Raw genomic sequence first — 57671 nt, forward strand, 5'->3', positions numbered from 1 at the left:
GAGACAATAGTGCCCATCAATAACAAGATTATTCTGCCACTGCTGCTGAGCCTCACCATCCTGCTGATCCCGACCCACTGGATCCCGCTGGAGGGGATCACCGTCATCGAGCAGCGGGTCGTGGCCATTTTCGTGCTGGCCGCCCTCTGCTGGATCCTGGAGCCCATCCCTATCTTCGCCACCTCGGTGCTGATCATCGTGCTGGAGCTGCTGCTGCTCTCCGACAAGGGGCTCTGGTTCATGACTGCCGACAAGGCAGAGCCGGGCTTTGGTGAGCTGCTCAAGTCCACCGAGGTGATGGCGACCTTTGCCTCGCCGGTCATCATGCTGTTTCTCGGCGGTTTTTTCCTCGCCATTGCGGCGACCAAATACCATCTGGACGTCAATCTGGCGCGGGTGTTGCTGCGCCCGTTCGGTCAGGATCCCCGGATCGTCATGCTGGGGCTGATGTTGATCACCGCCACCTTCTCCATGTTTATGAGCAATACCGCCACCACCGCCATGATGCTGGCCATCCTTACCCCGGTGCTGGCGGCGTTCCCCGACAAGGACCCGGCCAAAATCGGCTTTGTGCTGGCCATTCCGCTGGCGGCCAACCTCGGCGGGATCGGCACTCCCATCGGCACTCCGCCCAACGCAGTGGCCCTCAAATACCTGACCGGCGAGCATGCCATCTCGTTCGGTCAGTGGATGGGATTTGCGGTGCCCTTTGTGGTATTGCTGTTGCTGCTTGGCTGGTTCCTGCTGGGGCGCTTCTTCCCGAGCACCCTCAAGCGGATGGATCTCAAGATTGAGGGGCGCTTTATGCAGACCCCTCGCGCCTGGGTGGTCTACCTCACCTTTATCACCACCATAGTGCTCTGGCTACTGGGGGATCTGCACGGCATGAGCTCCTACGTGGTCGCCATGATCCCGGTAGCGGTGTTCCTGACCACCGGCATCATCACCAAGGACGATCTGCACAAGATCTCCCTCGATGTACTCTGGCTGGTCTCGGGCGGTATCGCGCTGGGGCTGGCGCTGGAGGACTCCGGGTTGGCCGAGCGGCTCATCACCCATATTCCGTTCCACGAGTACTCCACGCTGGCGGTACTGGTCGGCGCCTGTCTGCTGGCAGTGGTGATGGCCAACTTCATGTCCAATACCGCGACCGCCAACCTGCTGCTGCCACTGGTGGCGGCACTGGCGGTCAGCATGCCGGAGCTGGCCGAGTGGGGCGGCAGTCATACCCTGATCCTGGCGGTTACCATTTCGGTTTCGCTTGGAATGTCGCTGCCCATCAGTACCCCGCCCAATGCGCTGGCCCACGCCACCGGTCTGGTGGAGAGTCACCAGATGGTGCGCATCGGTGTCATCATGGGGCTGGTCGGCACCCTGCTGGCGATGGTATGGATCTACCAGATTGCCGCTTGGGGGCTGATCTAGCGAGCCTGTTCGCCTAAAGCAAAGAGGAGCCGATTTGGCTCCTCTTTGCGTGTTGGGGATCCGAGGCTAGAAACTGGCGCCAAGGCTGAGCAGGTGTCTTAATTCGCTCTCCCGGGGTTCCGGGCTGCCTGTGTCGACAAGGATGTCAGCATCTTCCCAATCCAGCTCACTCGACCAGGAGAGGCGCAGATGGTCGTTGAAGTAGTAGCGCAATCCTATGCTGCCTTTCAGATCCTGATTACGGGTGAAATAGGGGGAGGCTTGTGCCAGATATTTCAGATAGCGCCCCTGGCTGAACAGCTCCATTTTCTCCTGCCAGAGGGAGAAAGGTTGGCGATAATCCCAGTTAAAACCGGCGAAGGGGTAGTCAATGACCCGTTCACCCAGAAAAATCTTGGGAACCTCGCTATCTTCACGGAAGTAGAGTCGGCTTAATCCCCCTTGGGCCATCAGCTCCAGTCGGCGGCGTTTGTCGTTCCAGAAGCGGTAGCCAGGCCCCGAGCCATAGTCCATATAGAGATAGCGATCTTTATCCAGCATGTCATATTCGGCATCGAGTGAGGTGCGCAAGAACCACTGTTGGTTGAAGAAGTAGTCCAGCGTAGGGTTGAGCTGATAATCATGGCTGTCGGTGACGTTGTCAGCGGTCTCATAGGTATATTCACCGGAGAAGCTGTAACGCCAGTCCAGATTGGCCAGCTCGCTTTTCCACTTGAGGTTGACGTTGTTGGTCTGCTTGTCATTCTGTTTGAGTTTGACATTGAGATCGCCGCTGCCGGTCCAGAGCCAGGCGTTGCGTTCATCCTGGTCATCCTCGAACAGCTTGAGCCCACCCTTTGCCGTTGCCTTGGGTTTGTCCTCTTTATCGATGCGCCAGCGTTTGATGGCCTCCCGCTGGACGGTGACTGCGCCACTGTAGGGCAGGGCGATGCGCACCGACTGTTCGGTCACCTCCTCGATGTTACCGGTCAGACGATCGCCATTGTTCATCCAGAGAATGTCCTTGGCCCACAAGGAGTGACAGGCCAACAGGAGTAGGAGGGGCAGGAATTTCATGAGGTAAGGTGACTCCGGTGCGACTAGGGCGCTGGTGACTTAGCCACTGACAAGTTGGCTGCTGATGGGGCGGGGCAGGCCGTTTTTGCTCTCCAGCGCCGCCGTCACCTCATCCTGCATCACGTCAGGTGCACTGATAAAGCTCTCTATGGCCGGAGATAGCACCAGCGGGGCGCCATTTTCAAGCTCCTCTTCGGTGCGGGAGAGCGGGGAGTGTACCTCCAGCCAGCGCCGACCATCCGGTTCGATGGCGACCTTGACCGGTTGATTGATGACCCGTACCGGCGTGCCGATCGGCACAATCTTGAACAGGGCCTCAATATCGTCAGGTCGCAGCCGGATGCAGCCTGCACTTACCCGCAGGCCAACGCCAAAATCCTTGTTGGTGCCGTGGATCAGGTAGTCGCGTTTGCCATAGCCAAGGCGCATGGCGAACTTGCCGAGGGGATTCTCCGGGCCGGGGGGCACCACGGCGGGCAGGGTGATCCCTTTTTGCTCCAGCCAGGATTTGCGCACCATGGGGCCGGGTACCCAGGTCGGGTTGGGATTCTTCTCGATGACGGTGGTGGTCATCTCGGGTGTTTCGCGGCCGATATCACCAATCCCGATGGGCAGCACGATGACCTCGCTCTTCCCTTTGGGGAAGTAGTAGAGACGCAGTTCGGGCAGATTGATGACGATCCCCTCGCGAGGCACATCAGGCAGCAGCATCTGGGTGGGCAGCGTCAAGCGGGTTCCCGGCTTGGGTAAATAGGGATCTACACCCGGATTTGCCTCAAGCAGCGCCAAAAATCCAATTTGCGTATTTTTGCCAACCAGCTCCAGATGTTCATTCTGCTGGATGATGTAATCCTCCAGCTCACCGATGAGGCGACTCCCGGCAGGTGGCAGCGGGTAGCGTTTGGCCTCTGCCGGCGCCGCGCAGAGCAGGATCGCTGCCAGCAGCAGGGAAAGGGCGGGTGTTAAGGATAGGGGCTTGAGTTTCGGCAATCGCATAAGAAGATCCATCAGTTCAATCGGGGCGGAACATCATCAACACAGCCGCCAGAATGGCGCGATTGTTCCTCAATCAGCCCATGATTACCAGCTTGCCACGCACTCGCAATGATGTGGGGATACATAGGAAACCTGCCAAAATCGGTATCACCCATAAATTTGAGCACCAAGCAGGAAAAAGAGACGCCTGATGGCAATGGGGCAATATCACGATATGGATAATGGCCGGGTGTGCGAGAGGGTTAATGTCGGGTGGATGCAGGGTGGCCTAGCAACGCGAACAGCACGCGCCGCATTGTGAGCCTGCTCCCAGATATCTGATTCAGCCATTTGATATCTAAGAAATTTTTATTGCATCCTCGGCCCAGCTTGGGTAAAACTCTCTCCCCACGGAGAGATGCCGGAGTGGCCGAACGGGATTGACTCGAAATCAATTGTGGCAGCAATGCCACCCAGGGTTCGAATCCCTGTCTCTCCGCCACATACCAAGCCCAACCTGTTTAGCAGGTTGGGCTTTTTCTTTTGGTGATGTGCTGAGGGACTATCCGGCCGCCTGTGTATCTGTGGTCATTGATCCGGATGAATGCTGTTGGATGTTCGCCGTGCCTGCCAGGAGTGCAGGCGCTGCTGCGCCCCGATGATGAAGACAAAAAAGACCGGTACGAAGAAGATGGCCAGCAGGGTGCCGCTGATCATGCCGCCGAACACGCCGGTGCCGATGGCATGCTGGGTCTCCGCGCTGGCGCCACTGGCGAGCATCAAGGGCACCACCCCGAGGGTGAAGGCCAGCGACGTCATCAGAATGGGGCGCAGGCGCAGGCGAGCAGCAGTAACAGCCGCATCAAGCAGCGAGCGCCCTTCACTGTGCAACTGGCGCGCAAACTCCACAATGAGGATGGCGTTCTTGGCCGACAGACCGATGATGGTGATCATGCCTACTTTAAAGAAGACGTCGTTGGGCATGCCGCGCAGCATCACGGCCGCGACGGCACCGAGCAGGCCCAGCGGCACCACCAGCATCACCGAGAGCGGGATCGACCAGCTCTCGTAGAGTGCCGCCAGCACCAGGAAGACCACCAGCGCGGACAACAGCATCAGCAGGGGTGCCTGCTCGGCCGACTGGCGCTCTTGCAACGACTGTCCCGTCCAGGCCAATGCGAAGCCTGGCGGCAATTGCGCCACCAGACGCTCCATCTCCGCCATCGCCGCTCCGCTGGAGATGCCGGGCGCTGCCCCCCCGGCAATACGCACGGCAGGGAAGCCATCGAAGCGCATCATCTGTTGCGGCGATTCGCGCCATTCCGGTGTCACCACCTCCCGCAGGGGCACCATGCCGCCGCTGGCATTGCGCACCCGCAGGCCGAGCACGTCATCGAGCTGCATGCGCGCCGACGCGTCTGCCTGCAGAATGACCTGCTGCATGTGCCCGCCGTTTGGGAAGTCGTTGACGTAGAGCGATCCCATCGCGGCCGACAGGGTACTGCTTACGCTGGCGAACGAGAGTCCCATGGCTTCGGCCTTCTGTCGGTTGATCTCGAGGTGAATACTCTCGCCGGGAGGCAGGTTGTCGGGATACACATCACTGACCACCTTGCTGTTGGCGGCCAGTTCCAGCAGTTGGGCCTGAGCGGCCAGCAGCGCGGCGTCCCCCCGGTTGGCTCTGTCTTGCAGGAACAGGGTGAAGCCGGAGGCGGTGCCCAGCTCGTCGATAGCGGGCGGCAGCAGGCTCATTACCGTGCCTTCAGGAATATTTGCCATGGCTGCTTGTGCCAGATCTGCCTCTTCGGCTGCCGTGGCGCCATGACGCTGATCCCAATCTTTGAGCATGGTGAAGGCCATGGCGGCATTGGGGCCAGCGCCGGAGAAGCTGAAGCCCTGCACCACCAGGTTGGTGTCTAGCGTCTCGCGAGAGACGACGTGAGCCTCGAAGGCCTTGACCACCTCAAGAGTACGCTCGCTGGTGGCGCCGGTTGGCAGCTGGATGGAGGTCATGAAGTAACCCTGATCCTCGTCCGGCAGGAAAGAGGAGGGCAGCTGGGCGGCAGCGAGGGCCAGCACGGCGCAGAGGGCGGCAAAGGTTGCCATCATCCGTCCACTGCGCCCGACCAGCCGGGTTACCCGCGCACCGTAGCCTGCCGTGAACCGCTCGAAACCCCGGTTGAAGGCACCGAAGAAGCCGCGTTTCTCATGATGACTCGGACTGACCGGACGCAGCAAGGTGGCGCAGAGCGCAGGCGTCAGGGTCAGGGCGAGGAAGGCCGAAATGAGGATCGACACCGCCATCGACAGGGTGAACTGCTGGTAGATGACCCCCACCGAGCCGCTGCCAAACGCCATGGGGAGGAACACCGCCGTGAGCACCAGGGTGATGCCGATCACCGCTCCGATGATCTCCTTCATGGCCTGCGAGGTCGCCTCCCGGGGCGACAGCCCCCGGGTGGCCATCAGGCGCTCGACATTCTCCACTACTACGATGGCGTCGTCGACTATGATGCCGATGGCCAGCACCATGCCGAACATGGTGAGGGAGTTGATCGAAAAACCGGCCAGCAGTATCACCGCGAAGGTGCCAAGCAGAGCGATGGGGGCGACGATGGCCGGGATCAGGGTGTAGCGCAGGTTCTGCAGGAAGAGAAACATCACCAGAAACACTAGCACCATGGCTTCCAGCAAGGTGTGCATCACCTTTTCGATGGAGACCTTGACGAAGGGGGCCGAGTCAAACGGGATCGAATAGGCCATGCCCGCCGGCAGCGTGGGGGCGAGCTGGGCGAGACGGGTGCGCACCGCATCTGCGGTACGCACGGCGTTGGCGCCGGGGGAGAGCTGGATGGCGGCGCTGGTGGCGGCCACGCCGTTCTCCCGGTTGGAAAAGGCGTAAGATTGCGCCCCCAGCTCGACCCGGGCGACATCACCCAGCACCAGCTTGGCGCCATCGCCACCGGCTCGCAGCACGATGGCGGCGAATGCCTCGGGGGTCGTCAGTTGGCCTTGAACCGTAAGGGGAACCGTCAGGCGCTGTCCCGGCAGGGCGGGTTCATCACCGAGGCGCCCCGGTGCAATCTGGATGTTCTGCTGCTCGATGGCCTGCGCCACCTCGCTGATGGTCAGCCCATAGGCGGCGAGTTTGGCCGGATCTACCCAGATGCGCATGGCCTGCTCGGCGCCAAACAGTTGCACTCGTCCTACCCCGTCGATGCGGCGCAACTCCTGCACAATATTGCGTGCCATGTAGTCGTTGAGGGCAACCTCATCGAAGCGGCCATCCGGTGAGGTCATGCCGACCATCATCAGAAAGCCGGATGTGGCGGACTCCACCTGCAGGCCGGTTTGCCGCACCGTTTGTGGCAAGCGAGGCTCGACCGCCTTGATGCGGTTTTGCACGTCCATCTGGGCCAGCTCCGGATCGGTGCCCGGCTTGAAGGTGGCGGTGATCTGCGCGCTGCCCGAGGCGTCCACCGACGACTCGAAGTAGAGCAGGTTCTTCACTCCCGACAGCTCGCGCTCGATAAGGCTCACCACCGCGTCGTTCAGGGTCTGGGGCGTGGCGCCCGGATAGGTGGCATAGAGGGTCACCGACACCGGCGCCACCGAGGGATAGCGGGAGATGGGGAGCTTGGGGATGGCGATGACCCCTGCCAGCACGATGAACAGGGCGATCACCCAGGCAAACACCGGGCGATGGATAAAAAACTGCGGCATGGATAACTCTCCGATTCAGCGAATGCCACCGTCAGCCGGTTGGCTGACGGCGGGTGGTTGCCAGGGGGAAGCTGTGACCTGAACCCCCGGGGTCAGACGGTCGATCCCTTCGATCACCACCTGTTGCCCGGCACTGAGCCCGGACGCGATGCGGTACTGGTTATTCACCAGTTCAGCGGTGTTGACCGGAACCAGCTGTGCCTGCTCCTGGCCATCCACCACCCACACACTGGTCTGACCCGATGTGCGAACTACCGCCTGCTGGGGCACGGTCAGGGCGTTGGCATAGCGGGCCCGGGGAATGCGCGCCTGCACATAGAGGCCGGGCAACAGGCGCCGCTCAGGGTTATCCACCAGCACTCGCAGCAGCACATCGCCGGTCCCGGCATCGACCTCGATGCCTGAGAAGAGGATGTGTCCCTGCATTCCCAGCGGTGTGCCATTGCTGCCGAGGATCTCCACCGCCAGTTCCGGTGCCGTTGAGCCAGCCTGCTGGCGCAAGGATTCCAGCACCGAGGCCGGTTGACGCACATCGACGTAGACCTGATCAATCTGCTGGATCCGGGCCATGGGAGTGGTATCGGTGGGGGACACCAGGGCCCCTTCACTCACCAGCGCCTGATCGATGCGTCCGGCGATGGGGGCTTCCACGCTGGCAAATTGCAGGTTCAGCTGGTGCCGGGCCAGGGTCGCCCTGGCCTGGGCTACATCGGCGGCCGCCTGATCCCGCAGGGAGACCGCATCGTCATAGGTCTGGCGGCTGATGGCGTCGGTGCGCAGCAGCGGCTGCAGGCGGTCAATCTGGATGCGGGCGCGGGCCAGCACGGCCTCGGCCCGTTGCAATGCGGCGGCGGCGCTGTCGACATCGGCCTTGAAGGGGGCCGGGTTTATCTGGAACAGCATTGTGCCTGCGCTGATCTCGGCGCCCTGCTCGAACAGGCGGCGCTGCACGATGCCGCTGATCTGGGCGCGAATGTCGGCGCTGCGCAGTGCCGCCACCCGGGCGGGCAGATCCTCGCTGATGACCAGCTCCCGACCAGTCAGAGTCAGCACCGATACCTGAGGAGGGGCGGGTGCCTCCTGCTCTTGCGGCGCGACATCGCAACCCGCCAACCCGAATGCGGCAATGACGGCGAGCAGGGCGCCCGCATACCGCTGTTTGACAAACATCATCCACTCACCTCGTTAAACCGTCTCTCCGGTGTGATGTGACCGGAGAGTGCATCGAGCGGCCATTATGGCGAGGGGCTATTGCGAATGATTCGAGGCTTTGTGGAGAATCCATGGAGGCGATGATAAAGTTCAACGCCACCTTTTTTCGAGTCCGACTATGTCCCATCTCAATGCTTCCGCCAGCCCGGCGGGCCAGTCACTGGTACTGATTGCAGAGGATGAAGCTGAGATCGCCGACATCCTCGCCGCTTACCTGCAACGTCATGGGTTGAGCTCCCTTCACGCCGCCGATGGCCGTGAAGCGCTGGCCATGCATCAGGCATTCAAACCCGATCTCCTGCTGCTGGATGTGCAGATGCCGCAGCTGGATGGCTGGCAGGTGCTCAGCGAGATCCGGGCGCGCGGCGATACGCCGGTGATCATGTTGACCGCCCTCGATCAGGATCTCGACAAGCTGATGGGGCTGCGCATGGGGGCGGATGACTATGTGGTCAAACCATTCAATCCGGCCGAAGTGGTGGCGCGAGTGCAGGCCGTGCTCAGGCGCACCCGGGCCGTAACGCCAGCCACGGCGAACGTGCTGCGGGTCGGCCAGTTTCAGATCGATCTGGATAGCCACGAGGCCAGCATTTTCCGCGATGACCAGCAGCAGGTGCTGGAGCTGACACTGACCGAGTTCAAGTTGCTCGCCTCTTTGATGCGGGCGCCGAAACGGGTGTTCAGTCGCGCCGAACTGCTGACTCACTGCTTGCCGGAGGGGGATACCCAGGAGCGTACGGTGGATAGCCACATCAGCAAGTTGCGCAAAAAACTGGAGACACACGGCATTCAGGGGGTCCCCGCCAGTGTCTGGGGCGTTGGCTATCGCTTCGGGGGCGATGCATGAAATCGGCGCCCGGCCTTCGCAGGCAGATCATCCGCTCTCTGGGTCTGATGACGCTTGGTATCATCTCCCTCGCGGTGATCGGCACCTATGTGTTTTATGGCATCGCCGTGGCGTTTGTGCCGGGTAGCATCTCCGAGACCTGGGTGCCCTCCAGAGTCGAGATGTTATGGATCGGCTCCACCATTCTCATTGCATTGGGGATGGCGCTGTACGTGGCGGTTCGCCTCTCTCGCCGCATCCTGACTCCGCTCAACTCGGTGGCAACCAGCCTGCGCGAGGTGGCCGAGGGCAAACTCGATGCCCGTGTGCCGGAGGATGAGCAGGCGATCGGGGAGACGGCGCAACTGGTGCGCGACTTCAACGCCATGGCCGAGCGGCTGCAGAGCATGACCCGCGAGCGGGAGTTCTGGAATGCCGCCATTGCCCACGAGTTGCGCACTCCGGTGACCATTTTGCGCGGCCGCTTGCAGGGGCTGGCCGAAGGGGTATTTCCTCCCAGCAGCGAACTCTTCGAGGGGTTGTTGCGTCAGGTGGAGGGGCTCAATCACCTGATCGAGGATTTGCGGGTATTGAGCCTCAACGACAGCGGCCATCTGGAGTTGCAGCGGACCGAGGTCAGGCTGGCCGACGAGCTTGCCGTGGTGCTTGAGGCGTTTGACAACCCTCTGGCGGCGAGCGGATTTGTGTTGCAGCGGGAGCTCGATAGCGAACTTCATGTCTGCTGCGATCTGTTTCGCATCCGTCAGGCCCTGATGGCGTTGTTGGAAAATGCCCAGAAGCACGCGCTGCCGGGTCTGCTGACCGTGCGGTTGCATCGCTCGGAGAGTGTGTGCGTCCTGAGTGTGGAAGATGAGGGGCCAGGCATCAGCGAGGAGATCGCCGCCTGTATCTTCGATGCGTTTCGTCGCGGAGATCCGTCACGCTCGCGCAAGAGCGGCGGCAGTGGACTCGGACTCGCCGTGGTCAAGGCGATTGCCGAGGCCCACGGCGGCAGTGCGGTTTGCCAAGCTACCGGGCGGGGAGGGAGCCGATTCGTGCTCTCCTGGCCCATCTCGGCCATGTCCGGTGGCCCTGAAATCTAGCCTGGGGTCGACAGGTTCTGATGAAGCTATACAGCTGACAGCTGCCCGCACAGGGGCGTTCGACAAGCGACCGTTATAGGGTTTTCTACCGCTTGTGCCGGGTGAGCAGGAGGGGTTTGGACATGGCTCATTTGGCGCGAAATCATGGTTTTTACCGCTAAAAATTGAAACCGTTTTCAGAAATCCTTTTCAACTGTGATCCGCTTCAAAGCTTTTTCGGGCGCCAACCTCTAGCATTGGCTCCACGAATTAGGGGCTAGCGCTCCCGATTTTCCCGCTGTGGGAGGTAACCGGATGATCCGGCTATTTCCTTCGTTACTTTCGACGGTCATCATGGATGGCCGTTTTTTTTTGAGTTATTTCACGGTAAAGGGTCGAGCCGCTGGCGCTTTACCGTTAAAATTCCGCTTTTGCACTTGCCCGTGAGTCTTGATGTCTGCGTCCACCCTCTCTTCGGATAGTTATGCCCTGCTCGCCACCCTGCAATTGCAGCGCGTTGCCAGTACCCGTTTGCTGCAAGAACAACTGGCGATAGGCCATGCCCTGATCGATAAACTGACCCGATTGCAGGATGCGGGGCTGGTCAGATTGCGCGGGGAGCAGCAGTGGAGCCTGACCGCCGAAGGGACGCTGGCGCTGATCCTGGGGGTGCGTGCCGGTCTCTGCCCGGCGCCGGACTGGAGCCGGGTGCCCTCATTGACCGGGCAGGATCTCACCCATGCGGTGGTGCGCGAGCTCTGCCGCGGCAAGGCGGGGGAGATCCCGACCTATTTCTCGGCCAGCGATCTGCTGACCCTGCTCGATACCCCGGACGCTCACCAGTTGCTGGCGGGCTCCAGCCCCGCCTGGCAGCAAATGTTGTTGGAGCACTTCTCGCTGCAACTCTTGCTCGATGCCCCCTATGAAGAGCGCTGGCCGCTGGCCAATGCGCTGGTGCGCTGCGTTCCCGAGGTGCAAGCTCGGGCCAAAGCGTTCGAGGCGGAGTGGCGCTGGCTCTGCGGGGATGGCGAGAGCACATCGCCAACCGGCGAGGACCAGGATGCCGCCCCCGGCTGGCCAGCCCTGCAGGCGCTGGCCCAGCAGAGCCAGAACGGCCCGCTTGGCGAGCGACTGCTCACCGCGCTGGGCCAGTGGCAGGCAACCGATGAGGGTGAGGCGGGCCAGTGGCCCCATTCATTCAGCGCCCTGCTCTGGCTTGGCTGGTTGCAGCAGGCCGATCCCGTCATCGCCAGCGAACAGCGCAAGAAGTGGCAGCGCAGTCTGACTGGCCAGTTCCCCCTGCTTGCCGATCTGCTCAGCCAGTGGGCGGGCGATCGCCACGGTCAGGCGGTCGGCCTGTTCGATACCCTGCAGCTGCCGGTGGAGGAGCTCCACTGGGGCTATCTCTGGCTCGATCTCTGCGCGCTGGCCCGTCACGGTGCACAGAGCCCGCAGGTGGCCATGTTGCACAAGTGGGATCTCTCCCATCTGCTCGATGCCGAGCCCCATCATCGCCTGATGGCCTTTTGTCAGGATCTGCTGCGCATCTTGTTGGGCGAGGCGGCCAAAGGGGCGCCCCTGTGCCAACTGCGCGGCAGTGAGGAGAGTGCGCAAGAGGGCAGTGATGAGCAGGATGATGACGGGGACGAGGATAAAACCGCGGCCTCTGCCAGCTGGCTCAACTGGCTGCAGGGACTGGGACGCGCCAGTGGCGTACGCAAGCCGCAAGAGCGGTTGGTGTGGCTGCTCCATGCCGACGGCCCCGAGCTGGAGTGCAAGATCCAGAAACTGAGCACCAAGGGGGAGTGGACCGCCGGTCGCCGAGTCGATCCGGCCCTGCTCTCTACCCAGTATGCCGCCATGCTCGATGAGCACGACTGGGCACTGGTCCGCACCCTGCCACGGGTGATGGGACGACTGCCGCGGGATGTCTGGGCGCCGCTGGCCGATCACCCCCGTTTGTTCAACGCCAAGGGGCAAAAGCTGCAACTGGCCATCAGCGCCCCCCTGCTGCAGGTGGTGGCCACCGAACAGGGGATGAGCGCGCAGCTCTGCCCCGATGCGGCCGCCCGCGGGGCCCATATCATGCCGCTGGCGCAGGATCTGTGGCAGCTGATCCTCACTCCGCAGCCGCTGCTCGACCGCTTGCCTGCGCTCGAATCTATCCCGCTGCTGCCCGCCGAGGGGCTGGCCGAGCTGCAACGCACCTTGGACGCCATTCCCGAGCTGCCTTGGCACAGTCAGGTTGCGGGGCTTAGCGGCAACGCCGAACTGGCTCCCTGGCTGGGCATTCCTTCGGTGCAACTGGATTGGCAGGATGGTCAGCTGTCGGTCAAGCTGGTGACCCGCTTTGAGGATCTGCCGCCCCAGCCCCTTGGCAAGGGGGAGGCGATCGTGCGGCAGGGGATCAAGGCGTACCACTACTGGCAGCGGGATCTCGCGGCCGAGAAGCTGCAGGCCCAGTTGCTGCGCAATCAATTGCCCATCGGCCTGCCCGGCAGCGAGTGGCTGCTGCAGGGGGAACAGGCGCTGGCGCTGGTCAATGCCCTGCCAGAGCTGGTGGACGCCGGTGTGGTCATTCACTGGCATCAGGACAGCGCTCGCCTCAAGAGCCTTGATGAAGCGGCTCTGAGCCTGCACATCGAGCGGCGGCAGGACTGGTTCCAGGTCGAAGGGGCGCTGGCCCTCGATGAGCACCAGATCCTCGACCTGCGCCTTATTCTGCGCCAGATGACCCCGGGCCAGCGTACCGTTCAGCTCGACGAGAAGACCAGCCTGATGCTGAGCGACAAGCTGGTGGAGCGGCTCACCATGCTGGGGGCCATGCTCGATGAAGAGCAGCGCATCAACAACAAGCTGGCCTATCCCCTGACCCGTCTGCTCTCGGTCATTACCACCGAAGGGGATGCGGCGTGGCAATCCCTGCAGCAGGAGTGGCAGCAGGAGGTCGATTGCCCGGACGAGTTGCTTACCTCCCTGCGAGACTATCAGAAAGAGGGGGTGCGCTGGATGGCGACCCTGGCCCATCACGGTTTTGGTGCCTGTCTGGCCGATGACATGGGTCTGGGCAAGACGCTGCAGGCGCTTATCGTGCTGCGGATGCGCCAGCACCTTGGCCCTGCGCTGGTAGTAGTACCCAAGTCAGTGGTCACCAACTGGCAGGAGGAGGTGACCCGTTTCGCCCCCGAGCTTGATGTGGTGGTGTTCGAGAACCCGGCCGAGCGGGAGGGGATGATTCGCGAGGCCAAGGCCGGTCAGGTGATCCTCATCAACTACGGCATGCTCGGCAGCCTGGCGGAGGCGCTCAAGTCCCGCCGCTGGTCTTCCATGGTGCTTGATGAGGCCCAGCAGATCAAAAACGCCGGCACCCAGCGCGCCAAGCTGCTGTTCCAGCTCGACGGCGATTTTCGCCTCGCCCTCTCCGGCACCCCCATCGAAAACCATCTGGGGGAGCTGTGGAGTCTCTTCACTTTTATCAACCCGGGGCTGCTCGGCAGCCTTGGCGAGTTCAAGCGTCGCTTTGGCAAAGCGGTCAAGGATCCCCAGCACATGGCGCAGCTGCGGGCGGTGATCAGCCCCTTCATCCTGCGCCGTCTCAAGCAGCAGGTGCTGACCGAGCTGCCGGACAAGACCGAGATCATCCACCACATCAGCCTCTCCCCCGAAGAGCGCCAGCTCTACGAGGCGACCCGGCGGGAAGTGGTGCAGCAGGTGCAAAGCGCCGATGGCCGCGCCCTGATGCATGTATTGAGTGGCCTGACCCGACTGCGCCGCCTATGCTGCTCGCCGGAGCTGGTGATGCCCGAGTGGTCGCAAACCAGCAGCAAGCTGGACGAGGCGATGGCGCTGCTGGAGGAGGCTATTGACGGTGGTCATCGGGTGCTGGTGTTCAGCCAGTTCGTCGACCTGCTGAGCCTGTTGCGGGCCCGCATCGAGCAGAAATCCTGGGATTACTGCTATCTGGATGGCGGCTGCTCCGCCAAGTCCCGTCAGGACTCCATCCTGCGTTTTCGTCATGAGGAGGTGCCGCTGTTCCTCATCAGCCTCAAGGCAGGGGGGACCGGCCTCAACCTCACCCAGGCCGATACCGTGCTGCACCTCGATCCCTGGTGGAACCCGGCGGTGGAAGATCAGGCGAGCGATCGGGCGCACCGCATGGGCCAGACCCAGCCGGTGACCGTGTACCGGCTGGTGTGCGAGCAGACGGTGGAGGAGAAGATCGTCGCCCTGCACGACGAGAAGCGGGCGCTGGCCGATGGCCTGCTGAGCGGCCAGTCCGAGGTGCGCGGGCTGGATGTGGAGAGCCTGCGGGCCCTGCTGATGGGCTGATTGGCGACGCCACCTTTCATACCGCCTATCGATACAGAAAAGGGGAGAGCATCCAGAGATGTTCTCCCCTTTCTTGTTTGGGACGCAGATGCGGGATACTCGTTTATGGCGGCAAGGCGGCTCGGTTATTCCTGCGCCATTCATCCCTGATAGAGATAGAGGTGCAGCCGCTCGATGATGGGCTCGCCGCCAATCTTGCGATCTCGCCGCGCCTGCCGGCTCTTGGGGGGATAGTTGCCCAGATGGGTGACTGCAGGCGGGGTATCCGAGCATAGCAGCAGAGGCAGGCTCGCCTTGATCTGCTGCTTGCGCGGGGTGCGCTCCAGCCAGAGCAGGTTGATCATCGGGTGGGTCTTGACCGGGCGGCGGATCCGCAGCTCGGCATCGGCGGGCAGACGGCGAATGTCATAGACCTCCTGATCCACCATCTTGCTCCACTCCTCGTTGTTGGAGAGGGCCGGTATATAGCGGCGGCTGCGCTCCAGCATCTCAAGCACCTGCTCGCGACTGAGGCGATTGATGGTCTGCTTGTCGGCCCAGGTAAAGCCGAGGGATTGCAGCTCCCCCGCCAGCAGGGTCAGCTTGCGGTAGACCTGCAGGGTGATCACGCCGGGCAGGGCGGTATGTACCAGTTCGAACTTCTCGTCCCGTCCCCCCGCCTGCTGCACCAGCCCCTTGAAATCGAGCTTTTGCTGGTTGATTTGGTCGATCAGCGGTTGCAGCAAGGGGGCTGCGGCAGCAGGAAAGCGCAACCAGCCGGGCAGCCGATGAGTTGCCTTGGTGGAGCAGCCGGGGCGGGCGCTGTGGTCCTGATAGGCGGCGAGGGTGGCTGCCAGCGCGGCTTCACCGTTGAGATAGCCCACCTCAATTTGCTCGATCGGGTCGTGCTCTTCCCCCTGTGCAACCGGGGGGAGGGGATAGACATGAGCCTCCTGCAGGTCGAGCTGGCAAAGCAGATCGGCCAGCTGGTTGAGAGAGGCTTCAATGGCGGCCATCTGTTGACGCAGGGCGGCGGTCGGGGTAAAGGTATCCATCGATGATCCTGTGGTCTGACCCGCTGTTGACGACATCAGGTATGACATCGCTGCGGGTAGCAAAACTACTGTATAAATAAACATACCAGCATGCGGTTGGAGTGCCAAGAGGCACTTTGAGGAGGGGGCAATGTGCGCCTCTGAATGGGGATGTGGTGATGGTTTTATTTATGTTTCAGGGTGTTAAATAAAGATCTCCACAAGATCATTAAATTAACATTCACGTGTAACTCCGCTGTTGCCAGCTGTTCACACCTTGTCCATCCCTGCATATGTAAAGCAGTAAAATGCATATATATATGGGTGCCATGCAGCACAATATGCTGTGCGACTCTGCTGGCCAACCGTCAAAATAATTATTTGTTTAAAATCAAAGCGTTAAAATTAAACCCTGCCGTTTTTAGACATTAGATTTACTAATGTAACGTATCAAAATTCGTCAATTGAGTCGGCCCTGCTCCCTGACTAAGCTTTGCGCATCAAATAAAGCCCAGTGCGTAAACAAATATTCAGAGGAGCCACATCATGGCCAACATGACTTATACCGAAACCGGTTACCAGCATTCCAGCCAATTGAATCTGGTTGCTCGCGTTAAAATGACCGTTCTGACCTGGCTGGAGCGCAGCCGCAGCCGTCGCCAGCTCTCCGAGCTGCCCGAGTACCTGCTCAAAGACATCGGCCTGAACGAAGCTGACCGTTATCAAGAGACCACCAAGCCGTTCTGGCGTGGTTGATCTGCCGGGCATGGATGCCTTGTTTTTCTGCTGAGTCGTTTGCTGTTCTGCTCCTGTGGCGTCCAGCCGCCAGGTCTGTCATTGTCTGTTTTATCTCCCCCCGTTTTCCCCCGTTATTTATTGATCCTTTTTCCTTTCATATTTATTCCATATCGCTACTGCCATTGCTGTCATCGTTCGATTGTTATCACACTTGTATCGTTAATGTTTGAATTTGTTTAAAAAACGATTTTAAGCCGCGATGCCTTGCGTATAATCCGGCCATAGTATTCCAGAGCGAGAGGGTGAGACGGATGATTCCCCAGCACGATTTTTTGGCCTTGACCCGCAGCCATGAGTGGCAGCTTGAGCCCTTTGAATTTGCCCTGTCCGATGGTGCGCGGGTCAGCGTCTGGGATACCGGCGTGCTCTGTCTGGAGCCTGCCAGTGGCGCGGGCGGCCAGCCGGGAGGGCGCAAGGATATCGTCCTCTCCTGCGGTATCCACGGCAACGAGACTGCCCCCATCGAGATTTGCAACCAACTGCTGAGCCGTCTGCTCTCAGGCGAGCTGAGCGCCCGCCATCGGGTGCTGTTCCTGTTTGGCAATCCGGCGGCGATGAATCTGGGGCTGCGGGAGGTGGAGGAGAACATGAACCGGCTCTTCTCCGGTGCTCACAGCAAGGGGGAGGGGCTCTGCAATCGGGAGCGGATCCGTGCCATGCGTCTCGAGCAGTATGTGAGCCGCTTCTTTGCCGATCCGGCTCGTCCCCGCTACCACTACGATCTGCACACCGCCATTCGCGGCTCGCGCCACGAGAAGTTTGCCGTCTACCCCTTTCCCCATGAGCGGCCTCACTGCCGCGAGCAGGTGCAGTTCCTCGGCGCCTGCGGGGTGCGTACTATTCTGCTCTCCGCTAGTCCGACCACGACCTTCAGCTACTACAGCTCCCGCCAGCATGGTGCCCACGCCTTTACGGTGGAGTTGGGCAAGGTGCGCCCGTTTGGCGAGAACGATATGACCCGCTTTATCGAAACCCGCCAAGCGCTGCAGGAGCTGGTTACTCAGGATGAGGTGGCGCTGGAGCCGTGGCGGGCGGATGATTTCACCCTGTTTGCCATCGATCGGGTGATCACCAAAAAATCGGCGGACTTTCGCTTCCTGTTTGCCAGCGATGTCGACAACTTCACCGAATTCCCGCAAGGGTTCGTGCTGGCCGAGGATGGCGAGCTTCGCTACACGGTCGAGAAGCCGCGTGAGGCGGTAGTCTTCCCCAATGCCAATGTGGCGATCGGCCAGCGCACCGTGCTGATGGTGGTGCCGACAAGGCTCTGGGAATAGCGGTGATAGTTTTTCCTTCAGAGCGGTGATGCATCCGCAGGCGGCGCCAAGCCATTGTTTTCGTCGGTGGCTCAGACACAGCAGCGGTTAGCCGCAGTAATAAAAGGGGCCAGTCAGATGACTGGCCCCGTTTTTTATCGGGTTCAAGCGGTGAGGCTTAGCTGTTGTTCTTCACAAACAGGGTCAGCTCCTGACCGGGCTTGAGGTAATCCCCTTTATCCAGCTGATTCCAGCGCATCACATCGTTGATGGCCACCTGGAAGCGAGCCGCGATGGAGGAGATGGAGTCGCCACGGCGAACCTGATACACCATCGATTTGTCGCTCTTCTTCCCTTGCTTGGGATAGACCACCAGCTTCATGCCTGGCTTGAGCGCCGACTTGGCATTCAGACCATTCCACTTGGCGAGCTCTTCGTGGGAGACGCCGTGTGCCTGGCTGATGCTCCACAGGTTGTCACCCGAGCGCACCTTGTAACTGACTTTGGCCTTCTGGCTGCTGCCACGGCTTGCCAGCTGTTGCGGTTTGCTGGCGGAGCTGGCCTTGCTGCTGACCTGACCGTGGGTCGGGATCACCAGTTGCTGACCGCGACGCAGGTTGTTGCTGCGCAGATTGTTGGCCAGCTTCAGCTCACTCACGCTGACGCCATGATTCTGGGCAATGCGCGACAGGGTATCGCCACTGGTGACCTGATAGGAGCGGGTACGAATACGCTCGCTCTTGGGCAGATCGGCCAGTGCCAGCTCCAGGGTATCGGCATATTCTACCGGTACCAGCAGGCGGTAAGGACCACGGGGCGACATCACACCACGGCTCAGGGCCGGATTGACCTCCTTGAGCTGTGAGGTGCGCAGACCTGCCAGTTGGGCGGCCACATTCAGATCGATCTGGCTGCCGGTCTCCACCACTCGCAGCTTCGGCTCGTTGGCGAGCACCGGCAACTGGATATTGTACTTGTCCGCATTGCTGATCATGTCAGCCATGGCGAGGATCTTGGGCACATACATCCGGGTTTCGCGCGGCAGATCGAGCGACCAGTAGTCGGTCGGCTTGCCTGCGCGCTGATTACGCTGGATGGCGTTGCGCACCCGTCCTTCACCGGCATTGTAGGCGGCCAGCGTCTGCAGCCAGTCACCGTCAAAGAAGCGGTTCAGGTACTCCAGATAGTCGAGCGCCGCATTGGTGGAGGCCAGCACATCGCGCCGTCCGTCATACCAGTTGTCGTGGCGCAGACCGAAGTTTCTGCCTGTCGCTGGCACAAACTGCCAGAGTCCGACGGCATTGCTGCGGGATCGGGCATGAGGATCAAACATGCTCTCGATCATCGGGACAGTAATAAGCTCCATTGGCAGCTCACGCCGTTCAATCTCCTCTACCATCAGATAGAGGTAGGGTTCAGCCCGGCTGGCAATGGTCGCCAGATGCTTATCATTGCGCAACAGCCACTCACGTTGCTGGCGGATGCGCGGGTTGTCCGGAGTTTCCAGTTGCATATCATCGCTGATACGCACCCACAGATTGTCCGTATCTTCCATTTCGTCCAGCTGTTCATCGCCAAACAGAAAATGGGAAGAGTGTTTTTTATGCGCTTTTTTCTTGACCTGGGGGGACTTGATCGGCTCGATTGCCGTTAGCGCCCGGTCATCCTGATGGCTCAGGTTTTGGCAGCCGCTGAGCAACAGCGCTGCCAATAAGGCCGTTCGTACCTTCATCTCGTTCCGGTCATTTTTAGGAAAAACAGCTCGCATCATAAGGGGCAATGGCCCCCTGATCAAGGTTTGTTCAAAAAACGTCCTTCCACTGACGCAGGATGGTGAAGGTATCTACCGGATTTTCCACGCATTTTAGCCCGTGCTTTTCAGCAGAAAATTTCACTGAATCCTGTTCGCAGCGCAGAAAAATGTTGAAAGCGCGTTCGTCACCCAGCCGGCTTGGCAGGCTTGGCAGCCCCTGTTGCCGCAGTTTGCTGATCAGCCCGATCTGGCGGCGGATCGCCGGGTTGTCCGGCTCGACCGCATAGGCAAAACGCAGGTTTGAGAGGGTGTACTCGTGGGCACAATAAATGAGGGTCTCATCGGGCAGAGCGGCGAGTCGTTGCAGCGAGTGGTACATCTGCTCCGGCGTCCCTTCAAACAGGCGGCCACAACCGGCCGAGAAGAGGGTATCGCCACAAAACAGCATGCCGTTACCGTGGTAGGCGATGTGGCCGCGAGTGTGCCCGGGCACATGGATCACCTCGAGGGCGAGGCCGTGCCAGTTGATCTGATCGCCATCTTCCAGCCACTGACCGTGGTGATCCGGCATCGGGTCAAGTTTGGGGCCATAGAGCCGGGCGTGGGGGAAGTGGGCAAGCAGGTCGGTGACGCCCCCGACATGGTCGTGATGGTGATGGGTCAGCAGGATGGCATCGAGCACCAGCCCCAATGCCTCGAGCCGCTCCAGCACGGGTGCCGCATCGCCCGGATCGACCACCAGACAGTGATTTTCGTGGCGGATCAACCAGATGTAGTTGTCATTAAAGGCTGGAACTGTGATCACTGGATACATGAGTCTGCTTCTCTTTAGGGAGGGTATCTTATATAACAGGATGGCGTTCGAAACCCCGAGTTGAGCCCTATTATGCAGGTGGCACGTACCGAACAACAAATCGAGATCCCGACCAGCTGGTCTGCATTGCCTATGGGGGACTGGGTGGCGGCCGAGATCCAGGATCGGCTCGACAACTGGTGCCCCAATCTGTTTGGGTATCATCTGCTGAAAATTGGCGCCCTGAGCGCTGAACTCTCCTGCAAACGCTCCTCCATTCGTCACCAGATCGGGGTCGCCCCCGGCGGGCGGCTGCTCGACATGTATGGCGATCCCCTCGATCTGCCGGTGCGGACCGGCAGCGTCGATGCCTGCCTGCTGGCCCACTGCCTCGATTTCTCTGCCGATCCTCATCAGGTGTTGCGCGAAGCCGAAAGGGTGCTGACCGACGATGGCTGGCTGATCATCAGTGGTTATAACCCCATGAGTCTGGTCGGGATCGGTCACTGTGTGCCGTTCTTGCGGCGCAGAATGCCCTGGTCGGCACGGATGTTCACCCCGGGGCGGGTGACGGACTGGTTGCATCTGCTGGGATGCGAGGTGATGTTCGACGAGCGTTTCGGTTACTCGTTTATGGGGAAACAGAGCTGGCACAGTTGGTGGCGGGAGAGTGTCGGGCGGGATTATTGCAGGGCATTTGCATCGGTATACGTGATTGCGGCCCGTAAACGGCGCTTTCCACTTATCCCGGTGCGGCGGCGCTGGCAGCTGCCAAAGTCCCTCGCCACACCGGGAATGGCCCGTCAGGGCTGGTAGCCGGTATCTTCGGCCAGACCCTTGCCGCAGGCGGCCTCTCTGGCCAGCTCGTCGCACCGTTCGTTCTCCGGGTGGCCGGAGTGACCCTTCACCCAGAGCCACTCAATCTGGTGGCGACCCACTTCCGCATCCAGCTCCTTCCAGAGATCGACGTTCTTGACCGGTTGCCGGTTGGCGGTCATCCACCCTTTCTTCTTCCAGCCGATGATCCACTGGGTGATCCCCTGGCGGACATACTGGCTGTCGGTGGTGAGGCGCACCTTGCACGGTTCGTTGAGGGTGCGCAGCCCCATGATAGCGGCCATCAGCTCCATCCGGTTATTGGTGGTCAACCTGAATCCTGCGGAAATCTCTTTGCGGTGCTTGCCGTAGACCATCACGGCCCCGTAACCACCCGGGCCCGGATTGCCGAGGCAGGAGCCGTCGGTATAGACATCAATCTGTTTTAACATGAGCAATCAATCTGTTTTAACATGAGGCTTGGGGTAAACTAGCGAGTAAGTAAAGCCGAAGTTTGACATAGATTGGATCATGAACACACCCCAACTGAATCGCCAGATCATTCTGGATACTGAAACCACAGGTATGAATACGGCGGGTGGCCCTGTCTATCTGGGGCACCGCATTATCGAAATCGGCTGTGTGGAGGTGATCAACCGCAAGCTGACCGGTAACCACTATCACGTCTATATCAAGCCTGATCGTCTGGTCGACCCGGAAGCGATCCAGGTGCACGGTATCACCGACGAGTTCCTGCGTGACAAACCGTCGTTCAGCCAGATTGCCGACGAATTCCTTGAGTTCATCCGCGGCGCCGAACTGATCGCTCACAACGCACCGTTTGACGTGAGCTTCATGGACTACGAGTTCAGCAAGCTCGGACTCAACTTCAAGACGGCGGATATCTGCACCATCACAGATACCCTGGCGATGGCGCGGGATCTCTTCCCCGGCAAGCGCAACAACCTGGATGTGCTGTGCGATCGTTACGGTATCGACAACTCCCACCGTACCCTGCACGGGGCTTTGCTCGATGCGGAGATCCTGGCGGACGTCTACCTGCTGATGACCGGCGGCCAGACCAAACTCAATCTGGCCACCGAGAGCAACGAAAACGAAAGCAATCAGGACACCAGCATTCGCCGGTTGGAGAGCAACCGACCTGCCCTCAAGGTGGTGCGTGCCAGCACCGAGGTTCAGGCCCTGCACGAGGCGAGACTGGATCTGGTACAGAAGAAGGGAGGAAGTTGTCTGTGGCGGCAATGAGCAAGTGGTGTGCCGGTCTGCTGCTGTTGCTCTCGCTGGGGGCGACGGCGACCGAGGTATTTGCCCCTTCCGATATTCCGCTGCTGGATAACCGCTTTCGCATCGATTATGGGGTTAAGGAGATAACCTTCATCATCAAGCGCAAGCCGGGCACCCCGTCCGTGATCCTGGTTCGCCCCGATGGCAGCAAGCTTTACGTGGGCAAGGTCAAACCCGCAGATGTGGGTTGGCTGGCGCTGCCGGAGCATGATCTCATTACCCTGCGCAATCCCATGCCGGGCCCCTGGCAGGCGATTGGCGATGTGGATCCCGATAACCGGGTGCGCATTCTCTCCGATATCCGGCTCGATATCGCCGCCCTGCCGATGCAGCTCTATCAGGGGGAGGTGGTCAAGCTCAAGGCGTGGTTGCTGATCAATGGCCAGCCGCCGAAAGATAAATACTATCTCTCTGATCTTGGCATGACCGTCAAGCTGCAATCGTTCAGCGATGCCGATAAGAAAGAGGTCGTGCTGGATCAAGTACTTGGCCACTATCGCGATGATGGCAAGGGGCTCGACGAAGTGCCGGGCGATGGCATCATGACGGCTGAAGTGACGCTGCAGGATATTCCCGGTGGAAAGTACCGCGCCATGTTCAGCACGGGCAATCAGGTGTTTGTCCGTGCCCGTTATCAGGATGTGCTGCTTTACCCCTATCCGTTCAGTTATAACCTGGCGCCGCCTTCGGATGAGCTGGGTGCCAAGCTCTCACTGCTAATCGACCGTGATGAGCTGGATCCCGCTTCCGTGGTGGTCAAGGGGAGTGTGACCAGCAATGTGGGCGGCCTCTACGAGTTCAGCGAGACCGCCAGCGACCCCAAGCTTGATATCGATCTCTCCAACATCAAGGAGGTCGGTCAGCATGAGGTGAAAGCAACCCTCTATGGCACCACTCGCCTCGGCCGTGAGCTGAAAATCGAGTTGCCGGTGAAAACCTTCAATGTCTTCCCGCCACCGCCGCCTCCTGTAGAGGTGCTGTCGGCCGCAGCTCCTGTATCTAGCGCCGAGGCGACCCATGAAACTCCGGCAGAGGAGGAAATGGGCTGGCTGATCTGGGCATTGGCGGGTGGTGGTGTGCTGCTGGCGGTATTGGGTGGGGTCGGGTTTGTGGTGATACAAAAACGGCGTGCTCTGAAGCGTGCTCTGGCCGCTGCGCAGGCCGAGAATCAGCAAGCCGGACAACCGGCTGCCAAGCTGGATCTCAATCTGCCAGAGCAGTAACCCTCGTACTGAAGTGGCGTGATGCCAGATATAAAAAACCGCCCTGATAAGCAGGGCGGTTTTTTTGAGTTCATAAACAGAACAAGCTGGCTATCAGTGTTCGCCGATATAGACATCCTTGTTCTGCTCGCGGATCTCGAGGAACTTGTCCAGATTGGCCATCATCAGCTCGACCAGCTGGGGGTCGAAATGCTGCCCCTTCTCCTCTTCAATCAGGGCCAGCACCTTGTCCAGCGGCCACGCCTTCTTGTAGCAGCGATCCGAACCCAAGGCATCGAACACGTCAGCCAGCGCCACAATTCGCCCCTCCAGCGGAATATCCGCCCCTTTCAGACCGCGGGGATAGCCACTGCCATTCCATTTCTCATGGTGATTGCCAGCGATGGTGGCACCAATCTGAAACAGCGCCAGATCGCTGCCGGAGAGCATATCCTGCCCGAGCTGGGCGTGGGTTTTCATGATCTCCCACTCTTCCGGTGTCAGCTTGCCCGGCTTGTGCAAGATGGCATCGGGAATTCCCACCTTGCCAATGTCATGGAGCGGCGAGGCACGTTTCACCAGCTCGCTCTGCTCTTCGCTCATGCCCATCAGGTGGCAGAATTGTTCGGTATAGAGCGCGACCCGTTTGACGTGCAGTCCTGACTCTTTTGAACGGGTTTCGACCAGTTCGCCGATGCGATAGATGATCTCCCGCTGGTTGTCGGCGATCACCTCATTGAGTCGGATATTCTCCAGCGCCACTATGATGTTTTCTGTAAACAGTGTCAGCAGACTGGTATCGATCTGGCTGAGCTGGCGGGTGGTCTCGATGTGGAACAGCAGGTGGTGGCGCGGATTCTGGCAGTAGAGCACCATCTGGGTGGCGTTATAGACGTTGCTGCGCTTGCTCATGGCCTGGCGCAGGATCTCCGGCGCGTCCGTGAGGAGCATGGCGGGATGGCCGGGGAGCAGGGGCTCCAATACTTGATCCTTCACCTCATAGGCGCATTGCTTGACGTCGTATATCTGGGTTTCCCCCAGATGGAGCAGGGCGCTGAGCTGCTCCTGGGCGCCTTCGACAAACTGGCGCAGGGCCCGTTTCTCAAAGATCCCCTTGGAGGCTTCGATGACTTTTTCCAGCCCCTGGCGGTTACTCTCCAGGGTGCGAATATCCCGATAGGATCGCAGGCTGGCCCGCAGCAGGGTACGCAGCTTCTGGGAGGTGAGCTCGGTTTTATCCTTGTAGTCGTTGATGTCGTAGTTGGTGACCACGTCATCTTCCGGCGCCTGGCCGGGTTGGCCGGTACGCAACACGATGCGTACCATCTTGTTTTGCAGATCTTCACGGACGTATTTGACGACATCGAGGCCAGCGTGGTCGACCTCCATCACCACGTCCAGCAGCAACAGAGCAACGTCCGGGGTGGTGGCCAGCAACTCTTTGGCCTGCGCCGCGGAATAGGCATGCAGAAAATCGATGGGGCGATTGTCAAACTCGAATTTGTTCAAGGTGATTTTGGTGATGCGATGCACTTCAGGCTCATCGTCAACAATCATCACCTTCCAGCCCGCTTGCTGTGCGTCGGGGAGGGAGAGATCGTCATCATCAATAATCAGGATCTGGTCATCCATCATACAATCCTGTTTGGCATCCTGTGCTTACATTAACTGCTTCACTAAGGATAGGAAACTTATTGGGAAATAAAATTTGATCTCGAAAAACTATGGTCGAAATAAGCAAATGGAACCCTTCGTAACTATGGCGTTGTCCGGCTGCTTTCTTTGCCCAATCATGGAGCTAGCGTGCATAAAGCCTATGTCTGGATTGGGGTGTGGACGCCAGTGGTTGGGGATGTTTGAATCCAGCTTGTAGCTATTAGACGAGAAATAATCTTATTTGATAGTAATTCCTATTTGCGTGTAGCATGGGCGACACACTCAACGAGGAGCCCCATCGTGTCCCCATCTCTGCCTCCCAATCGCCCCCGTCTGCTGACTGTCAAAGCCATTGCCCAGATCACCCCCCATTTGCGTCGCATCACCTTTGGTGGCAGCGAACTGGCTGACTATCCCTTTACCTGCGGTGGAGCCCATATCAAGGTGATGCTGGCCCAGCCCCATCAGGTAGAGCCGGTGCTGCCTGCCATGACCCCGAGCGGCCCGCGCTGGAGTGACCCGGCTGACAAGCCGGTGATCCGCACCTACACCATCCGAGCGTTTCGCCGTGATGAGCAGGAAATTGATATCGACTTCGTGCTGCACTGTGACGGCGGGCCCGCCAGCGCCTTTGCTACCCATGCCAAGCCGGGAGAGAAGGTGATCCTCTCCGGGCCGGGTGGTCCCAACCCCATGCTGCAACCGGCCGATCACTACTGCTTGGTGGGGGATCTCACCGCCTTGCCCGCCATCATGGCGATGTGTGAGGTGATGCCTGCCGATGCCAGAGGGGAAATTGCGATTCTGGTGCCGGATCAGGCCGATGCTCAGCCGTTGACGCTGCCGGTCGGGGTTCGCTGTCACTGGTTTGTCGGCGAGCCCGAGTCCAGTGGCCTGCTGGAACATGTGATTGCTCTGCCGCTGGTGCGCGATGGTGGCTTCTTCTGGCTGGGTGGGGAAGAGGCGCTGGTGCTGCCGCTGCGCCGCCATTTTCGGTCTGTGCTCGAGGTGGATCGCCAGTCGCTCTACGCCGTGCCGTACTGGCGCCGGGGCAAGAGTGAAGAGGCCTATCACCAGACCCGTCACGATGTGATGGATAATTAAGCGGATGCGAAAGAATACCTGATTCACTCTTGCAAATAAAAATGATTTGCATTTAGTATTGCGCCGTCCCGATGTCAGTCGGTACGGCGCTTTTGTTAATGATGGCTGCGAGTGGCATAGCACAACGCAGGGCCTGCCGTAATGCACTGATGTTCGGGGTGATGGGGCATGAACGAGACTGTTCATGCCAATGAACTCCATCACTTTGCACCGGGTCTGGCGAGGTCAGACAGGGATGTCGGTGGTGTTGGCCCTGGTTGTTTTATGTGGAGTGTTGATGATGCGTACATCATCCCGACGATTTGCAGTGCATCCGCTGGTGTTGTCCCTTTTTACCCTGCCAGTTCTGGCCCAAGGGACTGCGCCTGTCGCCGCTCATGAAACTATGGTGGTGACGGCGAGTAAAACCCGGCACAGCGAGCTGACCGCCCCGGCCAGCGTCTCTGTGGTAACCCGGGCCGAGCTCGACAAGCTCAATGTCAATGATCTGACCGGCGCTCTGAAACAGTTGCCGGGGGTCAATATCAGCCCTGCTACCAGCTACGGCCGCAGCGAGATCAAGTTGCGCGGGCTGGAGGGGGATTACACCCTGTTGCTGGTCAATGGCCGGCGTATCAGCTCCCGCGATGCTCTTACCTCCGGTTATGGCAATGATTTCGATCTCTCCGCCATCCCGATGGCGGCCATTGAGCGTATCGAAGTGATCCGTGGCCCTATCTCCTCCCTCTACGGTGCCGATGCGCTGGGTGGGGTGGTCAATGTCATCTTGCGCCAACCCGTGGAGAAGACCGAAGCGGCTGCCACCTATACCTTTAGCGATCCCACCGATGGTCACGGCGGGACTATCAACAAGGCGAGCGCCTATGCGGGCGGGGCGCTGATCGATAACAAGCTGCTGGCCAACCTGGTGGTAGAAGGGAATCACCGGGATGCCTGGCAGAGCGAGCAGAGCATCAACCCCAAGGCAGATGCCATCGAGCAGCGTGAAAAGCTGGGGATCCTCTCCAACGTCAAATGGTTGATCGATGATCGTCAGGATCTGGATGTAGGGATGAACTACGCCAAAGACGATCGCGAGGCCCACTGGAACAACTACGGCCAGACGCCGCGCAATATCCAGCAGATGGAGCGACTGGGGCTCAATGCCACTCACGTCGGCCGTTGGGATCAGTTCGACAGCCGGGTCGGCTATGCCTTCGAGCAGGTTGACCTGTTTGACGACTCCGAGCTGATGACGGCGCTGAGCAAGAGCAGCGGCGATGTGAGCCAGACCAACCACACCTTCGATGGCCAGCTGAGCGGCAACCTGGGTAGTCACTTGCTGACCAGCGGTGCCGAGTACCGCATCACCGAACTCAAGCATAACGTCAACCTCAAGGGGGGGGATGTCAGCGTCAACCAGAGCGCGCTCTATCTGCAGGATGAGTTTGGCTTTGGCGATCTGGCGTTGACCCTGAGTGGCCGGGTCGATCACCACGAGACCTATGGCACCGAGTTCAGCCCCCGCGGTTATGCCCTCTACAGCCTGACGGACAACTGGGTGGTCAAGGGCGGCATTGGCAAGGCGTTCAAGGCGCCGACCATTGCCCAGTCCAACCCGGATTATGCCGTAGCTGCCTGTCGCGGTCGCTGCGCCGTGGTGGGCAACCCGGATCTGAAACCGGAAACCGCCGTCAGCTACGAGCTGGGCACCGCCTACGATGGTTCGTTCTGGGGGGCCGGGGTTACCGCCTTCCACAACGATATCAAGGACAAGATCCAGAGCGAGGCATGGACCTCCACCTGGCGTCCGGCGGTGATGACCTATCAGAACGTCAGCAAGGCCCGCATCAAGGGGGTGGAGCTGAGCGGCTGGTTTGATCTCACCGATAACCTAACCCTCTCCAGCAACGTCACCCTGATCGATGCGGAGGACAAGACCAGCGGCAAGGATCTCTATCGGACGCCGGAGCATACCGCCAACGCCAAGCTGGAGTGGCAGGTCATCGAGAGCCTGAGTACACAGCTCGGCTGGAACTACACCGGCAGCCAGATCCTTCCGGTTCCGCGCATGAGCGGCACCACCTATGAGACCACCGCCGGATTCCACACCCTGGATGTCGGGGCAGTCTGGAACGCAACTCGGGCACTGGATCTGAAGTTCGGACTCAACAACCTGACCAATACCAAGCGTGACTGGGTTGCCACCGAGGCCGATCAAATTCTCGATGGGCGTACTGTCTATGCCGGTGTGGCCTACAAGCTGTAATGGCTGAACGGGAGCCCGCATTGGCGGGCTTCCGTTGTTGTCAGGGGATCACCTCGGGTGACCGCTTTTATTTCAACAACATGCGTATTGCCACCATAAGGAGTTAAAGGGTGTTTAGAGACCAGACCTCGCTGTTCTGGCTGGGATTGTTCCTCCTGTTTGTACTGCTTTCTCTTTCGCTCGCCACCGGTGCGGGTGTCTATGGTGCTCGCGAGGTGCTCGGCTACCTGATGGGGGATGCCCGCTGGGCTGGCGACGAGAAGCTCGCCATGGTGCTCAATACCTTGCGACTGCCGCGCACCCTCTGCGCCATGGTGGTCGGCGCCTCTTTATCTCTGGCGGCCTCCTTGTTGCAGAGCGCGACCCGCAACCCGCTGGCGGAACCCGGTCTGCTCGGGGTCAACGCCGGGGCCGTCTTTGCGCTGGTGGTGGGGCTCACCTGGTTCGGGGTGGAGTCCGCCTACGGCTATCTGCTCTGGGCAGGACTAGGCGCGCTGCTTGGTAACGTGATTGTGCTGGGACTCGGCATGATGATTGGCCGCTCCAATCCGCTCAAGCTGATTCTGGTCGGGGTGGCGCTCTCCGCCACCTTCGGCGGTCTCTCCAGCTTTTTGCTGCTCTCCAACAAGATGGTGCTGGAGCAGTACCGCTTCTGGAACCTCGGCTCCCTGTCGGCGGCCAATCTCGATGCCATCATTGCCGTACTGCCCTTCGTGCTGGCGGCGTTTGTCATCACCTTGCTGCTTTGTCGCCAGCTGACCCTGATGCAGATGGGGGACAGTCAGGCCCAGGCGCTGGGGATCCGCCCAAACCGGGTGCGAATTGGTGTGCTGTTGGCCGCCACCCTGTTTACCGCCAGTGCCATCGCCATCGCCGGCCCCATCGGCTTTGTCGGCTTTCTGGCCGCCTACTGTGGCCGACTGGTAGAGCCGGTGAAGCTGTCGGTGCAGGTCTGTTTCTCCGCTCTGTTCGGCATGCTGTTTCTGCTGTTGGCCGACATTCTGGCGCGCTGGCTGATCCAGCCGTTCGAGCTGCCCAACGGGGTCATTCTGGCCCTGATCGGTGCGCCTGTGCTGATCGCCATCGTTCATCGCGGGGGCTTTCGTACCCTGCTGACCGTCAAGTGAGGGGCTGATGCGCACACCTACCGATATGCTCTGCCTGCGGGCCGGCAACCGCTCTTTGCTGATCCATCTGCCCAGCTGGCGTTGGCTGGCTCTGCTGGCCATGGCGCTGCTGGCGCTTGCTCTGCTGGCCCTGAGCGTTGGCGGCGGCAAGCTCGGCTTTGCCGGGGTGGTCAACACCCTGCTGGGGGAGGGGACGCGGCTTGAGCAGCTCACCCTGTTCAAGATCCGGCTGCCGCGCATTCTTGGGGTGGTGGTGGGGGGGGCGGCCATGGGGCTCTCCGGCTGTCTGGTGCAGACTCTGGTGCGCAACCGGCTGGCCACACCCGACATGGTGGGGGTCAACAACGGCGCCTCTCTGGCCATCATCGTCTTCTCCCTCTACCTGACCGTGGGCAGCTGGCCCTGGTGGGCGGCCCCCATCGGCGCCATCTTCGCGGCGCTGGTGCTCTATGTCCTCTGCCGCAAACCGGGTGAGCAGGGCTATCTGTTCGTAGTGATCGGTATCGGCCTCTCCGAGCTGTTCGAGGCGCTCGGCCAGTTTGTGATGTCCACCCAGGCCCTGCTGCACCTGAGCTCCCTCTATTTGTGGAATATGGGCAGCTTTATCGCCGTGGGTTACAGCACTATCACCCCGATTGCCATCCTGTTGCTGCTGCTCTGCCCCTGGATCGTTTACCTCTCCCGCTCGCTGGCGGTGCTGCGCTTTGGCCCCGAGATGGCCAGAGGGCTTGGCGTCAACGGCGATCGGGTACAACTGGGCATTCTGGCCCAGGCCATTCTGGTGGCGGCGCTCGGCACCGCCATCGGCGGCCCCGTGGTCTTTATCGCCATGGCGGCCCCCATTCTTGCCTCCTGGCTGGTGAAAGACCGGGTGGTGCCGCTCTGGCTGGCGGCGCTTAGCGGCGCCCTGCTGCTGCTTGCCAGCGATACCCTGGTCCGAGTGCTGGCCAGCCCCCACGAGGTGGCGACCGGCATCATGACCCGCATTCTCGGCGGCTTGTTGCTGCTGTTTCTTCTCGTTAACGATCGCCAGAGGGCTGACTGATGACGCTCACCGTAAATCGCCTCCATTTCGCCTATCAGCAGACCCCCATTTTGCGGGACATCTCTTTCAGCGTGCCGAGGGGCAAGCTGGTGGGGATCGTCGGCCCCAACGGCTGCGGCAAATCGACCCTGCTCAAGCTGCTATCCGGCCAGATGAAAGCCCAACGCGGCGAGATCCTGCTTAAGGGCAAGCCGCTCGCCAGCTACCCCATGAAGGGGCTGGCGCGGGAGCTCGCCTATCTGCCCCAGCGGCCGACCCTGCCTGCCGGCATTCTGGTGGAGCAGTTGGTGCAGTATGGCCGCCACCCTCATCAGGGTTGGTTCAATCAGTGGGGCGAGGAGGATGCCCGCATGGTGCGTATTGCCTGCGAGCGGATGCAGCTTGAAAGCATCTGGCAGCAGAGCGCAGCGTCCCTCTCCGGCGGGCAGGCACAGCGGGCCTGGCTGGCGATGATCCTGGCCCAGGACAGCGACATGGTGCTGCTCGATGAGCCCACCAGTGCCCTCGATATCGGTCACCAGACCGAGGTGATGGAGGCGATCCATCGCATCACCGCCGAGGGCAAAACCGTGCTGCTGGTGATCCACGATCTGGCGATGGCGGCCCGCTACTGTGACGAGCTGATCGCCATCGGCGAGGGGACCATTGCCGCCATGGGCCCGGCCCGGGAGGTGGTGACCAAGGAGCTAATCGACCAGCTCTACCACACCAGTGTCGACATTCTGCATGCCCCCGGCGACGGGGCGCCCATTATCGTGCCCCGTCGCCACGAACATGGCCGCACCCTGCGTTCGGCGAGTTGAGTCATATGGGCCTGCTCTGTGGGCCCACCGAGTGTATTCACGCGGCCGATTATCCGGGCCGTGCAACGTTGAAGGAGTGAGATGATGAAGCGTTTTGCAGCCCTGGCAGCAGCCATCCTGATGCTGGCCGCGCCGCTGGTTCAGGCGCAGGAGATGCGTGAAGTGACTGATGCGTTTGGCCAGAAGGTGCAGGTGCCAGTCCAGCCAACGCGGGTGGTGGTGCTGAGCGAGCTCGAACTCGACAGCACCCTGACTCTGGGGCTGACCCCCATCGGCGCCGTCAATGGCCGTGGTCAACCCACCTTGCCCCGCTATTTGCTGAACAAGGCGGGCATGGGGATCCAGGTGATCGGCGATCTCGACAGCCCCAATCTGGAGTCGCTGATTGCGCTGGAGCCCGACCTTATCCTGACCGGCCAGACCCGTCCCGAGCTGCTGACCTTGCTGGGGGAGATCGCGCCGACCGTGGTGACCAGCAAGTGGGGTGAGCCGTGGCAGGATAGCTTCCGCCGCACCGCCCACACCCTCAACCGCGACCAGCAAGGGGATACTTTCTTGCTGCAGTATGCCGAGCGGTTGACTCAGGCTCGCAGCAAGCTGGCCAAGCATCAGGGGGAGAGCATCAGCATAGTGCGCTGGAACCCCAAGGGGCCGAGCTTTATGTATCAGGGCACCTTTGCCAGCAGCGTAGTGGAGTCGATGGGGCTGGTACGCCCAAGCAAGCAGCAGGGTACTGGCGCACCCCACTCACCGGCGCTCAGTCTGGAGTCCCTCAACCTGCTGGATGCTGACTGGCTGGTGGTCGGTACCCTGAGCGCCACCGGCGATGCGGTGGATGCCATGCGTCAGGCGGAGCAGACCCCGGCGTTCCAGCAGCTGCCGGTGATCAAGGCCAAGCGCTTTGGCGCCGTGGACGGGTCGCTCTGGACTTCGAGCGGCGGCCCGCAGGCGGCATTGCAGGTAATTGCAGATGTGGAGCAGTTGCTGGCAACCCGCAGCTGAGTGCCATCGCACCGCTGGGGTTGACCAAAAAGTTGACCAAGCAAAGAGGGAGGCCGGTGCCTCCCTCTTGCGTTGTCACTGTCTATCGTGACCTCTTCGGCGAGCCAGAGCCGTTTATTGCGGCTGGATGGCTGTCACTGTGAGCTTGCCGCTCTGGCTTTCGGCATGAAAGTGGATAGCATCCCCCACCTTGAGCCCCTTGAGCTGGGCCGGATCTGCCACTCGAAAGACCATGGTCATGGCGGGCATCTTGAGGTTCTCGATCGCCTCGTGCTTGATGCCGACCTTGCCGCTCCCCTCATCGAGGCGGGTAATGACCCCCTTGGTCATCACCATTGCGGCCTGTTCGCTCATCTCACCCGTCTGACTCATATCGTGCCCTTCATGGTGCATCATCTCTTCGGCTTGCAGGTTGGTCTGGGTGGCAAGGCCAAGCAGCAGGGTCAGGGTCAGCGTTTTGTAGTTCATGATGGTTTCCTTATCGTTCAGTCAATATGGATCGTGAAATCGGGTTATTCGGATTGCGGGTACGCGCTCTTGCCAAGGCTGCGACTGCGCCACAGGTAATAGGCCGCTGGCAGCACCAGGAGGGTCAGCACCAGCGCGCTCACCATGCCGCCGATCATGGGGGCGGCGATGCGCTGCATCACCTCGGATCCGGTGCCGTGGCTCCACATGATGGGCAAGAGGCCAGCGATGATGGTGACCACCGTCATCATCTTGGGGCGCAGGCGCAGGGCGGCGCCGTGGATCACCGCCCGGTGCAGACCCGCCTTGTCCGGCTTGCCACTGGCCACCAGGTCATCCCAGGCATGGTTGAGGTAGACCAGCATCAAGACGCCGGTCTCTACCGCCACCCCCGCCAGAGCGATAAAGCCCACCCCGACCGCCACCGAGAGGTTGAAGTCGAGCAGCCAGAGGGTCCAGATCCCCCCCACCACCGCCAGCGGCAAGGTGGTGAGAATGAGCAGCACCTCCTGAACGCGGCGAAACGCCAGATAGAGCAGCAGCACGATAATGGCGACCGTCAGCGGCACCACGTAGGCGAGGCGCGCCTTGGCCCGTTCCATGTACTCGTATTGGCCAGACCAGGTGAGGGCGTAGCCCGCCGGCAGCACCAGCTGCTTGCCCACCTCGGCTTTGGCCTCATCGACGAAGGAGCCGATATCGCGGCCGCGAATATCGACGTAGACCCAGCCGTTGAGCCGCGCGTTTTCACTGCGCAGCATGGGGGCTTCATCGCTGATGTAGACCCGGGCTACATCCGCCAGCGCGATACGCGCCCCGCTCGGCGTCACCACTGGTAATAGCTTGAGGCTCGCCACCGAATCGCGATAGCTCTGGGGGTAGCGCAGGTTGATGGGGTAACGCTCGCGCCCCTCGATGGTCTGGCCCACCTCCATACCGCCCACCGCGGTGGCGAGCACCGCCTGCACATCGGCGATGTTGAGCCCGTAGCGGGCTGCTTTGAGCCGGTCGATATCCACCTTCACATAGCGGCCACCTGCCACCCGCTCGGCGTAGACCGATGAGGCGCCCTCCACCTTGCCGACGATCTGTTCGAGCTGTTGGCCAAGCTGCTGGATCACCTTGAGGTCGGGCCCCGCAATCTTGATGCCCACCGGGGTCTTGATGCCGGTGGCCAGCATGTCGATGCGGGTCTTGATGGGGGGCACCCAGGCGTTGGTGAGGCCGGGGAAGCGGATGAGGGAGTCGAGCTCCTCTTTCAGCTTCTCCGGGGTCATGCCGGGGCGCCACTGATCGCGGGGCTTGAGCTGGATGCTGGTCTCCATCATCACCAGATCGGCGGGGTCGGTGGCCGATTCGGCGCGGCCTGCCTTGCCGAACACGTTCTGCACCTCGGGCACGGTACGAATGAGCTTGTCGGTCTGCTGCAAAATCTCCCGCGCCTTGCCCACCGAGATATTGGCTGCGGTGGTGGGCATATACATGATGTCCCCCTCATCGAGCGGCGGAATGAACTCGGAGCCCAGGTACTTGAGCGGCCAGAAGCCCGCCACCGTCACTACGGCGGCGATAGCCAGAGTGGTTTTCGGGCGTGCCAGCACGGCTTTGAGCAGCGGCACATAGCCCTGGCTTAGCCAGCGGTTCAGCGGATTGGCCTGCTCCGCCAGCACCTTGCCACGGATAAAGTAACCCATGATCACCGGCACCAGCGTGATGGCAAGTGCGGCGGCCGCCGCCATGGCGTAGGTCTTGGTGAAGGCGAGGGGGTGGAACATCCGCCCCTCCTGCGCCTCCAGCGCAAACACCGGCAGGAAGCTGATGGTGATGATCAGCAGGGAGAAGAAGATGGCAGGCCCCACCTCTATGCTCGCCTCGGTGATGATGCGCCAGCGGTTCTTGTCGGTGAGCGCCTCCCGCTCCATGTGTTTGTGGACGTTCTCGATCATCACGATGGCGCCATCCACCATGGCGCCGATGGCGATGGCGATGCCCCCCAGCGACATGATGTTGGCGTTGATCCCCTGCAGGTGCATGACGATGAAGGCGGTCAGGATGGCGATGGGCAGGGTGATGACCACCACCAGCGACGAGCGCAGGTGGAACAGGAAGGCCAGACACACCAGCACCACCACGGCGAACTCCTCCACCAGCTTGCCGGAGAGGTTGTCGATGGCGCGCTGGATAAGGTCGGAGCGATCGTAGACGGTGACGACCTCTACCCCCTCTGGCAGGCTGCTTTTCAGCTCCGCCAGCCGTGCCTTGACCCCGTCTATGGTGTGCTGGGCATTCTCGCCATAGCGCATGACGATGATGCCGCCCACCACTTCCCCTTCACCATTGAGCTCGGCCAGACCGCGCCGGCTCTGGGGGCCGGTGACTACATCTGCCACATCCCCCAGCAGCAGCGGGGCGCCGCGCACATTGGTACCGAGCGGGATCTGCTTCAGATCCTCAACGCTCTTGAGATAGCCGTTGGAGCGCACCATGTACTCCGCTTCCGCCATCTCGATGACGGAAGCGCCTGTCTCCTGATTGCCCTGTTTGATGGCGGTCTCGATAAGGGAGAGCGGAATGCCGTAGGCGCGCAGCTTGTCCGGGTCGACCCGCACCTGATACTGGCGCACCATGCCACCGACTGTAGCGACCTCGGAGACTCCCTCAACCGTCTGCAACTCGTACTTGAGGAACCAGTTCTGCAGCGAGGTGAGCTGGCTGAGGTCATGCTTGCCGGTTCTGTCCACCAGCGCGTACTGGTAGACCCAACCCACCCCGGTGGCATCGGGGCCGAGCTGGGGGCGGGCGGAGGCGGGCAGATTGGGGGCCACCTGGCTCAAATACTCCAGTACCCGGGCGCGGGCCCAGTAGAGGTCGGTGTTGTCGTCAAACAGCACATAGACGAAGGAGTCGCCGAAGAAAGAGTAGCCGCGCACCGTAGTGGCCCCCGGTACCGCCAGCATGGCGGTGGTGAGCGGGTAGGTGACCTGATCCTCCACCACCTGGGGCGCCTGGCCCGGATAGGAGGTTTTGATGATCACCTGCACATCGGAGAGATCCGGCAGGGCATCCACCGGGGTCTGTTTGACCGACCAGAGCCCCCAAGCGGTGAGCATGACAGTCAGCAACAGCACCAGAAAGCGGTTGCCGATGGACCAGCGAATAATCGACGGGATCATGGTTTTGCTCCTTGCTCATTTTGTGCAGAGAGCTGAGCCTGTTTGTTGGCAACGTAGCGAATGATGGAAGGGGTCATGACTTCTTCTCCATCTCGGGCATCGCCATCTGATGCTGGCTATGGTCCATGCCTTCCATCTTCTCCATCTCATCCGTTCCACGCTTGGCGTCGCCGTCAGTAGCGGGCGCTTGCTCCTGATGGATGGTGGTGATGCGGTACTCATCCCCCTCCTGCATCACTTGCAGGTGCAGGATCTGCCCCTCGACCAGCTTGCTGATGTCGACCCCGTCGGCCACGGTGAACTCCATCTCCATGGCGGGCCACTGCCACTCGGGGATGGGCTGGTGGGAGACCATCAGGGTGCGGTTGGCCAGATCGATACTTTCAACCTCGCCCTGGGTCCACACCTGGGCAGGGCGCACCGCCGTCATGCGCTGGAAGTCCGAATCGATGGCCGATTCGGAGTCGAGCAGAAACTGGGCCGAGCTGACGATGCTGTCCCCCGTTTCAACACCCTCTTTGATGGCAACCTTGTCGCCAAACTGGGTGCCCAGGGTGACGGCCACCGACTTGAAGCTGCCATCCCCCAGTGCCAGCACCAGCCGGTCCTGGCTGCCGGTGCGGATCACCGCTTCGCTCGGTACCACCAGCCGGGGTTCTCCCTGTCCGGTGCGAATGCTCACCTTGGCGAACATGTTGGGTTTCAGGAACTCGTCCGGATTGGCAAAGCGCAGCCGCACCTTGAGGGTGCGGGTGGCGGCATCGAGGGTCGGATAGAGGTAATCCACCTTACCTTGCCAGCTGCGGCCGGGGGCATAGTCGAGAGTCATGGTGACCGGATCCCCCACTTTCAGCTGGGCGGCTTGACGTTCGAACACCTCGGCACTGACCCACACCTGCTTGAGGGTGCTGATGTTAAAGAGCGCCGCAGCGGGCTCCACATACTGGCCCTCGCGCACCTTGAGCTCGGAAACATAACCGCTGCTGGGGGCGTAAATGCTGATGGTTTCGCGCACCTGACGGGTGCGCTTGAGGGCTGAGATTTGATCTGCCGGTACCTGCAGGGACTTGAGCTTGCCCTCGGCGGCGCGCAGCAGCAGGGGGTTGGCGGTGTTGAGGGCCAGCAGGTATTCGTGCTGGGCGTTGACCAGATCCGGTGCGTAGAGCTCGTAAATAAGGCTCCCCTTGCTCACCTGCTGCCCTTCACTCTTGATGGCGAGGGTGCGGATCCAGCCCGCCATGCGGGCGTTGACTGCCTCCAGCCTGTCCTCGTCATACCCGACATAGCCCACCGTCTCGATCTGCTGGTGGATAGGCAGTCGCTCGACCTTAGCCAGTCGCACCCCCAGGTTCTGCTGGATCTCGGGGGTGATGGTGACGGTGCCCGGCGAGCCGTTTTTTTGTTCCTCATAGACGGGGATAAAGTCCATCCCCATGTTGTCCTTGGCAGGGGCATCGCGCTTGTCGCGGGGATCCATGGGGTTGACCCAGTAAAGGGGGGTCTTCTCTTTGGCGCTGGCGCTATCGGAGGTCTGTTTGGCGGCCCAGTAGCCGCCACCGGCGCCGAGGGCGAGCAGCAGGGCCGACATCAGGACTGTCTTGTTCATGACTGGCCTCCGGCGCGGATCTGCATGCAGAAAGTGCAGGAGGGTAATGCGCCCGCGAAGGCCGCAACCTTGGACGGTGAAAAGTGGGCTGGTGACATAATACGTCTTCTCTTTTGCAGGCCGCCGGTCGGGTGAGGTGCAAGGCATCACCCAAGGGGCTGGCGGCAAACGGGGCGCAGCTGTATCAGTGCGCACGGCTCCCTGTGAGCGGACTGGTTTGGCCGGGGCACAGGGTCAGGCAAGGCGGCAGGAAACGGGCAAGTTAAAGCTTGCCTGTGCCGCAAGAGAAGGACTTTCTAGTGGCGTAACACCGACAGCATCAGATGTCGGCGCGGCCAGGAGGGAGGGTGAGTGCCGCGCGATCGCAGGAAGGGATCCCGCAACCAATTATCAAGCAGTGACGCTGCGACGTTGTTGCCAAGTAGCAAGGGGAAGAGCAGCAGAGCGACCAGTACCCCAAGCAGAGTCATCGCGCCGAAGGAGGGGGCATTGACGCCGGTCTGCATCTGGCACTCATCGCCCATGGCTGACCCCTCGTCTCCCTGATGGCAGGAGAGGGGCATGAGATCGCCCGGGTGATCCATAGCGGACATTGCATGAGAGATATCGCCATCCGCCATCGCCATGGATGAATCGAACATCACCATCGATTGGGCGCTGCTTGGGGTCGGCTCGGAGGAGAGGGGAGAACCATGCCAGCTGATGCAGAGAGTCAGATTGCAGACGAGCAGCAGCGCCAGCAGCAGCCGGGCTAGCAGGGCAGAGGGCAATCTTGTCGCAAGCTGGGTGAGTGACAATCCGAGCATCCTTAGGGAGCAGATGGCGGGACTGTAAACCTTGCCACGAGGTGAAGGTCAATGGCGCCGGTGATGTAATAGAGGTGCTATGTTGGGGGGGATATTTAAGCAATGCTTAACCATTGCGTATGCCCAACCCTAATGAAGCATGCCCCTCATCCCGTTAGGATGCCCCCTGTCAGTTACCACGATGACGTGATGGTTCACTCTTTTGCTCCGGCATAAATGACTGCGGCAGGAGTGCTTGCCGACCTTATCCATCCCGTGACGCCATGAGCGAGCAGTATAAAGCCGCAGGTCTCCCGGATGCTGACAATCAAAGAGTCAAACCGTGTTTTTGAGCAGCACACCTTGCCGGGTGCTCACCATGTTCACTATTCAGGAGTATTGAAATGCAGCCACGACTGCTGTCGCTGATGCTTGCCGCTTTGCTGAGTCCATCAGCCATGGCTGGCGGCCTTGCCCTCTACGAGACCAGCACTGCCAACAGTGCGCTGGCCAACGCAGGGTCTGCCGCCCGTGCCCAAGGGGCAGATACTATCGCAAGCAACCCGGCCGGTATGACCAAACTGGAAGGTACCCAGTTGCAGGTCAATGGCGGTGTGGTATACGGCGACCTTGAGCTGGATCTGGACAACGGCGGTAACAACGGCGGAAATGCCCTGCAGACCGCGCCGCTCGGCAGCCTCTATCTGACTCATGTCATCGACGATCAATGGGTCGCAGGTATCGGCGTCTTTGGCAGTCACGGTCTGGGTATCGATTATGGCGATGGCTGGGATGGTCGTGGTTATACCCAGTCGGCCAAGCTGACCGGCATTGCCTTTGCTCCGAGTCTGGCGTACCGCATTGACTCAAATTGGTCAGTGGGAGCCAGCCTGATCGCCATGAATGGTTCGCTGGAAGCCTCTGTGGATCTGACGTCCGGGATGGGGGAAGGGCGGGAATTCTCCAACAGCGACTGGGCGTATGGCGCCTCCTTCGGGGTACTTTACGAGCTGGATCAGCACTCCCGTATCGGCCTGAGCTACTTCTCCGAACTGAAGTGGGAGCTGGAAGATCAGCTCTTCCCACGTGCTGATGTGGCAGGTCTAGGGGTCGAGATCATGATTCCGCAGACCATTACGCTAAGTGGCTATCACCAACTCAACGACCAGTGGGCCTTGCTGGCCAGTGCCAACTGGCAGCAGTGGTCCCGTTTTGGCGATATCGGTGTGGCATCTGCCATGGGCAGCCAAACCATTGATATGAATTACAAGGATACATGGCATGCCAGCCTGGGGGCACAGGTTGATGTCACCCCTGCACTGCGTTTGAGCAGCGGAATAGGCTATGACAGTAGTGCAGTGAGTGATGAGTACCGTACTGTGATGCTTCCAGTGGGTTCTGGTTGGCGCTGGGGTCTGGGGGCCAGTTATCAGTTGAGCCCAGCCACCAAGGTGGAAGCCAGCTATACCCTGGCCTGGCTGGGTGATATGCCAGTGGATCAGGATGGGAGCGGTCGCCCGCACTTGTCCGGCAGTTACAACAACAGCTACCTGAACTTCTTCAACATCGGTGTGCAACACCAGTTCTGAGTTGTGAGCCTTGCAAGCCTTCACTGGTTGGGGGCTTCTCCATCCTAGCCGTCGCGCCGATCCGGCGCGTTATTAGCTGGGTGGCTCGTGAGGTCCACTTGTTTGCTCATCCGTTACTCAAGGAACAGCATCAAATGTCATCACAATCAACCTCTGCGTTAGCGCGGTGGCTTTGGCGCCTGACGTTTATATTGGTCACGGTCGCTCTGGTTGTCTTCTTCTCGAAAGGTGCCCACATCTATCCAATTGAGGCGACCAGGTTCAACCATGCTTTGCCAGCCATCATGGTACTGCTTGATTCCGAGATCTTTATGGGGGTGATTACTGTGATCACTCTCTATGTGGTCCTCTATCTGGTCTATCTGCTGTGGCAACTGCATGAGATCGCTGTGCATCGTGCCAAGGTGTCCGAGTCGGTGCATATCACCCTGGTGTTTGCGCTCTCCTTGTGCGGACTGTTTATCGACAAGACCTGGTGGGTGCTTGCCGTCATCATCGCCTTTGCCCGTTGGGATGTGCTGAGCGAGCGGATGAGCCTTATTATCGGCCATGGTATTCGACGTGGCCGTCATGAGGGGGAGGCATCATGAAAGAGATCCTGCTGCCCTATATCCTGATCGTCTGGTTGCTGGTCAAGCTGAACATATTGCCTTGGAACCTAAAAACGGGTTTTTGGAGTACCGCAATTGGTGCGTTATTGGCGCTTGGGTTGTTGACTACCTCTCGCCATTTGGCTCCGGTGGATTTTACCGATTCGGCGACGGTCAAGGCACCTCATGCGGTGTTGGGACCATTACTAGGCATCAACCAGTTTCATCAGATAGATCAGATTTATGTTGCGCATAATCAGCGCGTTGCGCGTGGTCAGCCCATTTATAGTCTTGCGGACTGGGAGAGTAACGGTAAGTCTCAGGCGTTGAGCTATCAGATTGACGCCCAGCATGCCCAGGTGGCGTCAGAGGTAAGCCAGCAGCGAGCGATCCAGTCACGACTGAACCTCAATCACAAGGAATTGGCTCGGCTGACTCAGTTGGGTAACTTTGCCAGTATTCAGAGCCGTGACCAGCTGCAGACCCAAATTGATGGCGATCTGGCGCAACTGAGTGCCAGTGAAGCGAAGGTTCAGGCGATTGAAGCTCAGGTGTTGAATCTAGAGACAGAGCTGGCCTTGCAGGAGCGACGGAATGAAGAGAAGGTGATCAGGGCTCCGTTTGATGGGCAGGTTTCGATAGTCAATATTGCCAGCGGTTCCCGTACCGGCAACATGCACCTATACGACACTTCTCGCAAGTTTCTGGAGTTTCGCATTCCGGATCAGAGTTTTCGCAACATAGCACCAGGCCAGTTTGCCGAGTTTTATGTAGATGCCTATCCAGGACGCATCTTTCGGGCACGGGTGCACTCAGTACTTACTGGCACGGGGGAGGCCCAGATGAGTGTTGCGCAGGGGGATCAGGATGTACGGCAGCATGTGGGCAACAACATGTCGAGCCATGGCCGGACAGTGGTACTCGACATGCTGGTGCCGGACGGTGTGGACCTGCCAATTGGGGCAACCGGCTCAGCCTGGATTTCGGCACATAAACCCCATCCGCTGCTTGGCTTTATCGACATCATCGGTGCCGCCACCGTACGCCTCAAAGCGATGAAGGCCTATCTGTTTGCGATGTAACGGAGTGACATAAAAAAGCCCCTCCGTGAGGGAGGGGCTTGGTGAGCTTTACCGGAATAGTCAGGCCCTTTTTTCCGATCCTCTCATGATGAGGCGGAAGAAGAGCGGGATAAAGAAGATGGCGATAAAGGTAGCGGCCAGCATGCCGCCGATGACCGGCCAGCCGAGGGCGTGACGGCTTGCCGCACCGGCCCCGCTGGAGGTGACCAACGGCACACAGCCTAGGATGAAGGCGAGCGAGGTCATCACGATGGGACGGAAACGCAGGCGCGCCGCCTCCAGTGCCGACTCGATGAGGCTCATCCCCTCTTCGTGCTTCATCACCGCGAACTCCACGATCAGGATGGCGTTCTTGGCGGCAAGGCCGACCAGGGTCACCAGCCCGATCTGGAAGTAGACGTTGTTGGTCAGCCCCACCAGCCAGGTGGCGAGCAGGGCACCGAACAGGGCGAACGGTACCGCGGTGATCACCGCAAACGGCAGGCTCCAGCGTTCATACTGGGCAGCCAGAATCAGGAAGATCATCACGATACCGAAACCAAAGGCCATGCCTGCGCTGCCTGCGGCCGCTTTCTCCTGATAGGCGGAGCCGGTCCACTCCAGCTTGGCGTCGTTGCCAAGAGCTTCATTAGCAACCTCTTCCAGCGCGGCGATGGCTTGACCCGAGCTGTAGCCAGGGGCAGGCTGTGCCATGATCTTGGCGGCCTGGAAGATGTTGAAGCGTTCGACCAGTTCGGGGCCGGTGGCATCACGCACCGTCACCAGACTGCTGAGCGGGATCATCTCCCCCTTGTCGGAGCGGACATAGACGTTGCGGATGTCGCTCTTCTTGGCGCGATAGTCTGCCTCGGACTGCAACTGCACCCGGTAGGTACGGCCGAACTGGTTGAAGTCGTTGACATAGACCTGGCCGAAGGTGGCCTGCATGGTGTCGAACACCGCGTTGATGGGCAGCCCCAGCGCCTTGGCTTTTTCGCGATCCAGGTCGAGATAGACCTGCGGCACGTTGGCGCGGTAGGTGCTGGTGACGCTGGCAAACTCCGGGCGCGCCTTGGCTGCTTCAAGGAAGCGCTGTACTTCGCCGGAGAAGGCCTGGGCGTTGCCGGTGCCACGGTTTTGCAGATAGGCCTCAAGGCCACCTGTGGTGGACATCCCCTGAATGGGAGGCGGGTTGAAGGAGGCGACAAAGCCATCCGCCAGCCCCATCAGGCTCAAGCCCTGGAAGGTCTTGGCCAGCGAGAAGGAGTCCTGCCCGGCCCCCTGACGCTCGCTCCAGTCCTTCAGGGTAATGAAGGTCATGCCGCTGTTGCTGATGATGGCATTGGAGAGAATGTCAAAGCCCGAGAAGGTGATCACATCCTTCACATGGGGGTTTGCCATGGCGATCTTGTCGAACTGATCCGCCACCGCCTGGGTCCGGCTCATCGCGGCGGCATCCGGCAGCATGACGGCGGAGATGAGGTAGCCCTGATCTTCGTTTGGTACCAGTTCGCCCGGCACTTTCAGGAAGAGGCCGTAGATGGAGAGGATCAGCACGGCGATGATGGCAAAGGCGACCCCCACCCGACGGTTCAGGAAGGCCACACCCCGTACATAGCCGCGGGTCAGCTGGTCAAATTTTTCGTTGAACCAGACGAAGAAGCGGGCCGGTTTGTGGTGTCCCTCTTTCAGCAACACGGCACAGAGGGCCGGGGAGAGAGTCAGTGCCACCAGACCGGAGATGGCGACCGAGACCGCGACCGTGATGGCGAACTGCTTGTACATCACCCCTGTCATGCCACCCATAAAGGCGACCGGCAGGAACACGGCGCAGAGCACCAGCACGATGGCGACCACCGGACCGGAGACCTCCTGCATGGCGAGGATGGCAGCCTCCTTGGCGGAGCACTTCTTCTCGCTCATGATCCGCTCGACGTTTTCGAGCACCACGATGGCGTCATCCACCACGATACCTATGGCAAGCACCATGCCGAACAGGGTCAGCAGGTTGATGGAGAAACCGAGCACCAGCATGCCGGCGAAGGTCCCGATGAGCGACACCGGCACCGCGATACAGGGGATCAGGGTGGCGCGGAAGTTCTGCAGGAACAGATAGACCACCACGAACACCAGTACGATCGCCTCGAACAGGGTGTGTACCACCTCTTCGATGGAGATCTTCACGAACTCGGTAGTGTCGTAGGGGATCTGGTACTCGATATCCTGCGGGAAGCGCTCCTTGAGTCGCTCCATGGTGGCATGTACCGCATCGGCGACCGCGACGGCGTTGGCGCCCGGTTGCAGATAGGTGGCGATACCGATGGCCGGTTTGCCGTTGGCGCGGGCGACCAGATCATAATCCTTGCCCCCCAGCTCGACCCGGGCGACATCGCGGACCCGGATCTTGGAGCCATCGGGCATGGAGCGGACAATGATGTTCTGGAACTCCTTCACATCCTCAAGGCGCCCCTTGGTCTGCACCGTGTAGGTGAAGTCGATGGGGGCCGTGGTGGGTTGGGCACCAATCTTGCCTGCCGCGAACTGGGTGTTCTGCTCGCGAATGGCGCCGATCACGTCGCTCGGGGTGAGCTCGAGCTGGGCCAGTCGATCCGGCCGTAGCCAGATACGCATCGCATAGTCGGTACCGCCAAACAAGGTGGTATCACCGATGCCGGGAATCCGCTTGAGCTCGTCGATGATGTTGAGCAGGGCGTAGTTCGACAGATAGGTGGTATCAAACGAGCCGTTCGGTGACTGGAGGGTGACTACCTGCAGGATGGAGGTCGATTTCTTCTTGACCGTCACCCCCTGCTTTTTCACCTCTTCCGGCAGCTGGGCCATGGCAGCCGAGACCCGGTTGTTGACGTTGATGGTGGCCTGATCCGGATCGGTGCCGATCTCGAAGTAGACGTTGAGGTTCATCTGGCCGTTGGAGGCCGACCCCGACTGCATGTAGATCATCCGCTCGACGCCGTTGATCTGCTGCTCCAGCGGCGCTGCCACGGTCTGGGAGATCACCTCCGGAGTTGCGCCCGGATAAAACGCCGTGACCGAGACCACCGGCGGGGTTATCTGGGGATATTGCTCGATGGGGAGCGCCCGCATCGCCGCCAAACCGCCCAGCACGATAATGATCGAAATCACGCTGGCGAAGATGGGGCGTTCTATGAAGAACTTGGAAAACATACGGGCTCCTTACTTGGCCGCAGACTGGCTGACCACCTTGCCGGTGATCGCCTTCATCTCGTCGGCAGAGACAGGTTTTACCACGGCGCCGGGGCGAGCCTTCATCAAGCCTTCGACGATATAGCGCTCACCAGCCTGCAGGCCGCTCTCGATCAGCACGCCGGAGTCGACTGCCGCGCCCAGGGTCACCGGACGGGGCACTACTTTGTTGTCGGCATCGACCACCATCACCATGCGGTCAGCCTGGGACTGGACGATGGCGCGCGGCGGCACCACGATGGCGTTTTTGCGCAGGCCCAGATCGATGGTCATGCGGACAAACTGGCCGGGCAGTAGTACGCCGTCCTTGTTGTCGAAGATGGCGCGGGCACGGATGGTGCCGGTCTGGGGATCGACCCGGTTGTCGGAGAAGTTGAGCTTGCCCGCCTCCGGGTAGAGGGAGCCATCGGCCAGACGGATATGGGTGCGCCAGGTGGTGGCATCCTTCGCCTCAATCACCCCTTTCTTTACCGAGTTTTCGAAGTTGAGGCGATCCTGCTCCGAGTAGGAGAAGTTGACGTAGAGCGGATCAAACTGGGTGATGGTAGTGAGCAGGCCGTTGTCGCCGCTGGTGGAGATAAGGCTCCCCTCGGACTGGGAACTCTTGCTCGCCATGCCGTTGATGGGGGCGGTCACCTGGGTGTAGCTGAGGTTGAGCTCCGCCTCTTTCACCTTGGCCTGAGCGGCCTGATGACTGGCGATGGCCGCTTCATAGTTGGCGATGGTGTCGTCATAGTCCTTGCGACTCACCACCTGACGCTTGAAGAGGGGAATGATGCGATCCCGATCGGCACGGGCCTTGTTGAGACGGGCCTGCTCCTGAGCCAAAGTCCCTTTGGCCTGCTCCAGTGCCACCTTGTAGGGCTCCGGGTCAATCAGAAACAGCTCCTGACCGGCGGTAACCGGCTGGCCTTCCACATAAGTGCGCTTGAGCAGGATGCCACTGACCCGGGAGCGCACATCGATCTCCCGAAAACCGGCGGTCTCTCCCACCATCTCGGTGGTGAGCGGCACATCGGTCAGCTTGACCTCGGCGACCACCACAGGGACGGCGGGCATGGTCTGGGCCGTCTGGGTCGTCTCGCCGCCACAGGCACTCAGACCGCTGATCAGCGCCAGGGTCAGCAAGCTGCGTTTGTAAACCTCTCTTCCGGCATTGGGCACCTTCATCATCACACTCCTGTTGGATCGATTTCGGCTGCTGCGTTCAGCATGTTTCTCCATACACATCATTAACTTCATGATTAAAAAAACAACTTATTTATGATTGGAATGGGAGATGATAGGGCGGCAACCTTGAACACAACCTTCTCAAAGTGGCAATTAGGGTTGCCGATTGACGAAAAAAGTCTGACTTTTCCGATTTGGGCGGGGGGGCTTCGGGGATGTTCATCCCGGGCCAGGGCTCTTCGTAACCGTATCACGCCAGCCATTCCTTGCTGCAAAAAACAAGGTGCCATAAGGCACCTTGTCTGGATGGGGTTTTTACGCCCTTTTATCGCAGGCAACCGCGAGCCGCTTCACAGTTTACGAATTCGTCGCGACTCATCGGTTAATCTTGCGCCGCATCAGGCGAAGCAGGCCCAGATGGGGGCGTGGTCGGAGGGTTTCTCGATGCCGCGCAGCTCGTAGTCGATACCGGTCTCGGTCACCTTGTCCTTGAGAGCATCGGAGGCCATGATGAGGTCGATGCGCAGGCCACGGTTCTCGTCAAAGCCCTTGGAGCGGTAGTCAAACCAGGAGAAACGCTCGCACTCGGTGGGATTGGCGGCGCGGAAGGTGTCGGTCAGGCCGAACCCTTTCAGTCGCTCCATCCACTCCCGCTCGATGGGCAGGAAGGAGCACTTGCCATCCCGCAACCAGCGCTTGCGGTTCGCTTCGCCGATGCCGATGTCGAGATCGGTGGGGGAGATATTCATATCCCCGATCAGCACCAGCTGGTCGTCCGGGGTGTGGTTGGTCTCGAGGTAGTGCTGCAGATCCTCGTAGAACTTCTGCTTGGCCGGGAACTTGGTCTCGTGATCCTGACTTTCACCCTGCGGGAAGTAGCCGTTCATCACCTTGATGAGAGATCCGTCTTCGCGCTCGAAGGTGGCCATGATCATCCTGCGCTGGGCCTCTTCATCGTCGGTGGGGAAGCCTTTCTCCACCTTGACCGGCTTCTGCTTGCTCATGATGGCGACCCCGTAGTGAGCCTTCTGGCCATGAAACTCCACGTGATAGCCCATGGCCTCCACATCGGCCAGCGGGAAGGCTTCATCGTGCACCTTGATCTCCTGCAGGCCGATCACATCGGGCTGGTGCTTGTCGATGATGGCTTGCAGCTGGTGCAGACGGGCGCGCAGGCCATTGATATTGAAAGAGATGATCTTCATGTCCGGGATGCTCATGTCATTTTTATAAGTGGCTATTGGACTAGGAATCGGCGGTGGATGCAAGTTTGGCCGCGGGCCTGCATCAGTGGCAGGCACCGCGGGGTGGGCAGAGGTGTCAGCGGGTCATCTTTTTGACGAATACCACCACAAACAGCGCCAGCGTAAAGCTGCCGGTAAAGGCTTCAAAAGCGGCGAAGATCCTGGAGAGGCCGACTGGAGTGAAGTCGCCGTACCCTAAAGTGGTGAAGGTGACCACGCTGTAGTAGAGGCATTCGAGCAGGAAGATGGCATTTTGCTCGAGCGGGGCACCGGGCTGGTAGATGAGGTGCTCGCCCTGAAAATGTAGTCCGCAGAAGAAGTAAAAAATGCTGCAGATAAAGATGAGCAGCAACGAGAAGAGCACCACCCGCATAGGGGCCTCGCCATAGCCGCAAAAGAGATCGACCACCCAGGAGGTAAAACGCTGGCTCGACCAGAACGGCAGTTGCAGGCGGCGCATGGTGAGCTCCTGCTGGATATAGTTGCCGGACATGGTGAAGATCCCCTGTGCCTCGGAGGCTTTGCGCAGATCCCGGTAGGTCTCTTCCGCCTCCTTGAACCAGATGCGCGCCTGTTTGGGATCCCGTTCGCGGCGCCCCTTGCGATCCTGCATCACCCGTTTGCCGGTCTGCATGTTGTCGAGCCGGGTGTTGTGCCAGCGGATGCCGAGCAGGTTGACGTCATCGAGGGTAGCGCACTGGAGGTTGGCATCACTCAGATCAGCCTTCATCAGGCTGCCGCCCTTCATGTGCAGGCCGTAGAGGTGACCACCGCGCAGGTTGGCTCGATAGAGGTTGCACTGCTCCAGTAAAAATCCCTGATCGGACTCTTTGTTGACCAGATTGAGACCCGCCAGATTGGCGCGGGCCAGCTGCAGGCCGTGGCAGAGTCCGCCAGCGCGAACGTACTGTTCAAGCGCCTCGGCGGTGTGGGCTTCCTGGTGGGTATGGTGGGGATCATGCCAGTGGCAGAGATCGTGCTCGCCAGCCTCTTCACTGCAGTGGCGGCCATCGGCCACCAGATAACGACACATCGCCATCTTCGTTTCCCTCGCATTGCCGAACTGGTTTCAGCATAGGCGGGGAAAAGGGGGGGCGGCGGCGTCTTAGCTGAACTGGTTGAACTCCTGACGCAGCTTGCGAAAACGCTCCTGCTGGGCCGGGTTGAGGGGGATGCCGTCGAGCACGTCCAGGGTGTCCTTGCACTCGGCACCAAATTCCGGACTCTTGCGGTTTTTCTGCATCAGTTGCAGCAGCACCTGGATCTTGTTGAGAGCCGCACCGGTATTGGCGGGAGCGCGGCGCAGGGCCTCGCGAAAATGGCCGAGGGCCTGCTCCAGCTCGCCGCTCTGATAGGCCTTGATCCCCAGATCGTTGAGCTGCTGGTAGCGCTGACGCCGCTCCAGCACCGTCTTGTCATCCCGGGTTGCCTGAATGCAGGTGGTGAGCAGCCGATCTTCGTCCTCCGCCAGCAGCCCTTGCAGGCTTTCGGCATATTCGAACTCGCCGAGCTGATAGAGGGCGAGGATGGTCTCGCCAAGGAGGGCGGGGGGCATGGTGGCAGGCTCATCGAGCCAGTTCTGGTTGGCGCGATAGAGCATCTTCTTGCCCTTGAGCAGCTCCCCCAGCGCAATCTGCACCCTGGCCTGACAGATCTGCTCGAACACCGGGTAGTTGAACTCCGACATCATCAGCGAATCGCGGATGCGCGACAGGGCCGAATTGACCTGCTTTTGCAGGTTGGCGATGTGGTAGCTGTCGTTGCTGTTGAGGGCGTAGAGGGTCAGGGTCTGGATATAGGCCCCCAGATAATGGGGCGTGCGATGGATGGAGTTGCGCGACAGGTCGATCAGCGACATCAGCACATCCTTGGCCTGGGCGTAGTCGTGGCGCTGCAGGCAAACCTCCGCCAGTCGTCGGGAGAGTTGCACCGACTGAGGGGAGATATCCACTGCCCGTCTGAGCTCCTGCTGCGCCTGCTCGTCATTGCCAAGGGCCAGCAGGGATTCTGCCAGCCAGAGGTGAGCCTCCACCATCAGCGGGGTATTTTTGAGGGTCGCCTGCAGATGGCTGACCGCCTCTTCGTGGAGCCCCAGGGTGTTGCACGCCTTGCCCAGAGTCAGGCGGGCCCAGCTGTTCTCTTGCCCGGCCAGCAGTTGGCGCATCAGGGAGCGCGCCTCCTGCGCCTGACCCAGCTTGAGGTGGGTATCGGCCTGCAGGCAGCGGCAGTAGTTGGCAAAACGGGGCACCGCATCGGCCCGCTCGGCGCAGGCGGTAATGAGCGCCGCCAGATTGTCATCGGCCAGTGCGGTAAAGACGCTGGCCAGGGCGTTGCGCCGGGCGAGGGCGCGCTTCAAGCGAAACGAGAACTGCTCCTGAGAGAAGGGCTTCATCAGGTATTCGTCGGGTTCGGCTTCCAGCGCGCTCAGTACCATGGCGCGGGAGCTGTCTCCACTGACCATTATCACCACGCTCTGGGGCGGGATCAGGTCTTTGTCGCGCAGGCTCTCGAGCAGCTGGCGGCCATTCTCGCCAACCCCCAGATCGTAATCGATGAGATAGATGTCGAAACTGCCCTTCTGGCAGCGGCGCCGCGCATCCTCGGCGGTATTGGAGTAGGTGATGTTGCTGATACCCAGATTGAGCAGCATCGCCTTCATCATCACCTGAAACGAGCGCTGCTCATTGACCATCAGAATGCGTTGTGGCTTGGCTGGGCTCTTTTTTTCTGGCTCTTGTTCGGGTGTCTGCATCTGTCTGGGTCGAGGCGCTACGGGCTGATGGGAGAAAGTGTGCCACCAAAGCGCCCGAAGAGGCAATTGGCCAAGTTGTCGATTGCGAACCATCTCCGTTTGTCCGCCTTTTGCCCGCGATGAGTGAAAGAAAAAGGCCCTGTTGCCAGGGCCTTGAACTCACCGTTTTTTCTCTGCCAGATAGGGAGCAAATTGCGGCGTGTACTCAGCCTTGAACCCCTGTTCGGTCTTGATGATGAGATAGACCGCCAGCTGGTGCTGTTTGGCAAATGCCATCCCCGCTTCAGGCCCCATCACCATCAGCGCGGTATCGAGGGCATCGGCCTCCAGTGCGGTCGGGGTGATGACGCTGGCGGAGACCAGCTTGTGGGTGACCGGCTGGCCGGTGGCGGGGTCGATGATATGGGAGTAACGCTGGCCATCCAGCTCGTAGTAGTTGCGATAGCTGCCTGCAGTGCTGAGCGCCATGCCGTTGGGGATGACGATATCGGAAAACGCCCCCGGCTGATCGGAGGGTTCGACGATGGCCACTTTCCATGGCGAGCCCTTGCTGTTGTTGCCCTTGCTGCGCACCGCACCGGCCACTTCGATCAGGTAGTTGTGTACCCCCTTGCCCTCGAGCAGGGTGGCGATTTCATCCGATGCCGCCCCTTCGCCGAGAGTGGAGAGGTCGAGATAGAGATCCGGGATCGTTTTTTCGAGCAGGAAGTGATCCCCCTGCGGGGTCAGGGTCAGTTTGTCGATGCCCACCTTGTGGCGAGCGGCGGCGATGGCTGCCTCATCGGGCCGCTTGACCGGCCGTTTGTCCGGGCCAAAGCCCCACAGATTGACCAGAGGCCCCACGGTCACATCCAGCTTGCCGTCGGTCAGCTTACCGGCATCCATCCCCTGCTGGACTATGATGGCCATGGCGGGCGGGATGGCAAACGGGGTGTTGGCGGGCCCCTGATTGAAACGGGAGATGAGCGAACCCGGATCGTAGGTGGAGATCTCCTTGTTCATCCGGGCTAGCAAACTTTCTACGTCACTTTTGAGGGCGGGCTCCCCACCGGGATAACTATCGCTCAGGGTCACCACATAGTAGGTGCCCATGGTCTTGCCCTGAATACGGGTCTGGGCAGGCGGGGTGGGCTGGCAGCCGGCCAGCGCCAGCAGCAGGGTCAGCAGCAGGCCGCGCATGGCCGCCACGGGGGTTATCGCAATCATCCGGCGCTCTCATCTGGAGAAGGTTCATATCGGGGCGCTAGCTTAGCCAAGGGGCGCCCTTCGGGCGAGCCCTGATAGGGCCAATAGGAGGGAAAAGGGCAGAAAAAATTAAACATTTTTGAACCTGTGGCGGGAGTGGGTCGTATCGTCCATCCGTGAGGGAGAGAGTGGCGAGTAGAGCACCGTCTGGTGACCTGGCCCGCAGCTTTAGCCAAAAGCCATAGCCGATTGAAGACAATTGAGTAAAATGAAGGTCGATTTAGACGGCATCTTTGCGAAGCGTTCACCGCATCCGCCAAGTCGTTGCCATCCATTGCCAATCAAAGGAGAAGATGATGAAAAAGGCGATTACCCTGCTGTTTCTGAGTACCCTGGCTGCCCCCGTGCTGGCGGATGAGTGTGCACTGGTCATCGAAGGCAATGATGCCATGCAGTACAACCTCAAAGAGATGAGCGTGCCGGCCACCTGCAAGGAGGTGACGGTCACCCTGAACCACACCGGCAAGCTGCCTGTGACCGCCATGGGTCACAACTGGGTGCTGGCCAGCACCGCCGACTATCAGACCGTGGCGACTGCCGGGATGAGCGCCGGGGCCGAGAACGGCTATCTGCCCAAGGATGATTCTCGTGTGCTGGCTCACACCAAGCTGATCGGCGGCGGCGAGAGCAGCAGCGTCACTTTCAAGACCGACGGTCTGGCGGGCAAGGATCTCACCTTCTTCTGCTCCTTCCCCGGCCACTTCGCCATGATGAAGGGCTCCTTCAAGGTCAACTAAGGTGCTGACCGGCACGAGCCGGTTGCCTCAATAGCAAAAGCCGGGATTTCCCGGCTTTTCTATTGAGCTATATATCTGACAGAATTGGCTGGCATCAGACGAGGTTTTTGTTCTAAAGACGCTGGAAGATACACGGAAATGCAATTAGTAAAATTGGTTCTCAGTTGTTGTTTACTCTTGGTGTGTACTATCGCCTTGGCAGCAGAACCTCCGGTAAAGAAAAGTCGTAGTGGTATATGTCATCCGAAAGGGGGGACTTATTACAACCGAACCAAGCATTATATCCCTTATGACACAATGCAAGCATGCCTCGACAGTGGAGGGCGGGCACCCAAACGTTAATCAAATTAGAGCCAGAGTGAAAACTCAGCCAAGTCATAGCATTTGACATTTTTGGTAGCGCATTTTTTCGCCTCGGATTTTAGCCATTCAAATGCAGCTTTTTTATGGCCTTGGCCTTCAATCAAAATGATGACATTTTGTTCAGGAGCTTTGTTTGCGCTTTGTAAAAAGAAAGGAAATTTACGGTCTACAGAGCCGGAAACTTGTTGCTGATGAGGCTCAATACGAGTTAACCCATCAATTGGATGGTTAATTACAAAAGCACTGATTGCTTTAAGCCCATAGAGATCCTCGTAAGGAACTCTGCATTTGAATGTTTTGGCGTTAACTAATTTATTATCCTCAACATAACCAAATTCATTCAAAATCTCTCTAATTCTTTTCTGTAGTTGTTGATTACTTTTTTCTTCTTCAGTGGTGAGTTCTGGTGGTGTTTCGAATCCATCAAGTGTGTATTGCATAGGATCTCTCATCACAAAAGCCATGAGAGACCCATATTACTCCGAGATATATAACTTTCAATATTCGTGAGTGATTTTTAACCGCGGCAGATCCTATTTGAGAACATCCTGCAGGGTAAAGAAGGCGATGGCGGTCTTCTTCTGGCATTCGAAGTGAATGCTCTCTTCACCGGTCACCACCAGCGTCTCGTTGATGGCCACCTCTTTGCCCTGCACGGCCAGCTGGCCGCTCAGCAGGTGACAGAGGTAGGTCTTCTCTGGCTCGAGGGTAAGGGTCAGCGGAAAGGGGAGGTTCAGAACCCGCACGTTGGCGCTGATGCGATCCGGATGGTAGATAAGCCCCAGATCGGTCACCTCTTTTTTCAGCAATTCGCAGTGGGTCTCCTCATCGCCGCTAAAGTGCGCCGCCTCGAAGGTGGCGTAGGGGTGACCATTGAGCACAAAGCCAGCCCCGCTCACCGGCAGCAAAATGCGCTGATAGCCGGGAAAGGGGGAGAAGGGGCCCGCGCTCTTGATGGGGGCCGAGCTCAGTCGATAGTCAAAATCGAGTTTGGCAAGGCTGCTCCCCTCGGGGGAGATGAGGAGCTGGCTGGTAGTGCCCTGCTGGTTTTTCCAGGGCATCTTCTGGTGGTCAGACTCTTTAATCAGGGTGATCACGGGCACTTCCTCACGATAAAAAAACGCAGGGAGCAGGGGACATCTGCCCCGGCTCCCTGATAGAGATTGGCGATGGTAAAGGCGATCAGCCCTGACCATCCAGCGCAGCCAGCCGCGCTTCCATGGCGGCGAGACGGCTCTTGAGCTCGTTTACCTCCTGCTCCAACTCGCTCAGACGGTCGGCGGCAGGGGAGGCATAGGCCGCGGCGGGGGCGGCATCCATCATCGCCTGAATATCCACTTCGCCGCTAAACAGGTGGGCGTAGCGGGATTCGCGCTTGCCCGGCTCGCGCGGCAGCTTGACCACGTAGGGGCCACGCTCGATGAGTTGGGTCAGTACCGCATCTACCTCGGTGACATCATCGAAGCTGCAGAGGCGGTTGGTGCGCGAGCGCAGCTCCCCCGGGGTTTGCGGGCCGCGCAGCAGCAGTTCGCAGACGATGCCAAGCTCCTGGGCACTGAATTTCAGCTCGCCAAATTCTGTGTTACAGAATCTGTGCTGATAGCGGGGCACCCGGGCGTTGAAGCCTGCAGTGTTGACCACCAGCCGCTTGCGGATCAGCTCGTCCACCACGGCGCGGATATCGAGCTCGGAGAGCTCCAGCACCGGCTCGCGGTTGCTCTTCTGGTTGCAAGCGTTGACCAGTGCATTAAGGGAGAGGGGATATTGATCCGGGGTGCAGATCTCTTTTTCAATCAGACAGCCGATGACGCGGGCTTCCAGTGGGCCAAGTACTAACTCCATTTCCTACTCCCTTCCAAATCGAGACATCAAGAGCCCCTATCTTAGTCATGGTCCGCGCCGCGTCTAGCGTTGCGCGCTATTTTTGCGAGCTGATCAGGGCGTTGGCGAAAGGCTCGCCAACGCCAGAGGTCTCCGCTTTTAGCGCTGTCCCTGATAGAAGCGCGCCTTATTGGCATACATGGCGTCGTCAGCCACCCGGCTCAGCTCCGCCAGGGGGGTCTGGTCGCTGCTGCTCCAGCCGATGGCAAAACGCAGCGGGAAGCTGTGCTCCCCATGCTTCACGATGGCGTGCTGCTGGCTTGCCTCCAACCTGCCTGCCAGCTGCTGGCTGGCGAGGTGATCCGCCTCCGCCAGCAGGACGAACTCGTCGCCGCCGATGCGGAAAATCTTCTCATCCTGACGGCAGAGGGTGCGTAGCTGGCGAGCCATCTGTATTAGCAGGGCGTCACCAGCCTCGTGCCCATACTGGTCGTTGGTACGCTTGAGGCCGTTGAGATCGAGCATGAAGAGGGCGAGGTGACGCTCCGGATGGCGCGCCAGCACTGCTTGATAGTGGTGGAAGGCCTCTTCGAACGCCTGCCGGTTGGGCAGCCCGGTGAGGTTGTCGGTGCGGGCGACCCGCGCCAGCTCGTCGGTGAAGAGGCGCCCCTCGATGCCCACCGCCAACTGTTTGGCAAACAGCCGCAAGATGGCCCTGTCTTCGGACTCCAGCCCTTCCGCGCTCACCATCAGATAGCCAAACAGCACGCCGCTCTGGCTACCGGGCAGGGTCATGATCTTCCAGAGTGCGTTATCCCACTGGCATTCGGAGTGTTTGACCTCCTCATCCATCAGTTGAGTCAGTTTCTCCTGCAGGGCATCCCGCAAGGGGGCATCGACCCCCTGGGTCAGGGAGTAGTGGGGCTGCCTGTCTCGGCGGATCACCAGTCCCCAGCGGTGGCCAGGATAGAGCTGCGAGAGTTGCAGCAGGGCGGAGCTGGCCAGCTCGGCAATATCGATATCCAGCTGCTGGTGCAGACCGAACTGCAACCAGGATTGCAGGATATGGCGGCTGCGCTCCTCCCGGCTCAGGGCCGAGCGCAGGGCGGTCGTTTGCGAGGCAACCTCTTGCTCCAGTTCGTCGTTGAAGCCGAGCAGCCGCTGGTTGAAGGCCTCTTTCTCGCTATTGGCCTGCTGCAGCTGTTCATTTTGCTGATAGAGCGCCCGCACCTGATCCGAGATGGTGCTGGCCATCTCCTGCAGCAGCTGGCGTACCTCGTCGTACTCCACAAAGCGCAGCGGCGCCTGCCGTTGCTGGTAGTTGCCCTTGCCATAGCTGCGCACCAGCGCGGCCAGCGAGCGCAGCGGTCGGATGAGCCAGCGGGTGAGCCAGACGCAGCCGATGGCCACCAGCAGCAACATGACGGCGATGCTGACGGTCAGCAACTGCTGGGATTTATTGAGCTCGCTGACCCTGTCATTGCTGTAGCTGTAGAGGGTGATGGTGGGGGTGATCTCCTGCTCCAGTTGGGGCCAGCCAATGGCCAGGGGCTGCGCCAACTTGCTTGGCTCCCTGTCATCCATGGCGTTGGCATTCTGGTGAGCCCCTTCGTAGAGACGGTTCTCGCCCTGGGAGATCACCAGATATTCGCTCCCTTTGAGATAGGGCTCCAGCAACTGGGCCATCTGTCGCCAGGGGAGAATGGCCATCACGAAGCCGGAAGGGGTCTGCATCACCCCAGCGCGCTGGTGGTTGCGATAGATGGGGGCTACCAGCGCCAGCCCGCCGCTGCGGTTTTGCTCCATGTCGTCGACCAGCACGGGATCATCGACGGGCAGCAGCAGATGCTTGCCCTGTTTCGCCTCGCGGGTCTTGCCCCAGGCCATCAGTTGCGGCATCAGGTCGCTCGATTCGAGGTGGGAGGCCTGGCCATTGATGTACTCCACCACCAGCCCCTTGTCATCGATGAGGTAGGCCGAGGTGAGCAGGCTGTTGGATTTGACAAAGGTGGCCAGCGCCAGCCGGGCATGGCTGGAGAAGAGAAAGTTGTCGAGGGCCTGATGGAGCACCCGATCCTGGCTGAGCTGATTGAGCTGGGTGCCGATCAGCTCGCTGCGAAAGCGGGCCTCGCGGGTCATGCTGGTGAGGGCCCGCTCCAGCTGCGACTGCTCGCTCTGGGCGATGATCTGGTGCTGGCGGATCAGCAGCACAGTGCTGGCCAGCAGTGCCGGCAGCAAGGCGACGGTGAACAGGATGATGATGAGGGTCGGGCCGAGCCGAAAGGTGCGATGTTTCATGGTGTTTTGACCTGCCGGTACTGCTGATCGGCCAGCTGCTGCATATAACGGGCGGTGTCGGCGGCACTGATCCCCTCTTTAAAGCGCTCGAACCCTTTCTCCATCGCTTGCCAGGCGATGGACATGGCGCTGTCGGAGGGCATGGGGGTGCTGAGGGTGAACTGTTCCAGCAGCACTTTTTCCTGAGGCGTGGGACGGCGGCTGATGGCGGTAAAAGCCTGCTGATTGACCGGCAGCAGCGCCCCCTGATGATAGATGGACTGCTGAATATCCTGACGCTGGATAAAGGCCATCAATGCCTTGATGACGGGTTGCCGATCCTCATTGTCCATCGCCCAGCGGGAGGCTCCCATCACGTAGGCGCCGCTCATGGAGTGCATGGGATGGCTTTGCCAGCGGGGCAGCAGGGCAACGCCCAGCTTATCCCCCATGTTCTTCACCAGATCGTTGAAGGCCCAGTCCCCATTGATGAGGTAGGCGCTCTTGCCCTCATTGAAGCGGGCGAGGGCGGTGTCATAGTCGCACTCGGGATCGACCCACTGTTCGCGGGCAACGGTACGGTAGGCCTCCAGTGCCTGCACCATGGCCGGGTTGTCGAGGGTGATGCGCCCTTCGGTCACCGGCGAGCCACCAAAGGTGTGTAAAAAGGCGGCGAAGTAGTACATGTCGTGATAGGGCCAGCTGACGGGGTAGACCCCCTTGGCCTTGAGGACCGGGGTGATAGCAGTCAGTTGCTGCCATTGGGTCACCGGAGTCGAGACCAGCGCCTTGTTGTAAAACAGCATCAGATGGTTGCCCTGCATCATGGGCATGCCCCAGCGTTGCCGATCCAGGGTGACATAACGCAAGGCACTGGCCATTAGCGCGGGGGAAAACCACTCGGCCGGGAGGGGGGCGAGGGTCATCTGGCGATAGAGGCCGATAAAATCGGAGGGGATCAGCATCAGGTCGGGCAGCCCCCTGGCCTGAGCCGCCAGCAGGAGATCCGCCTTGAT

Annotated in this window: 44 protein-coding genes and 1 tRNA gene (1 of these 45 cut by a window edge); 21 read left to right on the forward strand and 24 right to left on the reverse strand. The window is 60.2% G+C overall.

Annotation, left to right across the window (positions count from 1 at the left end; genetic code table 11):
* The first annotated feature begins 9 nt into the window (after window positions 1–9).
* The gene (locus OKC42_RS01045) at window positions 10–1425 is read left to right on the forward strand and encodes an SLC13 family permease (RefSeq protein WP_005353291.1); all 1416 of its coding nucleotides are present in this window, start codon (window positions 10–12) and stop codon (window positions 1423–1425) included.
* Window positions 1426–1491: 66 nt separating this feature from the next.
* Here OKC42_RS01045 and OKC42_RS01050 read toward each other — a convergent pair whose 3' ends face one another.
* Together OKC42_RS01050 and OKC42_RS01055 are read right to left on the reverse strand one after the other, a co-directional pair.
* Window positions 1492–2481, reverse strand: a complete 990-nt coding sequence (locus OKC42_RS01050) for a DUF481 domain-containing protein (RefSeq protein WP_100645508.1) — start codon at window positions 2479–2481, stop codon at window positions 1492–1494.
* A gap of 39 nt (window positions 2482–2520) precedes the next feature.
* Window positions 2521–3477, reverse strand: coding sequence for a L,D-transpeptidase family protein (locus tag OKC42_RS01055; protein WP_216977995.1), 957 nt, complete (start codon window positions 3475–3477; stop codon window positions 2521–2523).
* A gap of 391 nt (window positions 3478–3868) precedes the next feature.
* Here OKC42_RS01055 and OKC42_RS01060 point away from each other — a divergent pair.
* Window positions 3869–3958 (forward strand) — tRNA-Ser (locus OKC42_RS01060).
* An 86-nt stretch (window positions 3959–4044) separates the two neighbouring features.
* Here OKC42_RS01060 and OKC42_RS01065 read toward each other — a convergent pair.
* Together OKC42_RS01065 and OKC42_RS01070 are read right to left on the reverse strand one after the other, a co-directional pair.
* A complete protein-coding gene (locus tag OKC42_RS01065) occupies window positions 4045–7179 on the reverse strand; it encodes a multidrug efflux RND transporter permease subunit (protein ID WP_270818959.1) in 3135 nt (1044 codons plus the stop codon).
* Between the two features lie 15 nt (window positions 7180–7194).
* Entirely contained in the window at window positions 7195–8352 is a 1158-nt protein-coding gene (locus tag OKC42_RS01070) for an efflux RND transporter periplasmic adaptor subunit (RefSeq protein ID WP_270818960.1), read from the reverse strand.
* Window positions 8353–8509: 157 nt separating this feature from the next.
* On the opposite strand from OKC42_RS01070, the gene OKC42_RS01075 reads away from it, so the two are divergent.
* The 3 genes from OKC42_RS01075 to OKC42_RS01085 all read left to right on the forward strand — a co-directional run bounded on the left by OKC42_RS01075 (window position 8510) and on the right by OKC42_RS01085 (window position 14628).
* Window positions 8510–9238 carry a response regulator gene (locus tag OKC42_RS01075; RefSeq protein ID WP_270818961.1) on the forward strand — a complete coding sequence of 243 codons (729 nt, stop codon included), beginning with the start codon at window positions 8510–8512 and terminating at the stop codon, window positions 9236–9238.
* Window positions 9235–10320: an ATP-binding protein gene (locus OKC42_RS01080; protein WP_270818962.1), complete on the forward strand. Its 1086-nt coding sequence runs from the start codon at window positions 9235–9237 to the stop codon at window positions 10318–10320. The genes OKC42_RS01075 and OKC42_RS01080 overlap by 4 nt, the downstream gene beginning before the upstream one ends.
* 432 nt (window positions 10321–10752) lie before the next feature.
* Complete coding sequence (locus OKC42_RS01085) at window positions 10753–14628, forward strand: DEAD/DEAH box helicase (protein WP_270818963.1); 3876 nt, start codon at window positions 10753–10755, stop codon at window positions 14626–14628.
* 140 nt (window positions 14629–14768) lie between these two features.
* Here OKC42_RS01085 and OKC42_RS01090 read toward each other — a convergent pair whose 3' ends face one another.
* On the reverse strand, window positions 14769–15662 hold the full coding sequence (locus OKC42_RS01090) for a DNA replication terminus site-binding protein (RefSeq protein ID WP_270818964.1): 894 nt from the start codon (window positions 15660–15662) through the stop codon (window positions 14769–14771).
* A 525-nt stretch (window positions 15663–16187) separates the two neighbouring features.
* Here OKC42_RS01090 and OKC42_RS01095 point away from each other — a divergent pair.
* Window positions 16188–16397 carry a DUF1127 domain-containing protein gene (locus tag OKC42_RS01095; protein WP_005337823.1) on the forward strand — a complete coding sequence of 70 codons (210 nt, stop codon included), beginning with the start codon at window positions 16188–16190 and terminating at the stop codon, window positions 16395–16397.
* Window positions 16398–16690: 293 nt separating this feature from the next.
* Complete coding sequence (astE, locus tag OKC42_RS01100) at window positions 16691–17716, forward strand: succinylglutamate desuccinylase (RefSeq protein ID WP_270818965.1); 1026 nt, start codon at window positions 16691–16693, stop codon at window positions 17714–17716.
* A gap of 157 nt (window positions 17717–17873) precedes the next feature.
* Here astE and OKC42_RS01105 read toward each other — a convergent pair whose 3' ends face one another.
* Complete coding sequence (locus OKC42_RS01105; protein ID WP_058055865.1) at window positions 17874–19427, reverse strand: lytic transglycosylase; 1554 nt, start codon at window positions 19425–19427, stop codon at window positions 17874–17876.
* A 70-nt stretch (window positions 19428–19497) separates the two neighbouring features.
* On the reverse strand, window positions 19498–20262 hold the full coding sequence (gloB, locus tag OKC42_RS01110) for a hydroxyacylglutathione hydrolase (protein WP_216950460.1): 765 nt from the start codon (window positions 20260–20262) through the stop codon (window positions 19498–19500).
* A gap of 72 nt (window positions 20263–20334) precedes the next feature.
* On the opposite strand from gloB, the gene OKC42_RS01115 reads away from it, so the two are divergent.
* Window positions 20335–21057: a methyltransferase domain-containing protein gene (locus tag OKC42_RS01115; RefSeq protein WP_162516067.1), complete on the forward strand. Its 723-nt coding sequence runs from the start codon at window positions 20335–20337 to the stop codon at window positions 21055–21057.
* Here the strand turns inward: OKC42_RS01115 and rnhA are convergent.
* Entirely contained in the window at window positions 21045–21509 is a 465-nt protein-coding gene (gene rnhA / locus OKC42_RS01120; RefSeq protein WP_270818966.1) for a ribonuclease HI, read from the reverse strand. The two genes, OKC42_RS01115 and rnhA, sit on opposite strands and share 13 nt — an antisense overlap.
* Before the next feature lie 79 nt (window positions 21510–21588).
* On the opposite strand from rnhA, the gene dnaQ reads away from it, so the two are divergent.
* A complete protein-coding gene (gene dnaQ / locus OKC42_RS01125) occupies window positions 21589–22323 on the forward strand; it encodes a DNA polymerase III subunit epsilon (protein ID WP_064336501.1) in 735 nt (244 codons plus the stop codon).
* Entirely contained in the window at window positions 22320–23585 is a 1266-nt protein-coding gene (locus tag OKC42_RS01130) for a TIGR03503 family protein (RefSeq protein ID WP_270819008.1), read from the forward strand. Before dnaQ ends, OKC42_RS01130 begins: the two co-directional genes overlap by 4 nt.
* Before the next feature lie 93 nt (window positions 23586–23678).
* On the opposite strand, the gene OKC42_RS01135 is transcribed toward OKC42_RS01130, so the two are convergent.
* Entirely contained in the window at window positions 23679–25196 is a 1518-nt protein-coding gene (locus OKC42_RS01135) for an HD domain-containing phosphohydrolase (protein ID WP_202003528.1), read from the reverse strand.
* Between the two features lie 324 nt (window positions 25197–25520).
* On the opposite strand from OKC42_RS01135, the gene OKC42_RS01140 reads away from it, so the two are divergent.
* The 6 genes from OKC42_RS01140 (at window position 25521) to OKC42_RS01165 (ending at window position 32549) form a co-directional block, all read left to right on the forward strand.
* Entirely contained in the window at window positions 25521–26324 is an 804-nt protein-coding gene (locus OKC42_RS01140; protein WP_270818967.1) for a siderophore-interacting protein, read from the forward strand.
* A 280-nt stretch (window positions 26325–26604) separates the two neighbouring features.
* On the forward strand, window positions 26605–28572 hold the full coding sequence (locus tag OKC42_RS01145) for a TonB-dependent receptor domain-containing protein (protein ID WP_333563365.1): 1968 nt from the start codon (window positions 26605–26607) through the stop codon (window positions 28570–28572).
* A 110-nt stretch (window positions 28573–28682) separates the two neighbouring features.
* Window positions 28683–29699, forward strand: coding sequence for a FecCD family ABC transporter permease (locus tag OKC42_RS01150; RefSeq protein ID WP_019446608.1), 1017 nt, complete (start codon window positions 28683–28685; stop codon window positions 29697–29699).
* A 7-nt stretch (window positions 29700–29706) separates the two neighbouring features.
* Window positions 29707–30744, forward strand: a complete 1038-nt coding sequence (locus tag OKC42_RS01155; RefSeq protein ID WP_270818969.1) for a FecCD family ABC transporter permease — start codon at window positions 29707–29709, stop codon at window positions 30742–30744.
* Window positions 30744–31547, forward strand: coding sequence for an ABC transporter ATP-binding protein (locus tag OKC42_RS01160; protein WP_270818970.1), 804 nt, complete (start codon window positions 30744–30746; stop codon window positions 31545–31547). The genes OKC42_RS01155 and OKC42_RS01160 overlap by 1 nt, the downstream gene beginning before the upstream one ends.
* Before the next feature lie 84 nt (window positions 31548–31631).
* Window positions 31632–32549 (forward strand): ABC transporter substrate-binding protein, encoded by a 918-nt coding sequence (locus OKC42_RS01165; RefSeq protein WP_043821276.1) that lies wholly within the window; start codon window positions 31632–31634, stop codon window positions 32547–32549.
* A 114-nt stretch (window positions 32550–32663) separates the two neighbouring features.
* Here OKC42_RS01165 and OKC42_RS01170 read toward each other — a convergent pair whose 3' ends face one another.
* The 4 genes from OKC42_RS01170 to OKC42_RS01185 form a co-directional block, all read right to left on the reverse strand.
* Window positions 32664–33017, reverse strand: coding sequence for a copper-binding protein (locus OKC42_RS01170; protein ID WP_040067936.1), 354 nt, complete (start codon window positions 33015–33017; stop codon window positions 32664–32666).
* 44 nt (window positions 33018–33061) lie between these two features.
* Entirely contained in the window at window positions 33062–36190 is a 3129-nt protein-coding gene (locus OKC42_RS01175) for an efflux RND transporter permease subunit (RefSeq protein ID WP_270818971.1), read from the reverse strand.
* Between the two features lie 73 nt (window positions 36191–36263).
* Window positions 36264–37796, reverse strand: a complete 1533-nt coding sequence (locus tag OKC42_RS01180) for an efflux RND transporter periplasmic adaptor subunit (RefSeq protein ID WP_270818972.1) — start codon at window positions 37794–37796, stop codon at window positions 36264–36266.
* 296 nt (window positions 37797–38092) lie between these two features.
* Window positions 38093–38593: a hypothetical protein gene (locus OKC42_RS01185; protein ID WP_270818973.1), complete on the reverse strand. Its 501-nt coding sequence runs from the start codon at window positions 38591–38593 to the stop codon at window positions 38093–38095.
* A gap of 392 nt (window positions 38594–38985) precedes the next feature.
* Between OKC42_RS01185 and OKC42_RS01190 the strand changes: the two genes are divergently transcribed.
* The 3 genes from OKC42_RS01190 (at window position 38986) to OKC42_RS01200 (ending at window position 41842) form a co-directional block, all read left to right on the forward strand.
* Window positions 38986–40170: an OmpP1/FadL family transporter gene (locus OKC42_RS01190; protein WP_270818974.1), complete on the forward strand. Its 1185-nt coding sequence runs from the start codon at window positions 38986–38988 to the stop codon at window positions 40168–40170.
* Between the two features lie 284 nt (window positions 40171–40454).
* Window positions 40455–40760 (forward strand): hypothetical protein, encoded by a 306-nt coding sequence (locus tag OKC42_RS01195; RefSeq protein WP_021231217.1) that lies wholly within the window; start codon window positions 40455–40457, stop codon window positions 40758–40760.
* Window positions 40757–41842, forward strand: a complete 1086-nt coding sequence (locus tag OKC42_RS01200) for an HlyD family secretion protein (RefSeq protein ID WP_005361696.1) — start codon at window positions 40757–40759, stop codon at window positions 41840–41842. The genes OKC42_RS01195 and OKC42_RS01200 overlap by 4 nt, the downstream gene beginning before the upstream one ends.
* A gap of 60 nt (window positions 41843–41902) precedes the next feature.
* Here the strand turns inward: OKC42_RS01200 and OKC42_RS01205 are convergent, their stop codons facing one another.
* From OKC42_RS01205 to OKC42_RS01230, 6 genes are all read right to left on the reverse strand, one after another.
* Window positions 41903–45007 (reverse strand): efflux RND transporter permease subunit, encoded by a 3105-nt coding sequence (locus OKC42_RS01205; protein ID WP_064341877.1) that lies wholly within the window; start codon window positions 45005–45007, stop codon window positions 41903–41905.
* A 9-nt stretch (window positions 45008–45016) separates the two neighbouring features.
* Window positions 45017–46216 (reverse strand): efflux RND transporter periplasmic adaptor subunit, encoded by a 1200-nt coding sequence (locus OKC42_RS01210; RefSeq protein ID WP_042056448.1) that lies wholly within the window; start codon window positions 46214–46216, stop codon window positions 45017–45019.
* Window positions 46217–46614: 398 nt separating this feature from the next.
* A complete protein-coding gene (xthA, locus tag OKC42_RS01215) occupies window positions 46615–47421 on the reverse strand; it encodes an exodeoxyribonuclease III (protein ID WP_005337776.1) in 807 nt (268 codons plus the stop codon).
* Between the two features lie 115 nt (window positions 47422–47536).
* Entirely contained in the window at window positions 47537–48499 is a 963-nt protein-coding gene (locus OKC42_RS01220; protein WP_270818975.1) for an ion channel, read from the reverse strand.
* 66 nt (window positions 48500–48565) lie between these two features.
* Window positions 48566–50212, reverse strand: a complete 1647-nt coding sequence (locus OKC42_RS01225) for a tetratricopeptide repeat-containing response regulator (protein WP_042056451.1) — start codon at window positions 50210–50212, stop codon at window positions 48566–48568.
* Between the two features lie 159 nt (window positions 50213–50371).
* A complete protein-coding gene (locus OKC42_RS01230) occupies window positions 50372–51418 on the reverse strand; it encodes an FAD:protein FMN transferase (protein ID WP_270818976.1) in 1047 nt (348 codons plus the stop codon).
* Between the two features lie 335 nt (window positions 51419–51753).
* On the opposite strand from OKC42_RS01230, the gene azu reads away from it, so the two are divergent.
* Complete coding sequence (gene azu / locus OKC42_RS01235) at window positions 51754–52194, forward strand: azurin (RefSeq protein ID WP_139428543.1); 441 nt, start codon at window positions 51754–51756, stop codon at window positions 52192–52194.
* A gap of 138 nt (window positions 52195–52332) precedes the next feature.
* The gene (locus OKC42_RS22675) at window positions 52333–52536 is read left to right on the forward strand and encodes a hypothetical protein (protein WP_083249997.1); all 204 of its coding nucleotides are present in this window, start codon (window positions 52333–52335) and stop codon (window positions 52534–52536) included.
* 5 nt (window positions 52537–52541) lie between these two features.
* Here the strand turns inward: OKC42_RS22675 and OKC42_RS01240 are convergent, their stop codons facing one another.
* The 5 genes from OKC42_RS01240 to OKC42_RS01260 form a co-directional block, all read right to left on the reverse strand.
* Entirely contained in the window at window positions 52542–52997 is a 456-nt protein-coding gene (locus tag OKC42_RS01240; RefSeq protein ID WP_069529010.1) for a PD-(D/E)XK nuclease superfamily protein, read from the reverse strand.
* Window positions 52998–53090: 93 nt separating this feature from the next.
* Complete coding sequence (locus tag OKC42_RS01245; protein WP_270818977.1) at window positions 53091–53654, reverse strand: HutD family protein; 564 nt, start codon at window positions 53652–53654, stop codon at window positions 53091–53093.
* 85 nt (window positions 53655–53739) lie between these two features.
* Entirely contained in the window at window positions 53740–54399 is a 660-nt protein-coding gene (locus OKC42_RS01250; protein ID WP_064336484.1) for a YceH family protein, read from the reverse strand.
* Between the two features lie 138 nt (window positions 54400–54537).
* Window positions 54538–56676, reverse strand: a complete 2139-nt coding sequence (locus tag OKC42_RS01255; protein WP_270818978.1) for a sensor domain-containing diguanylate cyclase — start codon at window positions 56674–56676, stop codon at window positions 54538–54540.
* On the reverse strand, window positions 56673–57671 hold the 3' portion of the coding sequence (locus tag OKC42_RS01260) for a sugar ABC transporter substrate-binding protein (RefSeq protein ID WP_270818979.1). Its footprint extends 195 nt past the window's final position; only the last 999 of its 1194 coding nucleotides appear in the window; the start codon falls outside the window, past its right edge; its stop codon occupies window positions 56673–56675. The genes OKC42_RS01255 and OKC42_RS01260 overlap by 4 nt, the downstream gene beginning before the upstream one ends.

This window comes from Aeromonas sp. Y311-2, from assembly GCF_027706025.1.
GTDB classification, from domain to species: domain Bacteria; phylum Pseudomonadota; class Gammaproteobacteria; order Enterobacterales; family Aeromonadaceae; genus Aeromonas; species Aeromonas veronii.

Excerpts from the sequence above, each read along its gene's own strand:
- OKC42_RS01050 (WP_100645508.1), bottom strand. The coding sequence starts at position 2,481 with ATGAAATTCCTGCCCCTCCTACTCCTGTTGGCCTGTCACTCCTTGTGG.
- OKC42_RS01055 (WP_216977995.1), bottom strand. The coding sequence starts at position 3,477 with ATGCGATTGCCGAAACTCAAGCCCCTATCCTTAACACCCGCCCTTTCC.
- OKC42_RS01065 (WP_270818959.1), bottom strand. The coding sequence starts at position 7,179 with ATGCCGCAGTTTTTTATCCATCGCCCGGTGTTTGCCTGGGTGATCGCC.
- OKC42_RS01070 (WP_270818960.1), bottom strand. The coding sequence starts at position 8,352 with ATGATGTTTGTCAAACAGCGGTATGCGGGCGCCCTGCTCGCCGTCATT.
- OKC42_RS01075 (WP_270818961.1), top strand. The coding sequence starts at position 8,510 with ATGTCCCATCTCAATGCTTCCGCCAGCCCGGCGGGCCAGTCACTGGTA.
- OKC42_RS01080 (WP_270818962.1), top strand. The coding sequence starts at position 9,235 with ATGAAATCGGCGCCCGGCCTTCGCAGGCAGATCATCCGCTCTCTGGGT.
- OKC42_RS01085 (WP_270818963.1), top strand. The coding sequence starts at position 10,753 with ATGTCTGCGTCCACCCTCTCTTCGGATAGTTATGCCCTGCTCGCCACC.
- OKC42_RS01090 (WP_270818964.1), bottom strand. The coding sequence starts at position 15,662 with ATGGATACCTTTACCCCGACCGCCGCCCTGCGTCAACAGATGGCCGCC.
- OKC42_RS01095 (WP_005337823.1), top strand. The coding sequence starts at position 16,188 with ATGGCCAACATGACTTATACCGAAACCGGTTACCAGCATTCCAGCCAA.
- astE (WP_270818965.1), top strand. The coding sequence starts at position 16,691 with ATGATTCCCCAGCACGATTTTTTGGCCTTGACCCGCAGCCATGAGTGG.
- OKC42_RS01105 (WP_058055865.1), bottom strand. The coding sequence starts at position 19,427 with ATGAAGGTACGAACGGCCTTATTGGCAGCGCTGTTGCTCAGCGGCTGC.
- gloB (WP_216950460.1), bottom strand. The coding sequence starts at position 20,262 with ATGTATCCAGTGATCACAGTTCCAGCCTTTAATGACAACTACATCTGG.
- OKC42_RS01115 (WP_162516067.1), top strand. The coding sequence starts at position 20,335 with ATGCAGGTGGCACGTACCGAACAACAAATCGAGATCCCGACCAGCTGG.
- rnhA (WP_270818966.1), bottom strand. The coding sequence starts at position 21,509 with ATGTTAAAACAGATTGATGTCTATACCGACGGCTCCTGCCTCGGCAAT.
- dnaQ (WP_064336501.1), top strand. The coding sequence starts at position 21,589 with ATGAACACACCCCAACTGAATCGCCAGATCATTCTGGATACTGAAACC.
- OKC42_RS01130 (WP_270819008.1), top strand. The coding sequence starts at position 22,320 with ATGAGCAAGTGGTGTGCCGGTCTGCTGCTGTTGCTCTCGCTGGGGGCG.
- OKC42_RS01135 (WP_202003528.1), bottom strand. The coding sequence starts at position 25,196 with ATGGATGACCAGATCCTGATTATTGATGATGACGATCTCTCCCTCCCC.
- OKC42_RS01145 (WP_333563365.1), top strand. The coding sequence starts at position 26,605 with ATGCGTACATCATCCCGACGATTTGCAGTGCATCCGCTGGTGTTGTCC.
- OKC42_RS01155 (WP_270818969.1), top strand. The coding sequence starts at position 29,707 with ATGCGCACACCTACCGATATGCTCTGCCTGCGGGCCGGCAACCGCTCT.
- OKC42_RS01160 (WP_270818970.1), top strand. The coding sequence starts at position 30,744 with ATGACGCTCACCGTAAATCGCCTCCATTTCGCCTATCAGCAGACCCCC.
- OKC42_RS01165 (WP_043821276.1), top strand. The coding sequence starts at position 31,632 with ATGAAGCGTTTTGCAGCCCTGGCAGCAGCCATCCTGATGCTGGCCGCG.
- OKC42_RS01170 (WP_040067936.1), bottom strand. The coding sequence starts at position 33,017 with ATGAACTACAAAACGCTGACCCTGACCCTGCTGCTTGGCCTTGCCACC.
- OKC42_RS01175 (WP_270818971.1), bottom strand. The coding sequence starts at position 36,190 with ATGATCCCGTCGATTATTCGCTGGTCCATCGGCAACCGCTTTCTGGTG.
- OKC42_RS01180 (WP_270818972.1), bottom strand. The coding sequence starts at position 37,796 with ATGAACAAGACAGTCCTGATGTCGGCCCTGCTGCTCGCCCTCGGCGCC.
- OKC42_RS01190 (WP_270818974.1), top strand. The coding sequence starts at position 38,986 with ATGCAGCCACGACTGCTGTCGCTGATGCTTGCCGCTTTGCTGAGTCCA.
- OKC42_RS01195 (WP_021231217.1), top strand. The coding sequence starts at position 40,455 with ATGGTACTGCTTGATTCCGAGATCTTTATGGGGGTGATTACTGTGATC.
- OKC42_RS01200 (WP_005361696.1), top strand. The coding sequence starts at position 40,757 with ATGAAAGAGATCCTGCTGCCCTATATCCTGATCGTCTGGTTGCTGGTC.
- OKC42_RS01205 (WP_064341877.1), bottom strand. The coding sequence starts at position 45,007 with ATGTTTTCCAAGTTCTTCATAGAACGCCCCATCTTCGCCAGCGTGATT.
- OKC42_RS01210 (WP_042056448.1), bottom strand. The coding sequence starts at position 46,216 with ATGAAGGTGCCCAATGCCGGAAGAGAGGTTTACAAACGCAGCTTGCTG.
- xthA (WP_005337776.1), bottom strand. The coding sequence starts at position 47,421 with ATGAAGATCATCTCTTTCAATATCAATGGCCTGCGCGCCCGTCTGCAC.
- OKC42_RS01220 (WP_270818975.1), bottom strand. The coding sequence starts at position 48,499 with ATGGCGATGTGTCGTTATCTGGTGGCCGATGGCCGCCACTGCAGTGAA.
- OKC42_RS01225 (WP_042056451.1), bottom strand. The coding sequence starts at position 50,212 with ATGCAGACACCCGAACAAGAGCCAGAAAAAAAGAGCCCAGCCAAGCCA.
- OKC42_RS01230 (WP_270818976.1), bottom strand. The coding sequence starts at position 51,418 with ATGATTGCGATAACCCCCGTGGCGGCCATGCGCGGCCTGCTGCTGACC.
- azu (WP_139428543.1), top strand. The coding sequence starts at position 51,754 with ATGAAAAAGGCGATTACCCTGCTGTTTCTGAGTACCCTGGCTGCCCCC.
- OKC42_RS22675 (WP_083249997.1), top strand. The coding sequence starts at position 52,333 with ATGCAATTAGTAAAATTGGTTCTCAGTTGTTGTTTACTCTTGGTGTGT.
- OKC42_RS01240 (WP_069529010.1), bottom strand. The coding sequence starts at position 52,997 with ATGCAATACACACTTGATGGATTCGAAACACCACCAGAACTCACCACT.
- OKC42_RS01250 (WP_064336484.1), bottom strand. The coding sequence starts at position 54,399 with ATGGAGTTAGTACTTGGCCCACTGGAAGCCCGCGTCATCGGCTGTCTG.
- OKC42_RS01255 (WP_270818978.1), bottom strand. The coding sequence starts at position 56,676 with ATGAAACATCGCACCTTTCGGCTCGGCCCGACCCTCATCATCATCCTG.